Genomic DNA, 42,910 nt, shown 5'->3' on the forward strand with positions numbered 1-42,910 from the left:
CTTGTCCTCGTCCGCCTTCGGCCAGTCGAAGCCGAGCATCTCCAGGACCCACTCAAGGCCGTCCGGCAGCATCAGCGACACGAGTCAGTTCCCCCCAACTGACGGTCCCGTTCGGCCGAGGGACCGGTCACGGGTGAACAAGAAGCAAGCACGGTGCAGCACACGACGATCGATCAGATGATCCTACTCATCGCACCGACACACCGACGCCCCGCCGCCGGCCAAGATCCGCCGCTCGGCGCCGCCGGGGGGCCGATCCTTCACCGACCCCGCACGGACACCGCGACAACCCTGCACACTCGGGGCCGGACGGCCCGTCACTTCCGCCCGTCGCCCTTGGCGGCGCCGTTCTCGGATTCCTCCCGCTCGCGGACCAACTTCTCCGCGCGCTCCTCCGACCTGCGCCGTTCCTCCGGCGACAGGTGCTCGGCGGCGTCGTGGATCTCGCCGAGCCGGCCGGTGATCGCGTGCATGTAGCGGTCGGACTCGATGACGTCCCTCATGCCGATCCGGCCGCTGAGCACGCTCTTCGCCATCTCCTGCAGCTCGGGGCCGACGTTGGAGTTGTTGGCGAGGGTGCGCAGTGCCTTGTGCAGCGAGGCGGCCTGGGTCGGGTTGTCCGCCACGTCCAGCAGTTCGTCGTCGCCGATCTCGCGCTCTTCGGCCATCGCGGCCACCTCCCCGTCGTCCTCAACCCTGGACTTCACCTGGACCGCGGCGGCCAAGACCGGTCGGCCGCAGTCGGTTTCGTCGTGCGATCATATGCAACCGTTCGGAGTCGACGGTGCCTGACGGTAATCTCGGCCGGAGTCCGCTACCACGGAGGAGTCGTCGTGATCACCCAGGAGCAGGCCCTCGCCGCAGCCGATCGCTGGCTGAACGGCGATGCGCCGGCCGAGCAGCGCCGTGCCGTCCGCCACCGCGAGTTCGGTCTCGGCTGGGTGGTCTGGGCCGCGCCCGCACCGCTGGAGCGCGACCCCGTCACCGGGGAGCGGCGCCCGCCGGCCGACCTCGGCGACGCCTGCGGTGTGGTGGACCGGGAGAGCGGTGAGCTCACCGTGTGGCCGTCGATCCCGGTGGACGAGGTGGTCCGCGCGTACGAGGCCAAGCACGCCGAGCGGGCGCACCGCAACGACCCGCCCGCCACGGGCCCCGGCAACACCGCCGTCGCGACCTACGTGAACCCGGCCGACGGCCAGGAGGTCATGCTCCACCGCAACTCCGGTCCGGGTCTGCCGCCCGCGGAGTACCAGCTCGCCGCCGAGCTCGACCGGCTGGGCGTGCCGGCCGGGAACGTGGTCGCCGTCCACACCGACCTGCGCCCGGCCACCCTGCCCGGCGGCTACACCGCCGCCCTGCTGGAGCGCGCCTTCCCCAATGCGAGCGTCTCCTGCTCGCACACCTACGGGATCTTCGCCGACGAGCGCGCGGAGGGTGCCGCCGCGCTCGCCGAGTACGCCGAGCGGATCGCCCGCCTCGCGGGTCAGCCGCTGCCCCCGCGCCCGCACCGGGTGCCGGCACCGCAGCCCGGCGAGGTCGAGCAGGCCGCTCCGGTCCGTGACGTGGCGCTCGGCCGCCGGCTGGCCGAGGTGTTCGGCGAGGTCGTGCGGTACGACGCCGACGACATCGCGGCCAGTGCGCTGCCCGAGCCGGTCCGGTCCACGCTGACCTGGGCGGGGCTGCCCGCCGACGTGCCGCTGTTCTTCGCCGCGGACCGCCCGGACGCCCCGCCGGCCGGCGGCCTCCTCGCCGACCTGCGCACCCATCTGACGGCCGCGGGCACCGAGCTGGACGAGTCGCTGCTCGACGTCCTCGCCGGCTGGACGAGGATCGGCTCCGACGGGCTGTGTGTCGTCGCCGTGCAGTGCACGGGGGCCGAGCGGGACCTCGGCTCGGTGTGGGCCGTCAACCCGCGCACCGGCAGCGGACGGTACGTCAGCGCCTCGCTCTCCGCCTTCCTGCGCGGCCTGGACGCCCTGGTGACGGCGCGTGCCGCGATGCGCGGGCTGGACCCGCAGGCGGCAGGCGCCGCGGTCGCCGCGCTCCAGACGGAGCTCGCCGGGATCGACCCGCAGGCCTTCCACAAGGACTCGACCTGGTGGAACGTGATCGTCGAGCAGATGTGGCACGGCCTGTTCTGACCCGGCCCCACGCGTTCGGGGGCGCTCTCAGGAGAGCTCGACCCGTACCAGGGCGGCGGCCAGCGCGGGCAGTTCGGGTCCCGGCACCAGGGCGCCCAGGGCGTCGCCGTCGCTCGGCAGGCCGAGCGAGGCGGCGGCGTCCCGGGCGCGGCGGTCGAAGGACGGTCGCAGCTCCGGCCAGACACCCTGGGCCTCGCGGCAGAAGATGTCCGCGCCGACCGGCCCGATCCGCGGGAACTCCTGGAGCAGCCGGTGCACCGCGGCCCGGTCGCCGTCGGCCTCGGCGCGCAGTCGGCGCAGGTCGCCGCGCCAGCGTTCGAGGAGCAGGTCGGCGCCGCGGCCGAGGGCGGTGGCGGTGCTCTCGTCGTAGCGGACGTAGTGGGCGCGGCCGAGGGCGTCGACCCGGTCCTGCCAGTCGGAGTCGGCCATGGCCCGCGGGGTGCGCAGGCCGGCCCGGAAGAGTTCGCGGGCTGCTGCGGTGGCGATGTCCGCCTTGATCCTGGTGGAGCAGAGCAGGGTCAGCACCAGCAGTCGGTAGAGCGGTGCGGGCTTGTCACGCAGGGTGATCCCGGCCTCCCGCGCGTAGGTCTGCCCGCGCTCGCGCAGCAGGCGGGCCGCCGTCTCCACAGCCTCGCTCACCCGGGCGCGCCTACCCGGGTCCGTCGCACCGAACCGCTGCCCCGCGGGGCGAACACCCGGCGGACGGTCAGGCGCACCAGGCGCTGCCGGTACGGCTGGCGCGGGCCTCCACGGTGTAGCCCGGTCGGCCGTCGAAGGCCCAGGACACGGCGAGGTGGGCGGTGGTGCCCCCGACCTGTTTGGTGAAGCAGAGGCCGATCCGCTCGCCGCCGGGGTCGGTGCGCCAGGCCGGTTCGTCCGGGTCGGGCGGAGCGGGCTGCCAACCGTTGCGGGCGGCGGCGGCCCGGTAGTGCTGGACGACGTCGGAGCGCCGGGCGGGTTCGGCGTAGCCGCGGCCGGCGACGGCGAAGCGGTCGTCGTCGTCGCAGTCGGTGTACTGCTCACCGTCCGGTCGGGCGCCGCCGGGGGTGCCGAGGGCCGCGACCTCGTCGGCCATCGGGTCCTGCAGGCGGCGGTCGGCGAAGGTGCAGCCGTACAGTCCGCCGTCGAGCGCCCAGTACCCGCCGCCGACGACGAGCGCGGCGAGCACGAGTCCGCCGACGGCCAGCGACGCTCCCACCCGGAGATCGTTCACGGGCGGGAGCGTAGCGGTCGGCGGGCCGCGGCGGAAGCGGCGGTCAGAACACCCGGACCATGGTGCGGTGCGGGATCCCGGCGTCCTCGTAGACCGGGCCCTCGGCGGTGTAGCCGAGCCGCTCGTAGAAGCCGAGTGCCTGGGTCTGGGCGTGCAGTTCGAGTTCGCGGGCGCCGCGCTCGCGCCCGGCCTCCTCGATCGCGCGGACGAGGTCTGCGCCGAGGCCGGTGCCGCGGGCGGCCTTGCGCACGGCGAGGCGGCCGAGCAGGACGCGGCCCTCGACGCCGGTGAGCTTCAGGGCGTCGGCGCCGTGGATCAGGCGGCCGGTGCCGAGGCCGGTGCCGTCGGCGGTGACGGCGAGCAGGTGCACCGAGGTGGCGTCGAGGTCGTCGTACTCGAGCTCCTCGGGGACGTTCTGCTCCTCGACGAAGACCTCGCGGCGGACGTGCCGCACCTGGGCGAGGTCGGCCTCGCTCGTCGCGATCCGGATCTCGACGGCGGGCCGGTGGGTCTCGTCGGCCATGTCAGCTCTCCGCGGCGATGATGTCGAGGGCCTTCTGCAGGTCGGCGGGGTACTCGCTGCGGAACTCCACCCACTGGCCGTCGGAGGGGTGCTCGAAGCCGAGCTGGACGGCGTGCAGCCACTGCCGGGTGATGCCGAGGCGCTTGGCGAGGGTCGGGTCGGCGCCGTAGGTCAGGTCGCCGACGCAGGGGTGGCGCAGCGCGGACATGTGCACCCGGATCTGGTGGGTGCGGCCGGTCTCCAGCTTGATGTCGAGCAGGGAGGCGGCGCGGTAGGCCTCGATGAGGTCGTAGTGGGTGACCGAGGGCTTGCCGTCGCGGGTGACGGCCCACTTCCAGTCGCTGCTGGGGTGGCGGCCGATCGGGGCGTCGACGGTGCCGGTCAGCGGGTCGGGGTGGCCCTGGACGAGCGCGTTGTACCGCTTCTCGGTGATCCGGTCGTGGAACTGCCGCTTGAGGTCGGTGTAGGCGCGCTCGGACTTGGCGACGACCATGAGGCCGGAGGTGCCGACGTCGAGGCGGTGCACGATGCCCTGGCGCTCGGCGGCGCCGGAGGTGGAGATGCGGTAGCCGGCCGCGGCGAGGCCGCCGATGACGGTGGGGCCGGTCCAGCCGGGGCTGGGGTGGGCGGCGACGCCGACCGGCTTGTCGACGAGGACGATGTCGTCGTCGTCGTGGACGATGCGCATGCCCTCGACGGGCTCGGCGACGATCTGCACGGGGGCGGCGGGGGCCGGGATCTCGACCTCCAGCCAGGCGCCGGCGGTGACCCGGTCGGACTTGGCGGCGGGGGAGCCGTCGAGCGTCACCTTGCCGTCGGCCGCCAGTTCGGCGGCCTTGGTCCGGGAGAATCCGAACATCCGGGCCAGGGCGGCGTCGAGGCGCTCGCCCTCCAGGCCGTCGGGTACGGGAAGGCTGCGGGTCTGCGCTGCGATACTCACTCGTACGAGTATGCCGGACCGCGGGGGGCGGCCCGACCGCCGCGGACGCGGCCCGCCCCGCCGGCGCGGGGCCTGCGGGGCGGTCGTCGCCGGGCCGTCACGCGGCCGCGGTCACTCCGCGCGGTCGCCGGTGCTCTCTCCGCCGTCCTGCACGCCGTCCTGCGCGGCGGTCTGCTTGGCGCTCTGGTGGGTGGTGCCGTCCGGGTTGGAGCCGCGGAAGGACAGCAGCACCACGAGGATGCCGCCGCAGACGATCGCCGAGTCGGCGAGGTTGAAGACGGCGAAGTGCTGGACGGAGATGAAGTCCACCACGTGGCCGCGGAACACACCGGGCGAGCGGAACAGCCGGTCGGTGAGGTTGCCGAGGGCGCCGCCGAGCAGCAGGCCGAGCGCGATCGCCCAGGGCAGGCTGTGCAGGCGGCGGGCGATCCGCCAGATCACCACGATCACGGCGGCGGCGATGGCGGTGAACACCACCGTCATCGCCTGGCCCATGCCGAAGGCGGCGCCGGGGTTGCGGATCACCTGGAAGGTCATGACGTCGCCGATGACCTCGATCGGCCGGTGGCCCTCCAGCCGGGTGACGACCAGCAGCTTGCTGCCGAGGTCGATCAGGAAGGCGAGCAGGGCCACGGCCAGCAGCACGCCGACCCGGCGGCGGCGGACGCTGCGGGCGCCGCCCGCCGCGGTGGCCCCGGCCGTGGCGGTGCCGGGCTCGGAGGCGGACTCGTCCACGGCGGTCTCCGGCTCGTGCGGCACGCGTGCGGTGGGGACGGCTTCGTCCTGCGTCTGGGGGGAACCTGGAGTGCTGATGATCCGCTCCGCTGCCGTGTACAAGAGGACCGGCCCGAGGCGGGCCGACCTGGGCCGGGGTTACGGGGACGAGCGTACGGCACTCGGCGGCCGGACCGCCCGTTCCCCGCCACCCCGGACGGGCGCTACCTGCGCTCCTGCTTGGCCTTGCAGCTGACGCAGAGCGTCGCCCGCGGGAACGCCTGGAGCCGGGCCTTGCCGATCGGCTGGCCGCAGGACTCGCAGACGCCGAAGCCGACGCCCTCCAGACGGGCGAGCGCCCGCTCGGTCTGGGCGAGGCTGTCGCGGGCGTTGTTGGCGAGGGCGAGTTCGCTCTCGCGGTTGATGTTCTTGGTCCCGGCGTCGACCTGGTCGTCGCCGGCGCCGTCGTTGGAGTCGCGCATCAGGCCGGTGATCGCGGCCTCGGAGGCCTCGATCTCGGCGCGCAGGCGCTCCAGGTCGGTGTTGAGCTCGGCGTGCAGCTCGGCCACCTCGGCCGACGTCCAGGCGTCCTCGCCCGGGCGTACGGGCAGCTCGGCCGGGTCCACCGACTCGGCTCCGCCGCCCCGGGCGCCGGAGCCCGCCGGGACGTGGGTGCGGCTGGCCGCCGCCCGGCCGGTGGTGGTGCTGGTCTTCCGCCGTGCAGTGCTCACGGTCCCCTCCCCTGGGTCGCCTGCCACAGCCTCCCGCGTCCGCTTGGTGGCGGTACGCGTGCCAGTTGCTCTCTCAGCCATGGCTTTCGACCTCATTTACGAATGATGCGAACCGCCGGTTCCCGGCGGTCTCTGGTGCCGGAAAGATAAACCCCATCGAATCCGGTCACAACGTGACATACCGGCGTCAGATCCGATCCCACTCGGGCAGCCTCTGCCGCCACCGGTGCCCGAGCGCTGACCCTGTTGTGCCCAGATCGCCACCGGCTAATCGCCACCGGCCGACGGCGGCCCGCGCCGGGCGGTGCGGGTGCCGCAACCGGTTTGCCACGGCCGATACACTGGCCTGGCAAGGCGCAGATGGGACGAGTACCGCTGTACGCAGCCACCAGCGACCCGGGGACGGTGCGAGCCCGGGGGTGTGCACGGCGCGAAGATCACCCCGGAGCCGCCGGAAGAACGGCCGTCCGACCCGCTCGGACGGCCCGGTAGAACCGGCAGCAGACCCAAACAAGAGGGTCGCGGGCCGTTCCGGCCGCGGCCAAGGAGGGTGGTACCGCGGGACGGCCTGCCGTCTCGTCCCTCCGTCGGAGCCAGTCCACGCATCCGTCGGAGGTAGACGCCAGCGATGAGCACCTACAACCCCGTCCCCGCGCAGGTCGACCTGCCTGCGGTCGAGCACGGCATCCTGTCGTTCTGGCAGGACAACAAGATCTTCCAGCGCAGCCTGGAGCAGTCCGAGGGCCGCCCGGAGTGGGTGTTCTACGAGGGCCCGCCGACCGCCAACGGCATGCCCGGCGCCCACCACATCGAGGCCCGCGTCTTCAAGGACGTCTTCCCGCGCTACCGGACGATGAAGGGCTACCACGTCGCCCGCAAGGCCGGCTGGGACTGCCACGGCCTGCCGGTCGAGCTCGCCGTCGAGAAGGAGCTCGGCTTCTCCGGCAAGCAGGACATCGAGGCGTACGGCATCGCCGAGTTCAACGCCAAGTGCCGCGAGTCGGTCACCCGGCACACCGACGAGTTCGTCAAGCTCACCGAGCGCATGGGCTACTGGGTCGACCTCGACGAGGCCTACCGGACGATGGACCCCTCCTACATCGAGTCGGTCTGGTGGTCCCTCAAGCAGATCTTCGACAAGGGCCTGCTGGTCCAGGACCACCGGGTCGCCCCCTGGTGCCCGCGCTGCGGCACCGGCCTGTCCGACCACGAGCTGGCCCAGGGCTACGAGACCGTCGTCGACCCCTCGGTCTACGTCCGCTTCCCGCTGACCTCCGGCCCGCTGGCCGGCGAGGCCGCGCTGCTGGTCTGGACGACCACCCCCTGGACGCTGGTCTCCAACACCGCCGCCGCCGTGCACCCCGAGGTCACCTACGTGGTGGCCACCGACGGCACCGAGAAGCTCGTCGTCGCCGAGCCGCTGGTCGCCAAGGCCCTCGGCGAGGGCTGGGAGACCACCGGGCAGAGCTTCACCGGCGCCGAGATGGAGCGCTGGACGTACGACCGGCCGTTCCAGCTGGTCGAGATCGAGAACGCGCACTTCGTGGTGACCGCCGACTACGTCACCACCGAGGACGGCACCGGCATCGTCCACCAGTCCCCCGCGTTCGGCGCCGACGACCTCGCTGTCTGCCGCCGCTACGGCCTGCCCGTGGTCAACCCGGTCGAGGCCGACGGCACCTTCGCCGCGGACGTCCCGCTGGTCGGCGGCGTCTTCTTCAAGAAGGCCGACGAGACCCTCGTCGCCGACCTGCAGGCCCGCGGCCTGCTCTTCCGCCACCTGCCGTACGAGCACAGCTACCCGCACTGCTGGCGCTGCCACACCGCGCTGCTCTACTACGCGCAGCCGTCCTGGTACATCCGCACCACCGCGGTCAAGGACGCCCTGCTCCGGGAGAACGAGAACACCAACTGGTTCCCCGAGAACGTCAAGCACGGCCGCTTCGGCGACTGGCTGAACAACAACATCGACTGGGCGCTCTCCCGCAACCGCTACTGGGGCACCCCGCTGCCGATCTGGCGCTGCGACGAGGGCCACCTCACCTGCGTCGGCTCGCTCGCCGAGCTCTCCGAGCTCACCGGCACCGACCAGGGCGGCCTCGACCCGCACCGGCCGTTCATCGACGACATCACCTTCGGCTGCCCGCAGTGCTCCGGCACCGCCGTGCGCGTCCCCGAGGTCATCGACGCCTGGTACGACTCGGGCTCCATGCCGTTCGCCCAGTACGGCTACCCGTACCGCAACAAGGAGCTGTTCGAGAAGCGCTACCCGGCGCAGTTCATCTCCGAGGCGATCGACCAGACCCGCGGCTGGTTCTACACGCTGATGGCCGTCGGCACCCTGGTCTTCGACAAGTCCTCCTACGAGAACGTGGTCTGCCTCGGCCACATCCTCGCCGAGGACGGCCGGAAGATGTCCAAGCACCTGGGCAACATCCTCCAGCCGATCCCGCTGATGGACCAGCACGGCGCCGACGCCGTCCGGTGGTTCATGGCCGCGGGCGGCTCGCCCTGGGCCGCGCGCCGCGTCGGCCACGGCACCATCCAGGAGGTCGTCCGCAAGACCCTGCTGACCTACTGGAACACCGTCGCCTTCCAGGCCCTGTACGCGCGCACCGCCGACTGGGCGCCCTCCGCCGCCGACCCGGCGCCCGCGGACCGTCCGCAGCTCGACAAGTGGGTGCTCTCCGAGCTCAACACCCTCGTCCGCGAGGTCGACCTGGCCCTGGAGGCCTACGACACCCAGCGGGCCGGCAAGCTGCTCTCCGGCTTCGTCGACGACCTCTCCAACTGGTACGTCCGCCGCGGCCGCCGCCGCTTCTGGCAGGGCGACGCCGCCGCGCTCGCCACCCTGCACGAGGCCCTGGAGACCGTCACCCGGCTGATGGCCCCGCTCACCCCGTTCATCACCGAGCGGGTCTGGCAGGACCTGGTCGTCCCGGTCGTCCCGGGTGCCCCCGCCTCCGTCCACCTCGCGAGCTGGCCGACCGCCGACGAGACCCTCGTCGACGCCGACCTCTCGCGGCACATGGCGCTGGTGCGGCGCCTCGTCGAACTCGGCCGGGCCACCCGCGCCGAGTCCGGGGTGAAGACCCGTCAGCCGCTCTCCCGCGCGCTGATCGCCGCGCAGGGCTGGGACGAACTCCCCGCCGACCTGCGGGCGCAGATCGCCGAGGAGCTCAACGTCACCACCCTGGAGTCGCTGGCCGGCGTCGGCGCCTCGCTCGTCGACACCACCGCCAAGGCCAACTTCCGTGCCCTCGGCAAGCGGTTCGGCAAGGGCGTCCAGGACGTCGCCAAGGCCGTCGCGGCCGCCGACGCCGCCGTCCTCGCCGCCGAACTGCGCGCCTCCGGCACCACCGGGGTCGAGCTGAACGGCGAGCGGATCGAGCTCTCGCCGGACGAGGTGATCATCACCGAGACCCCGCGGGAGGGCTGGGCCGTCGCCAACGAGTCCGGTGCGACCGTCGCCCTGGACCTCGCGATCACCCCGGAGTTGAAGCGGCTCGGCATCGCCCGCGACGCCATCCGCCAGATCCAGGAGGCCCGGAAGAACTCCGGCCTGGACGTCGCCGACCGGATCGTCCTCCGCTGGCGCGCCACCACCGAGGAGACCGCCGAGGCCATCGCCGAACACGGCCCCCTCGTCGCCGAGGAGGTCCTCGCCGTGGACTTCGCGGCGGGCGCCGCCGACTGGGAGTCCGAGAGCTTCACCGACGACTCCCTCGGCCTCGCCTTCCAGCTCCGCAAGGCCTGAACGTAGAGGTCGACCTCTAGGGGCGCGGGGAACCGTGCAGTCCTGGAGGACGGCGAACCACCAGGGGCGCGGGGAACTGCGCAATTCGGATGCGGTCACCCTTCCGAATCGCGCGGTTCCCCGCGCCCTCTTCGTGGCCGGCCGCGCTCGACGGTGGGCCCGCGCCCCCGGAGGGTGCCCCGACCACACGAGGGCGCCCCCGCCGTGATGTTGATCACAGTGGGGGCGCCCTCGATGTGGGTGGTGCTTAGTTGTCGCCGTCCTCGTCGATGAGGAAGCCCCGCATCGGGGCCGGCGCCTGCTGCATCGGCTGCGGCGGCTGCGGGCGGACCGCGGCCATCGGCTGCGTCATCCCGGCAGGAGCCATCTGCGCGGCACCGCTGCCGCCCGGCTGGCCGCCGAAGCTCGGGCTGTTGCCGCCGCCGAAGGAGTTCCCGCCGAAGGACTGGCCGTTGCCGCCGAACGACGGCTGGTTGCCGCCGAAGGAGGGCTGGCCGCCGAAGCTGGAACCGGTGCCCACCGAGGAGGTGGCCGGCGACATCGACGACGCCGCCGGGGGCAGCGAGGCGGTGGCGGGGATCCGCGGCGGGGCCAGCGAGTCGTCCGCCTGCGACTCCAGCTGGCGCAGCTGGGTCTCCAGGTAGGACTTCAGGCGGGTCCGGTACTCGCGCTCGAAGGCGCGCAGGTCCTCCACCTTGCGCTCCAGCGTGGCGCGGGCGGACTCCAGCGAGCCCATGGCGACGCGGTGCTTCTCCTGGGCGTCCCGCTCCAGGGCGTCGGCCTTGGCGCGGGCGTCCCGCTCCAGGCCCTCGGCGCGGCTGCGGGCCTCGCCGACGATCTTGTTGGCCTCGGAACGCGCCTCGGAGATCGCCTGGTCGGCGGTCTGCTGGGCGAGGGCGAGCACGCGGGCGGCGCTGTCGCCGCCGGGCTGCTGCTGCGGCTGGCCCATCGGGCCGCCGAGCGGGCCGCCCATCGGCTGGCCCATGGGCTGACCCATCGGGCCGCCCATCGGCGCGAGCTGCTGCTGGCCGCCCATGGTCTGGCCCATGGGCTGACCCATCGGGCCGCCCATCGGCTGCAGCATCTGACCGCCCATCGGCTGGACCAGCTGCTGCTGGCCGCCCATGGTCTGCATCTGCTGGGGCTGGCCCATCTGCTGGGGCTGCCCCATCGGCTGCGGCTGGCCCATCTGACCGGCGCCGGGGCCGGGCGGGAGGGCGGGGGCGCCGGAGGGCAGGCCGAGGGGCTGGTTGCCCATCTGCTGCTGCGGGCCGCCCATCTGCGGACCGGGGCCCTGCTGCTGGCCGGGCACCGGGGGACCGGATATGGCGGCGGGCACGGGGGCGCCGGCGGGACGGGCGTCCTGCGGCGGCTCCTTGCGCATGTTGGCCTGGTTCTGCGCGGCGGCACGCGTTGCGGCGGCCAGCTTGGCGCGCAGGTCCTCGTTCTCGCGCAGCAGGCGGGTCAGCTCGGCTTCGACCTCGTCGAGGAAGGCATCGACCTCGTCCTCGTCATAGCCTTCGCGCAGCCGGACGGTCGTGAACTGCTTGTTCCGAACGTCCTCGGGGGTCAATGGCATCTCTTCACCTCAACGTGATCGTCGGCACTCCGGAATCCTGTCGCATCGCTCACAACGACAGGGACCGCACGAGCGAGATCAGGACATACACAATGATCATCAGTACGAAGAAGGACAGGTCGAGCGCCACGCCCCCGAGACGCAACGGCGGGATGAAGCGCCGAAGAAGCTTGAGCGGCGGATCCGTGACAGTGTACGTGGCCTCCAGGACCAGGACCATGGCCCTTCCCGGCCGCCACGAGCGCGCGAACTGGAAGACCCAGTCCATCACGAGGCGGAAGAGCAGGATGAGCAGGAAGACTGTCAGCGCGTAGTAAAGCACCGCCCCGACGATCCCCATCTCGTCTCCCTCTCCTGGTCATCAGCCCGTCGGTGACGCACTGTCGATCGGTCCACACGTAAAGTCGTGGCCGGGTCAGCTCTGGTTGAAGAACCCACCCTCGGCGATCCGAGCCTTGTCCTCCGCCGTGACATCGACGTTAGCAGGAGACAGGAGGAACACCTTCTGTGTCACGCGCTCGATACTGCCGTGCAGACCGAAGACGAGTCCAGCCGCGAAGTCTACGAGCCGCTTGGCGTCCGTGTCGTCCATCTCGGTCAAATTCATGATCACGGGTGTGCCGTCGCGGAACTGTTCCCCGATGGTACGGGCCTCGTTGTAGGTCCTCGGGTGCAGTGTGGTGATGCGGTAGGGCTCTCGTTCGTTCACTACCTTGGGCATGATCACCGGGGAGCTCTTCTCCAGGTTCTGGCGGCGGTCGGGTGTGATGGACGACACGGGCGCCATCCGCGGCGCCTCCTGCCGGATCGGGACGGCGGCCGGGACGGGCTGCGGCGCGATGTGCGCGACCGGCGCGGGCGCCGGGCGCTCGGCCGCGGCCGGGCGCAGGTCCTCGGTGCGGCCGGTGCGGATCGGCTCGGGGTCCGCGTCGTAGTCGTCGTCGGGGTCGTACCCCTGACCGTCGTACGTCTCGTCCTCCACGAGGCCGAGGTAGACCGCCATCTTGCGCATTGCGCCGGCCATGCTCCTGTCTCCTCCGCTCTGTGGTGGATCGACTCCGGCTCCGGCCTCGGCCTGCGGTCCCCGCAGAGGTCCGGGCTCGCCGGACCGACGGCCCGTCAGACCGTGAGGATTCTGCGGAGATGCGATCCACGAAGTTTTCGCTAGCGCGCTGGAACTGCTGCTAGGTTCTGTCCTGTTTTGTCCTGCAGTCTGATCTACTACCCGGTGACGTTACCCGAGCGGTGACCGCACGCCGAGTACCGCCGTACCGACGCGTACATGTGTCGCTCCGGCCGCCACGGCCTGCTCCAGATCCCCGCTCATGCCTGCGGACACCATCGTGGCAGTCGGATGGCTCGCCCGTACGGCGCTTGAGATTTCCGCGAGTCTGGCGAAGGCGGCGGCCGGATCGCCGGCCAGCGGGCCGGCCAGCGGAGCGACCGTCATCAGGCCGTCGAGCCTGAGGCCCGGTGCGGCGGCGATCAGGTCGGCGAGCGCCTCCACCTCGGACGGCGCCACCCCGGCGCGGTGCGCGCCCTCCCCGGCCTCCTTGTCGAGGGCCACCTGCACCAGGCAACCGAGGGGCGCGCGTCCGGAGTTGAGCACCCCGGCGGAGAGCGACTCCACCAGCCGCGGGCGGTCCACGGAGTGCACCAGGTCGGCGTAGCGGACCACCGAGCGGACCTTGTTGGTCTGCAACTGGCCGACGAAGTGCCAGGTCAGCGGCAGGTTCACGCACTGCTCGGCCTTGGGGGCGGCGTCCTGGTCGCGGTTCTCGGCCACGTCGGTGACCCCGAGTCCGGCGAGCAGCGCGGTGTCCTCGGCCGGGTAGGTCTTGGTGACCACGACCAGGGTGACCTCGTCGCGGGCGCGGCCCGCGGCCGAGCAGGCGTCCGCGATCCGCTTCTCGACCACGTCGAGGTTGGCGCCGAGCTGCTCGTACCGCTCGCGCTGCCGCGCGTCGAGGGCCGCGGAGAAGTCGGCGCCGCCCGGGAACGGTCCGTAGATGTCGTTCGTCATGAGTCTTCGGGGCCCAACCAGACGTAGCTCGCGAGCCGGCCCGTCCGCTGCTCGCGGCGGTAGGAGTAGTGGTCGTCGGACTCGAGGGTGCAGACGTCGGAGCGCACCACGTCGGTGACGCCCGCCTCGGCGAGCTGGGCGGCGACGCCGGCGGCGACGTCCAGCGCGGGCGTGCCCCAGGAGGTCTCGGCGTACGCGGCGGGCACCACCCGGGCGACCTCGGCACGCAGGTCGGCGGGCACCTCGTAGCAGCGCCCGCAGACGGCGGGGCCGAGCACGGCGGTGATCCGCGCCGGGTCGGCGCCGAGCTCCGTCATGGCCCGCACGGCGGCGGGCACGACGCCCGCGGCCAGGCCCGGCCGGCCGGCGTGGGCCGCGCCGACGACGCCGGCCGCCCGGTCGGCCAGCAGCACGGGCGTGCAGTCGGCGGTGAGCACGGCGAGGGCGAGCGGGCGGTCGGTGACCACCGCGTCGACGGTGGGGGCCTGCCCGTCGGGCTGGCGCTGCGTCACCACGGAGACTTCCGCGCCGTGCACCTGGTTCATCCAGACCACGTCGGCCGGGTCGAGGCCGAGCTGCCGGGCGGCGATCTCCCGGTTGCGCCGGACGGCGGCCGGGTCGTCCCCGACCGCGCCGCCGAGGTTCAGCTCCCCGTACGGCGAGGTGCTCACCCCGCCCCACCGGGTGGTGGAGGCGAAGTGAGCACCCTGTCGACTGATGTGAGGAATCACGTGCGAGACGTCTACTTCAGGAAGTCGGGCACGTCGAGCTCCTCGGCGGGGCTCTCCACGTACGGCTGGCGGGCGGGCTGCACCTGCGGCGGCACCGGCGGGACGGCCGGGGTGATCCGGGCCGGCACGTCTGCGGGGCGGTCGGAGTCGTCCGAACGGGAGGTCACCGAGCCGATCCCGTAGGAGGGCCGGGTGGCCGGACGCTCCGGGGCCGCCGCGGGCGCGGTGGAGGAGGGCGAGGACGCCTTGACCACCGGCTCGCGGACGATCGCCGGCGGCTGGCCGCCGTCGAAGCCGGCCGCGATGACGGTGACCCGGACCTCGTCGCCGAGCGCGTCGTCGATGACGGCGCCGAAGATGATGTTGGCCTCGGGGTGGGCGGCCTCGCTGACCAGCTGGGCGGCCTCGTTGATCTCGAACAGGCCGAGGTCGGAGCCGCCGGAGATGGAGAGCAGCACGCCGCGGGCGCCGTCGATGGAGGCCTCCAGCAGCGGCGAGGAGATCGCCATCACGGCGGCCGCCTTGGCGCGGTCCTCGCCGCGGGCGGAGCCGATGCCCATCAGGGCGGAGCCGGCGTCCGACATGACCGACTTGACGTCGGCGAAGTCGAGGTTGATCAGGCCGGGGGTGGTGATCAGGTCGGTGATGCCCTGGACACCGGAGAGCAGCACCTGGTCGGCGGAGCGGAAGGCGTCCAGCACGCTCACCTGGCGGTCCGAGATGGACAGCAGGCGGTCGTTGGGGATGACGATGAGGGTGTCGACCTGCTCGCGCAGGGAGGCGATGCCGTCCTCGGCCTGGTTGGCGCGGCGGCGGCCCTCGAAGGTGAACGGGCGGGTGACCACGCCGATGGTGAGCGCGCCGAGCGAGCGGGCGATGTTGGCCACGACGGGCGCGCCGCCGGTGCCGGTGCCGCCGCCCTCGCCGGCGGTGACGAAGACCATGTCGGCCCCCTTGAGGACCTCCTCGATCTCCTCGCGGTGGTCCTCGGCGGCCTTCCGGCCGACCTCGGGGTTGGCGCCGGCGCCGAGGCCCCGGGTGAGTTCACGGCCCACGTCGAGCTTCACGTCGGCGTCGCTCATGAGGAGGGCCTGCGCATCGGTGTTGATCGCGATGAACTCGACGCCCTTGAGCCCGACCTCGATCATCCGGTTGATGGCGTTGACACCACCGCCGCCGATTCCGACGACCTTGATGACTGCGAGGTAGTTCTGGGGTGCTGCCACGTCGAAGGCCTCTCGCCTCGAATTTCCGGGTCGGCTCCCCTTGTCGCGAAGGCCGACGGATGTCGATGGGTGGGAAGCGCGCGCTTTCGGTGCTGGTATGTCCGAAATGCCGACCGCCGACCCGAACCCTAAACTTGAGGTTTAGGGTTGTAACTGCGGCTGTGTCACTTCACCGTTGGACACAGCCCGGTGACACAGGACAGTAGGTCGCATCCGGTCGGTGTTCAACGAACAACGCCGAGCTTCCCGTTTTTCTTTTGAGCCTATGTGATCATCGACTCCCCGGCGAAACCGGGGTGACCACCAAGGGTCGGACCGGAGCCTCGGCGCCGTCAATACCGCCCCTTGAGGAAGAACTTACCGGATCATCCAGACACGGCCGGGGCATCCGGGGCACTCACGTCGTAATTGGCGGCTTTCCGACCGAGCAGTGCGGCCAGCACCCGGGCCTTGCGCTCCGTCCGCTCCGGGCTCCCCCAGCGCACCGTCGCCCCGCCCGCCAGCTGCAGCCGGATGTCGTCGTAGCTGTGCACCTGCACCGCCCCGGCCTTCCCGGCCAGTTCGGCGGGCAGCCCGGCCGCGACGGTGATCGCCGCCCGCACCAGGGCCGGCCGGTCGAAGAGGTCCAGCGCGTCGTTCGCCTGCTGACCGAGCTGCAGGTCCACCACCGGCACCCCGGCCGGGGCGGCCGCCTCGGTGGCGAAGGTGAAACCCCCCGCGTCCACCTGCGCGAACTTCCCGTCGTCGGTGCGGACGGAGGCCACCGCCCGACGCTCCGTCACCTTGACCCGCAGGGTGTGCGGCCAGCCGCGCCACACCTCGGCCTTCGCCACCCGGGGCAGCGCCTCCACCCGCTTGCGGGCCTCGTCGAGGTCGACCCGGGCGAGCGGCCCCTGCCGCAGCCCGCCGAGCGCCGACGCCACCTCGCCCCGGCCGAGCTTCCCGCTGTCCAGGCCCTGGACGGCGACGGCGCGCACGTCCAGGGCCGAGGAGAGGAACACCGTCCAGCCGAGCAGGCCGGCCACCAGCGCGCCGAGCACGCACAGCACCGCGATCCCCCGCCGGGAGAGCCGCAGCCTGGTGGCCGGCGCGGGCGCCGGGTCGGCGGGGTCAGCCACGGCGGCGGCCGCCTCTGGACGCCTCGATCGCCTCGTAGACCATGCGGACCAGCAGCTCGTCCGCGTCCCGGCGGCCGAACTCGGCGGCCGAGCGGCTCATGTCCCACAGCCGCGCCGGGTCGGTGAGCACCGGCAGCACGTTCTGCAGCACCCACTCCGGGGTGAGTTCGGCGTCGTCGACCAGCAGGCCGCCGCCGGCCTTGACCATCGGCTGGGCGTTCAGCCGCTGCTCGCCGTTGCCGATCGGCAGCGGGACGAAGGCGGCCGGCAGGCCGACCGCCGCCAGCTCCGCGACGGTCATCGCGCCGGCCCGGCAGAGCATCATGTCGGCCGCGGCGTACGCCAGGTCCATCCGGTCCACGTACGGCACCGGCCGGTACGGCGGCATGCCGGGGATGTCGTCGACCACCGGCAGCTCGTTCTTCGGGCCGACCGCGTGCAGGATCTGCACCCCGTACTGCTGCAGGCGCGGGGCGATCGCCTGGACGGTCTCGTTCAGCCGGCGGGCGCCCTGCGAGCCGCCGGAGACCAGCAGGGTGGGCAGCCGCTGGTCGAGGCCGAAGTAGTGCCGGGCCTCCGGGCGGACGGCGTTGCGGTCCAGCGTCGCGATGGTGCGGCGGAGCGGGATGCCGATGTACCGGGAGTCGCGGAGCTTGGAGTCCGGGGTGGAGACGGCGACGAAGTCGGTGTAGCGCGCACCGATCTTGTTGGCCAGGCCCGGGCGGGCGTTGGCCTCGTGGACGACGATCGGCACGCCGGCCCGCTTGGCGGCGAAGTAGGCGGGCATCGCGACGTAGCCGCCGAAGCCGACCACCACGTCCGCGTTGACCCGCTCGATGACGTCCTGGGCGGCGCGCACGGTGCCCCGCAGCCGGCCCGGGACGGTGATCAGCTCCGGGGTGGGCTTGCGGGGCAGCGGCACGGCGGGGATCAGCGCCAGCTCGTAGCCGCGTTCGGGCACCAGCCGGGTCTCCAGGCCTCGCTCGGTGCCGAGGGCGGTGATCCCGACGGACGGGTCGTGCCTGCGGAGCGCGTCCGCGAGCGCCAAGGCCGGCTCGATGTGACCGGCGGTCCCGCCGCCGGCGAGTACGACATGCACCGAAATTCACCGCTCCCTGCGCGCCGGACGTGCGGCCGGCTTGCGCGCTGTGGTTCGTCGTCGTGGCACCACCCTGGCCAGGAACGTCCCGGCCCGGGTGGGGTTCCGGGCGGCCAGGGCCGCCTTCGCCCCCGGGGTGCTGCGCGCGAAGCTGACCAGCACGCCGACGGCGCACAGGGCCGACAGCATGGCGGACCCGCCGTAGGAGAACAGCGGGAGCGGGACGCCCGCGATGGGCAGGAGTCCCAGTGCCGACCCCAGGTTGACCATGGCCTGCGCCATGATCCACGTGGTGGCGGCTCCCGCGGCGTACCTGACGAAGAAGTCCTTCGTGCCGATGGCCACACGGATACCCGCGTAGCCTAGTGCCGCGAAGAGACCGAGCACCGACAGCGTCCCCACCAGACCGAGTTCCTCGCCGGTGGCGGCGAAGATGAAGTCGGTGTGGGCCTCCGGCAGCTGGCCCCACTTCTCGACGCCCGCGCCGAGGCCGGAGCCGAACGGGCCGCCGGCGGCGAAGGCGTAGAGGCCGTGCAGGGCCTGGAAGCAGTTGATGTTCGGGTCCGGCTTGGTGACGCCGATGCAGGCCAGCCGGTCGAGCCGGTGCGGCACCGTGATGATCAGCGCGGTGCAGGCGACCACGGCGATGCCGAGGGTCGCGGCGAACAGCCGCAGCGGGGCGCCGACCATCCAGAGCAGGCCGAAGAGCATCGCCACCAGCACCATGGTGGTGCCCATGTCGCCGCCCAGCATGATCAGCATCATCAGCAGCACGGTGCCGGGCACCAGCGGGACGAGCAGGTGCTTCCACTGGTCGAGGGTGTGGGTGCGGTGCTTGCGGGCGAGCAGGTCCGCACCCCAGAGGACCAGGGCGAGTTTGGCGAACTCGGAGGGCTGGACCTGGAAGAAGCCGAAGCTCAGCCAGTTCCGGTTGCCGTTGACCATCACGCCGACGCCGGGGATCGCCACCAGGAGCATGCCGGCGATCACGGCCAGCAGCAGCGGGTAGGCGAGCAGTCTCAGCGCCTTGACCGGGGTGCGGGCGAGCAGCACCAGCATGACGGTGCCGAGCATGGTGGCGACCAGCTGCTTGCGGAAGAAGAACGTGATCGGCAGGTGGTGCTCCATGACCAGGATCTGGGACGAGGAGAACACCATGACCAGGCCGAGCACCACCAGCAGCATGGTGGAGCCGAGGATCAGGTAGTACGGGGTGAGCGGACGTTCCAGCATCCAGCGCACCCGGGCGCGCAGGGCGCGGAGCCGGGTGACGGGGGTGGCGGCCTTGAAGGTGGTGGTGGTCGCCGAGATCAGCTGGAGGCGGGCGGAGCCGCGCTCCGGTGGGGCGGCCGTTCCCGCCTTGCCCTCACCGGACACCTGCTCCCCCTGTCTCTTCCGCGCTCGGGCCGGACGGCCGCTGGTGCCGTCCGGCCTGTCCCGCTATTCCATCAGGTCCAGGACCGCGGCGGCGAAGAGGTCGCCGCGTTCGCCGTAGTTGGTGAACATGTCCATCGAGGCGCAGGCGGGCGCCAGCAGGACGGTGTCCCCGGGCTTCGCCAGCGAGGCCGCCGTCCGGACGACGTCGGCCATCGCCTCGGCGCCAGTCTGTCCCGCGGCGGCTTCGACGACGGGGACATCCGGGGCGTGTCGCAGCAGCGCCTCGCGGATCAGGCCGCGGTCCTGGCCGATCAGCACGGCCGCCCGCAGGCGGTCGGCGGCGGCCGCGACGAGCTCGTCGAAGGTGGCGCCCTTGGCGAGTCCGCCGGCGATCCAGACCACCGGTTCGTACGCGGCGAGCGAGGCCGCCGCGGCGTGGGTGTTGGTGGCCTTGGAGTCGTCGACGTAGGTGACCTCGTCCACCACCGCGACCCGGGCGATCCGGTGCGCGTCGGGGCGGAAGGCGCGCAGGCCGTCGCGGACGGCCTTGGCGTCCACGCCGTAGGCGCGGGCGAGGGCGGCCGCGGCGAGCGCGTTGGCGACGTTGTGCGGGGCGGCCGGCACGACGTCGGAGACGGCGCCGATCTCGGCCGCGTTGTTGGCCCGGTCCTCGACGAAGGCGCGGTCGACGAGCAGGCCGTCGACGACGCCGAGGTTCGACGGGCCCGGGGCGTCGAGCCCGAAGCCGATCGCCCGGCAGCCCTCCTCGACGTCGGCCTCGCGGACCAGCGCCTCGGTGGCCGGGTCGGCCAGGTTGTAGACGCAGGCGACCTCGTTGCCCTCGTAGATGCGGCCCTTGTCGGCGGCGTACGCCTCCATCGACCCGTGCCAGTCGAGGTGGTCGGGGGCCAGGTTGAGGACGGCCGCCGAGTGCGGGCGCAGCGAGGGCGCCCAGTGCAGCTGGTAGCTGGAGAGTTCGACGGCGAGGACGTCGTAGGGCTCCTCGGCGAGCACCGCGTCCAGGACGGAGACGCCGACGTTGCCGACGGCGGCCGTCCGCGCGCCCGCCGCGGTGAGGATCGAGGCGAGCATCTGGACGGTGGTGGTCTTGCCGTTGGTGCCGGTGACGGCCAGCCAGGGGGCGGGCTCTCCGGTCGCCGGGTGCGGGCGGCGCAGCCGCCAGGCGAGTTCGACGTCGCCCCAGACGGGGACGCCGGCCTGCTCGGCGGCGGCGAACAGCGGGCTGTTCGGCGGCCAGCCGGGCGAGGTGACGATCAGTTCGGTGCCCTCGGGGAGGGTGTCGCCGTCGCCGAGGCGGACGGCGATGCCGGTGAGGTCGGCGGCCTTGGCGCGCAGTGCGGGGCCGTCGCCGCCGTCGACGACGGTGACCTCGGCGCCGAGGTCGCGCAGCACCCGGGCGGCGCTGACGCCGGACAGGCCGAGGCCCGCCACGACGGTCCTCAGGCCGTTCCAGTCGGGGTTGTCCGTCATCCGGCCACCCATCCTGCGTAGAAGAGTCCGAGGCCGACCGCGACGCACAGGCCCTGGATGATCCAGAAGCGGACGACGATGAGCACCTCGCTCCAGCCCTTGAGCTCGAAGTGGTGCTGGAGCGGCGCCATCTTGAAGACGCGCTTGCCGGTCATCCGGAACGAGCCGACCTGGATGATCACGGACAGGGTGATGATCACGAACAGGCCGCCGAGCAGGGCCAGCAGCAGTTCGGTGCGGGAGCAGATGGCGAGGCCGGCGAGGGCGCCGCCGAGGGCGAGCGAGCCGGTGTCACCCATGAAGATCTTGGCGGGCGAGGTGTTCCACCACAGGAAGCCGAAGCAGGAGCCCATCAGGGCGGAGGCGACGACGGCGAGGTCCAGCGGGTCGCGGACGTCGTAGCAGTTCGCGGTGGCGGTGATCATGTGGGCGCAGGTCTGGCCGTACTGCCAGACGCCGATGAAGACGTAGGCGCCGAAGACCATCACCGAGGCGCCGGTGGCGAGGCCGTCGAGGCCGTCGGTGAGGTTCACGCCGTTCGACATCGCGGCGATCATGAAGTAGGCCCAGATGACGAAGAGCACCGGGCCGATGGACCACTTGAAGTCGTTGACGAACGACAGGTGGGTGGAGGCGGGCGTCTGGTTGCGGCTGTCGGCGAACTGCATCGACAGGACGGCGAACGCGAGGCCCACGAAGGACTGGCCGAACAGCTTCGCCTTGGCCCGCAGGCCGAGGGAGCGGCGCTTGACCACCTTGATGTAGTCGTCGAGGAAGCCGACCAGGCCCAGACCCACTGTCAGGAACAGCACCAGCAGGCCGGAAGCCGTGGGCGACTCGCCCGTTATCGCCTTGGTGGCGAAGTAGGCGATCAGCGTCGCCAGGATGAACGCGATGCCGCCCATGGTGGGGGTGCCGCGCTTGCTGTGGTGGGCCTTGGGGCCGTCGTCGCGGATGTACTGGCCGTAGCCGTGCCGGGCCAGCAGCTTGATCAGGGCGGGCGTGCCCAGCAGCGACAGGATCAGGCCGATGCCGCCGGAGAAGAGGATCTGCTTCACTGAGCGGCCCCATCGGCGAGCAGGGCCTCGGCGACCTTCTCCAGGCCGGCCGAACGGGAGGCCTTCACCAGCACCACGTCCCCAGGCTGCAGCTGACTGCGCAGCAGCTCGATCGCCGCGTCCGCGTCGGACACCAGCACCGACTCCTCACCCCACGAACCTTCGTTCCTCGCGCCGAGTTCCATGCAGGCCGCCTCGCGTCCGCCCACCGCCACCAGCTTGGTGACGTCGAGCCGGACGGCGAGCCGCCCGATGGCGTCGTGCTCGTCGAGGCTGTCCTCGCCGAGCTCCCGCATCTCCCCGAGCACCGCGAAGGTGCGGCGGCGCTCCGGGCCGCGGCCGGCCATCGACACCAGCGCCCTGAGCGCGGCCCGCATCGAGTCGGGGTTCGCGTTGTAGGCGTCGTTGACGACGGTGACACCGTCGGCCCGGTCGACGACCTCCATGCGCCAGCGGGACAGCGCACCCGCCTCGCTGAGCGCTTCGGCGGTGTCGTCGACGGGCATCCCGAGCTCCACCGCCACCGCTGCGGCGGCGAGGGCGTTCGAGACGTGGTGCTCACCGTACAGGCGCAGGTTCACGGGTGCGGAACCGGCCGGGGTGATGAGCGTGAAGGACGGCCGGCCGGTGGCGTCCAGGCGAACGTCGGCTGCACGGACGTGGGCGTCCCGGCTCTCGCCGAACAGCACGACGCGGCCCTTGGTCCGGCTCGCCATCGCCCGCACCAGCGGGTCGTCGGCGTTGAGGACGGCGACGCCGTCGGCGCCGAGCGCCTCGACGATCTCGCCCTTGGCCTGCGCGATGCCCTCCTTGGAGCCGAACTCGCCGACGTGGGCGCTGCCGACGTTGAGGACGATCGCGATGCTGGGCGGGGTGATGCCGGTCAGGTACTCGATGTCGCCCTTGTGCCGGGCGCCCATCTCCAGCACCAGGTGCTTGGTGCCCGGTTCGACCCGCAGGGCCGTCATCGGGTGCCCGATCTCGTTGTTGAGGTTGCCGGGCGGGTAGACGGTCTCGCCGCGGCGCTGCAGCACCTGGGCGATGAGGTCCTTGGTGCTGGTCTTGCCGGAGGAGCCGGTGAGGGCGACCACGGCGGTGCCGGTGGCGCGCTCCACGACGGCGCGGGCGAGCCGGCCGAGGGCCGCCACCACGTCGTCCACCAGGATCGCGGGCACGCCGACCTGACGGGAGGCCAGCACCGCGACGGCACCGCCGTCGACCGCCCCGGCGGCGTAGTCGTGGCCGTCCACGTGCTCGCCGGCCACCGCGACGAACAGGCCGCCCGGCTGCACCTGGCGGGAGTCCACCACGACCGGTCCGGTCACCAGGGCCTCGGGGTCGGCGCCGTCGAGCGTGCCGCCGACCGCCGCGGCGGCCTCGGCCAGGGTCAGTGCGATCACGGCTGCTCTCCTTCGGGGGCCTGCTCGGGGCGGGCGGGGGCCTGCTGGGTGCGGACGGTCCGCGCGATGGCCTCGCGCAGTTCCTCGCGGTCGTCGAACGGGCGGACCTCGCCCTTCGCGTACTGGCCGACCTCGTGGCCCTTGCCGGCCACCAGGACGGTGTCCCCGGCGTGCGCCCGGGCGACGGCGTGCAGGATCGCCTCGGCGCGGTCCGGGACGACCAGCACCTCGCCGCGCTCCTGCTCGGGCACCTCGGCGGCGCCGGCGAGCATCGCGGTGAGGATCGCCAGCGGGTCCTCGGAGCGCGGGTTGTCACTGGTGAGCACGGCGGTGTCGGCGATCCGCGCGGCGATCGCGCCCATCGGGCCGCGCTTGAACGGGTCGCGGTCGCCGCCGCAGCCGACGACGACGTGCAGCCGGCCCTTGGTGACCTCGCGCAGCGACTCCAGGACGGCCTGCAGGGCGTCCGGCTTGTGCGCGTAGTCGACCACGGCGACGTACGGCTGGCCGGCGTCGACCCGCTCCAGGCGGCCGGGCACGCCGGTCGAGGCGGCGACCCCGGCGGCCGCGGCGTGCAGCGGCACGCCGGCGGTGACCAGGGCGGTGATCGCGCCGAGGGCGTTGGCCACGTTGAACGGGCCGGGCAGCGGCACCGAGGCGTCCGCGGCGGCGCCGTCCGGGCCGACCACGCGGAAGGTCGAGCCGGCCGGGCCGAGCTGGACGTCCACGGCCCGCCAGTCGGCGGCCGGGTCGCCCTTCGCGGAGAAGGTCACCACCGGGATCGGCGCCTCGGCGGCCAGCCGGCGGCCGTAGGCGTCGTCGAAGTTGGCCACCCCGCGGCGGGCCTTGTCGGTCTGGAAGAGCCGGGCCTTGGCCCGGTAGTAGTCCTCCATGTCCGGGTGGAAGTCGAGGTGCTCGGGCGTGAGGTTGTTGAACAGCGCGACGTCGTACATCACGCCGTCGACCCGTCCGAAGACCAGCGCGTGGCTGGAGACCTCCATGACGACGGCGGCCGCGCCGCGCTCGCGCATCACCGCGAGGACGGCGTGCAGGTCGGTGGACTCGGGGGTGGTGCGCTCGCTCTTGATCCGCTCGCTGCCGACCCGCATCTCGACGGTGCCGATCACGCCGGGCAGCAGGTCGCCGCCGCGCAGGCCGGCCTCGACCAGGTACGAGGTGGTGGTCTTGCCGTTGGTGCCGGTCAGGCCGATCATCAGCAGCTGCTCGCTGGGGCGCCCGTACACGGCGGCGGCGAGGTGGCCCATGGCGCCGCGGACGTTGTCCACGACCAGCAGCGGGGCGCCGGCCCCGCGGGCGAGCTCGGCGCCGGCCGGGTCGGTCAGCACGGCGACGGCGCCCGCCGCCACCGCCTGTCCGGCGAAGGCGGCGCCGTGGTGGTTGGCACCGGGGAAGGCCACGTACACGTCGCCGGGGCGCACCGCCCGGGAGTCGTGGGTGATGCCGGTGACCCCGGTGTCCTCCGCGCCCTCGGCGGGCGCCAGGCCCAGCTGTCGGGCGACCTCGGCGAGCGGCAGCGCCGCCGGGCTGGAGGGGCGGGGCGGGCTCGCGGAGATTTGATCGGGTTTCGGCACGGCGGGCAGGGTATCGGCCGAAGGGCCTCCAGGGCCAAACCGGGCGGGGGTGCCCCCGTCGTTCCGCTCCGCCGGGCGCGGATCGCTGCTGCGGTGGTCGGGGGCGTCGTCCATCAGGGCTTCCAGTCGACGGGCAGGTTCGGCGCCTCGCTGCCGCTCGGCGCGACCCGCAGGGTCTTCAGGGCGAACTCCATCACCTGCTTGAACACCGGGCCGCACAGCTGGCCGCCGAAGTGGCCGTTGACCGGGTCCTGGATCACGCAGGAGACCGTGACCCGGGGCTGGTCGGCCGGCGCGAAGCCGATGAAGGAGGCGGTGTACCCGGAGTACCGGCCGGTCTTCGGGTCCACGCGGTTGGCGGTGCCGGTCTTGCCGGCGACACGGTAGCCGGGGATCGCCGCCTTGGTGCCGGTGCCCTGCTCGTCGGTGACGACGGACTCCAGCATCTCGGTGAGCGTCTTCGCGGTCGCCTCGCTGACCACCCGGGTCTGCGCGCCCGGCGGGGTCGGGGTGTAGCGGCCGTCCGGGCCGGTGGTGCCCATGACCAGGCTCGGCGCGACCCGCACCCCGCCGTTGGCGATGGTGGAGAACACCGAGGTGGCCTGCAGGGCGTTGACCGACAGGCCCTGCCCGAACGGGATGGTGTACTGCTGCGAGCCCTTCCAGTCCTCCGGCTTGGCGAGGATGCCGCGGGTCTCGCCGGGGAAGCCGAGGCCGCTGGGCTGCCCGATCCCGAACTTCTGCAGGTAGCCGCCGAGCACCTTGTTGGCCGCGGCCTGGTCCTTGCCCAGGTGCTCGGCGGCCTCGATGGTGCCGATGTTGGAGGACTTGGCGAGCACGCCGGCCAGCGTCAGGTACCAGGTCTCGTGGTCGACGTCGTCGTGGAAGACCCGGTCGGAGCGCTGCAGCGTGTTGGGCACGGTGACGTGGGTGTCCCAGCTCGCGGTGCCGGTGTCCAGCACCGCGGCCATGGTCATCAGCTTGGCGGTGGAGCCGGGCTCGTACGCGTCCTGGACGGCGGCGTTGCCGAGCTGCTCGGGCCGGGCCGAGGCGAGCTTGTTCGGGTCCAGGCCGGGCGAGGTGGCCATCGCGAGGACCCGGCCGGTCTTCACGTCCTGGACGACGACGTAGCCCTTCTCCGCCCCGGCGTTGGCGACCTGGTCGGTGATGGCCCGCTGGGCCGCCCACTGGATGTCCTTGTCGACGGTCAGCCGCAGGTCGGTGCCGGGCACCGGGGCCTGCATGCCGCCGCCGGAGCCGGGCACGATCCGCCCGCCGACCGAGGCGTAGGTGGAGCGGCCGTCCACGCCCGCGAGGTCCTTCTGGAACTGCAGCTCCAGGCCGCCGGTGCCGGTGCCCTCGGCGTTGACGAAGCCGACCAGGTTGCCGGCGAGGTCGCCGGCCGGGTAGACCCGCCGCTTGCTGGGCGACCAGACCACCCCGGCGAGGGTGTTGGCGCAGGCGGCGTCGACCGCGGTGCGACCGCCCTTCTCCACGGGCTTGCCGAGCAGCTGCCGCTGCCCCCGGCAGGCCTTGCCGTCGGCCTGCTTGGCCAGGTCGGCGCGCAGGTCGGCGATCCTGTTCTTCGCCTCCGGGGTCTGCCGGGGCGCGAGCAGCGCGTACCGGCTCTTCGGGTTCTTCGGGTTGAGGTGCAGCAGTCCGGCGATCTTCTCCTGCGGCACGCCGAGGATCGGGGCGAGCAGCGCGGCGGCCTGCTCCGGCGCGTCCGGGACGTGGGTGGCCTCGGGGGTGAACAGCGTGGGGTCGGCGGTGATGTCGTAGGCGTCCACGGTGGTCGCCAGGACGGTGCCGTCGCTGGACGTTATCGAGCCGCGCTCCGCGGACAGCACGACCGGCACGTACTGGTTGGCGCCGGCCTCGGAGGCGAGCGCGTGCGAGTCGAGCAGCTGCAGCTGGACGAGCCGTCCGGCGAACACCGTGAAGACGACGACCAGCGCGATGCCGGCCAGCCGCAGCCGCTTGCGCGGGTCGGCGAGACGGATCATGCGCGGCTGCGGGCGGGCGGCGGGGCGCTGCGGGCGGCGGGCCGGGCGGGCGGCCCGGGGGTCGGTGCCGCGGCCGCGGTCCGGGCGCGGGGGCGTCCGGCGGGCCTGGTCGGCGGAGCGCGGGCGGGGGGTGCGGGCCCGGTCGGCGGGTTTGCGGCCGGGCTCGCCGGGGCGGTGCGGCCTGCGGTCGCCGGGGCCCTGCGGCCGGCGCGGTGTGCTCATCGTCCGCTCCCGGGGTGCGGGGCCGTCGGGGTCGCCGTGGCCGGCGGGGCGGGGGCGATCTGCACCCCGTCGTCGCCCGCGGTCGGCGAGGGGGACGCCGGCGCCGGGGCGCCGGCGGAGGGGGCCGCGGGCACGGCGGAGGCGGCAGCGGCGTCGTCGGGCCGCTTGACCGGCGGGCTGTCCTGGGCCTGGCCGGGCGTGCCGAGCACCTTGCCGTCGTCCTGCAGGAAGGCCGGGCCGCCGCCGGGCACCATGCCCAGTTCGCGGGCGCGGCGGGCCAGTGCGTCGGGGGCGGCGTTCCGGTCGATCTGCGCCTGCAGGCCCTGTTTCTCGTCGGTGAGGTCGGTGGTCTGCTTCTTCAGCCGGGACAGCTCGAAGGAGCCCTCGTTGAGGGCGGTGTTGAGCATCAGCAGGCCGAGCAGCCCGGCCGAGAGCAGCACCACGATCAGCACGGCGAACGGTGTCCGTCCGCGGACCGGCCGGGACTGCGGACGGGCGGTGATCCTCCCCCGTCCCGCCTGCCCGGGGAGCGTGCCGCTCCTCCGGGTCCGACCGCCCCGCCCGCCCGCGGGCAGCAGGGGCCCACCGCCGGCCACCGGCACCGCGCCCTCCCTCTCGCCGTTCCTCGCTCGCCGTCCGCCCCGGTCAGCGCCGGGTCGCCCTGATCCTCTCCGCCACGCGGAGCCGGACGGGCGCGGCGCGCCGGTTCTCCTCGATCTCCGCCTCGGTGGCCAGCACCGCGCCGCGGGTGTGCAGCTTCAGCCAGGGCTGGTGCTCCTCGGGCACGAACGGCAGCCCGGGCGGGGCGGTGGACGTGGCGCCGGCCTGGAAGTACTGCTTGACCAGGCGGTCCTCCAGGGACTGGTAGGACATGACCACGATCCGGCCGCCGACCGCGAGGCGTTCCAGCGCGCCGGGGATCGCCCGGTCCAGCACCTCCAGTTCCCCGTTGACCTCGATCCGCAGGGCCTGGAAGGTGCGCTTGGCCGGGTTGCCGCCGGTGCGCCGGGTCGCCGCCGGGATGGCGTTGCGTACCAATTCGACGAGACGCGCGCTGGTGGTGAACGGTTCCTTCTGCCGTTCGCGGACGATCACCGAGGCGATCTTCCCGGCGAACCGCTCCTCGCCGTAGACCTTGAGGATCCGGGCGAGGTCGCCGTGGCTGTAGGTGTTGAGGACCTCGGCGGCGCTCAGCCCGCGGGTCTGGTCCATCCGCATGTCGAGCGGGGCGTCCTGCGCGTAGGCGAAGCCGCGGTCGGCCTCGTCGAGCTGCATCGAGGAGACGCCGAGGTCGAACAGGACGCCGTGCACCTCGGGGATGCCGAGGTCGTCGAGGACCTGCGGGATCTCGTCGTACACGGCGTGCACCAGGGTGGCCCGGTCGCCGAACGGGGCCAGGCGCTCGGCGGAGAGCCGCAGCGCGGCCGGGTCGCGGTCCACCGCGACGAGCCGGGCCCCGGGGAACTGGGTGAGGATCGCCTCGCTGTGGCCGCCGAGGCCGAGGGTGGCGTCGACCACTACCGCGCCGGGGGCACCGGCCGCGGGGGCCAGGGCGTCCATGCAGCGCTGCAGCATCACGGGGACGTGCTTGGGTGCCGGACTCTCGTTGCTCATTGCGCGGTGGCGACCTTCCTCGGTGCGGCCGCCCGGGCCCGGACGGCTGGCCCCATTCTCGCCCACCGCCGGAGCGGCTCCGGCCGCCGGGCCGCGACCGCCCGCGTGCACACGGCCCGCGGTCCCCGCCCGCTCGCCTGGGGAAGGAGTGACCGCCCGGCACCGGGGAAGGTGCGCCAGGTGGCACAGGAGCGGGTGGAGGCCGCGGGCCGCGTACGGGGAGCGCCCCCTCGCCGGCCCGGGGGCGTCGGCGGGGCGCCGGGGCAGTGCTCCACTGCGCCGCCAGACTATCGCCCGCTCACGCCGAGTCAACGCTCCCCGACGGAGCGCCACCCGGGCGGCGGTACGGCTCCGCGCAGGTCACGGGTGCCGTGGGCGCGTCGGACCGGCCGGGCGCACCGTCGCGGTCCGCGCCGGGCATACCGGGCGGAACGGCGCAACCCGCCCGGCCTGCGGCGCAGCGGGGCTATGGACTCGATCACAGCCCGGGGGCGCCCGCACCACGGCGCCGGGATTCGGATTACCTTCGTCACCATGACAGTGACCCCCGACCGGCCCGTGCCGAACGCCGCTGCCAGCTCCGCCTCCGGCATCATCGACCGCTTCGTGGCGTCGAACCGCGAGTACGCGGTCGACTTCCGCGACGGCGGCATGGACGCCCGCCCCGTGCAGAAGGTCGCCGTGGTGGCGTGCATGGACGCCCGTCTCGACCTGTTCGCCGCCCTCGGCCTGGAGCTCGGCGACGCCCACATCATCCGCAACGCGGGCGGTGTCGTCACCGACGACACCATCCGCTCTCTCACCATCAGCCAGCGCGCCCTGGGCACCCGCTCGGTCGTGCTGATCCACCACACCGGCTGCGGTCTGCTCGGCCTCACCGAGGACTTCCGCCGCGAGCTGGAGGCCGAGGTCGGCCAGCGCCCGCAGTGGGCGGTGGAGGCGTTCGTGGACCTGGACGGCGACGTCCGGCAGTCCATGCAGCGGGTCCGCACCTCGCCGTTCGTGCCGCACACCGACGACGTCCGCGGCTTCGTCTTCGACGTCCACACCGGCCTGCTCCGCGAAGTCGACTGAGCCTGCCGTTCCGCGTCCGCCCCGCCCGGGGCGGACGACCCGCTCCGACCCGGCCGGCGTCGTCCGGGTCCCCTTCCCGCGCCCGGGGCTCCCGGCCCCGGGCGTCGGTGGTGCCGGGACGAACCGGGACACTGCACGCGTCTCGCCCGCCCGAGTGACTTCCGGCCGCACGACAGGGAAGAATGCCCGTGCAGGCCCGGCCCCGATCCACCGGGGCGGCCCGCCGCACGCCCACCGCCCGTGCCGCTCCTCGACGGACTCGCACGCCCGCCCGGGCGGTGCGCCATCGGTCGGCCGGCAACCTGAGCCGGCACAAGTGGTCCACATGGGAGCGAACGGGTGACGACCTACAACACGCAGGGCACGGCGGGCGCGACCCGTTCCGACGGTTTCGCGGCGCGCAGGCCCGCGGGGCTCCAGGAGCTGGGCGCGGTGGCCGAGCGCATCCGCGCGTCGGTGGAGAGCGTCATCGAGGGCAAGCCGGAGGCCGTCCGGATCGCACTGACCGTGCTGCTGGCCGAGGGCCACCTGCTGCTGGAGGACGTCCCCGGCGTCGGCAAGACCATGCTCGCCAAGGCACTCGCCCGGTCCGTGGACTGCACGGTGCGCCGCATCCAGTTCACCCCGGACCTGCTGCCCTCCGACGTGACCGGCACCAACGTCTTCGACCAGCACCAGCGGGACTTCGAGTTCCGGCCGGGCGCGATCTTCGCGCAGATCGTGGTCGGCGACGAGATCAACCGGGCCTCGCCGAAGACCCAGTCGGCGCTGCTGGAGTCGATGGAGGAGCGCCAGGTCACCATCGACGGCACCAGCTACGAGCTGCCCTCGCCGTTCATGGTCGTGGCGACCCAGAACCCGGTCGAGATGGAGGGCACCTACCCGCTGCCCGAGGCGCAGCGGGACCGCTTCATGGCCCGGGTGTCGATCGGCTACCCCAGCCCCGAGGCCGAGTTCGCGATGCTGGACGTGCACGCCGGCGCCAATCCGCTGGAGGACCTGCAGCCGGTGGCGCACGCCGCCGACATCCTCAAGCTGATCGAGGTGGTCCGCTCGGTGCACGTCGCCGACGCGGTGCGCCGCTACGCGGTCGACCTGGTCGCCGCCACCCGTTCCCACCCGGAGCTGCGGCTCGGCGCCTCGCCGCGCGCCACCCTGCACCTGGTGCGGGCGGCCCGTGCGGCCGCCGCGCTGGAGGGCCGCGACTACGTGGTGCCGGACGACGTCCAGGGGCTGGCCGTGCCGGTGCTGGCGCACCGCCTGCTGCCGACCGCCGAGAGCCGGATGAACCGGCGCACCGCCGAGCAGGTCGTGCTGGACCTGGTCGCGCGGCTGCCGATCCCCCGTCCGCAGGGGCGCGGCTGACGTGGCCGCGGGCGAGAACCCTCCGCCGCAGGCCGGGCAGGCGCCGCACGGACTGCGGGCGGGGCTGCACGGGCTGACCACCCGGGGGCGGTCCTTCCTCGCCGCCGGGATCACCGCCTCGCTGTGCGCGTACGTCTTCGGGCAGGACGCGCTGCTGCGGGTGGGTGTGCTGCTGGCGGCGCTGCCGCTGGTCTCCGCGCTCTGGCTGCTGCGCACCCGCTACCGGGTGGCGGGCGGCCGCCGGCTGTCCCCGCACCGCACCCCGGCGGGCCACGAGGCCCGGGTGCACCTGCGGCTGGACAACGTGTCCCGGATGCCCACCGGCGTGCTGATGCTGGAGGACCGCGTCCCGTACGTGCTCGGGCCGCGGCCGCGGTTCGTGCTGGACCGGGTCGAGTCGCACGGCTACCGCGAGGTGTCCTACCGGGTCCGCTCCGACCTGCGCGGCCGCTATCCGCTGGGCCCGCTGCAGCTGCGGCTGTCCGACCCGTTCGGGATGTGCGAGCTGGGCCGCTCGTTCAACGCCTCCGACGTGCTGACGGTGGTGCCGCAGGTCGTGCCGCTGCCGCCGGTGCGGCTGCCGGGCGAGCGGGCCGGGCACGGCGACACCAACGCCCGGGCGCTGGCGCTGGCCGGCGACGACGACGTGATCCCGCGCGAGTACCGGCACGGCGACGACCTGCGCCGGGTGCACTGGAAGTCCACCGCGCGGTACGGCGAGCTGATGGTCCGCCGCGAGGAGCAGCCGCTGCGGGCGCACGCCGCGGTGCTGCTGGACACCCGGGAGATCGCGCACCGCGGCTCCGGTCCGGGCTCCTCCTTCGAGTGGGCGGTGAGCTGCGCGGCGTCCGTCGGCGTCCACCTGGCCGACCGCGGCTACCGGACGCGGCTGGTCACCGACACCGGCCGCGCGGTGCCGTCCGCGGGCAACCCGGCCGCGACGACGCCGGCCGAGGCGAACGGGCTGTTGCTGGACGAGCTCGCGGTGGTCGACCACTCCGACGGCGGCGGGCTGGCCCGCGCCGAGGAGGTGCTGCGCGGCGGCGAGGGCCTGCTGGTCGCGATCGTCGGCTCCCTCGACTCCGAGCAGTTGGAGCGGCTGTGCGGGCTGCGCCGCCGGGCCGCCGGCGCGGTGCTGTTCCTGCTGGACACGGCGACCTGGGCGGGGCTGCGGCACCTGCTGCCGGACACCTCCGACGGCGACTTCGAGGAGCAGCAGAAGATGCTGCGGCGGGCCGGCTGGACGGTGCTGCCGGTGAAGGCCGACGCCTCGCTGCCCGAGCTGTGGCGTTCGGCCGACCGTACCGAGCAGTCGAGCCCCTACCGAGACGAGGTCGGCGCGTGACCACCCGGGCCCGTTTGACGATCAGCGCGGCGACGGCGACGGCGCTCACCGCCCTGTGCCTGCTGCCGCTGATCACCACGCACGGCTGGTTCGTGCAGGCCGTCCTGCTGGTCCTGGTCGCGGCCGGGGCGGGCACCGGGCTGCGCCGCCTCGCCGTCGCCGGCTGGGCGGTGACCCCGCTGCAGCTGCTGATCGTGCTGTACGCGCTGATGCTGCTGTCGGTGCGCCGGTCGATGGCCTGGGGGCTGCTGCCCGGCGGCCGGGCGCTGGACGCACTGAGCGGGCTGCTCACCCAGGCGGGCACGGACCTCGGCCAGTACGCGGTGCCCGCGCCGGACACGGCGGGCCTGCGGCTGGTGCTGGTCGGGTCGGTCGCCCTGATCGCGGTGCTGGTGGACGCGCTGGCGGTGACCCACCGGCGGGCGGCGGCGGCCGGTCTGCCGCTGCTGGCGCTGTACTCGGTGGGCTGCGGCCTGTCCGGGGTGGGCTCGGGTTCGTGGATCTGGTTCCTGCCCGCGGCCGGCGGCTACCTGCTGCTGCTGCGCGCCGAGGGCCAGGACCGACTGTCGCGCTGGGGCCGGGTGTTCAGCGGCCGGGGCAAGGCGACGAACACGCCACCGGTGCACAGCGGGCACCGGGTCGGTGTGATCGCGCTGGTGCTGGCGGTGGCGGTGCCGGCGTTCCTGCCGCAGGCGGGCCTGGGGCTGGTCGGGGCGATCGGCGGCAGCGGCGGTTCGGGCTCCGGCAGCGGGTCCGGGTACCACGTGACCTCGCTGAACCCGGTGGTGGCGCTGACCGAGAGCCTGCACCGTACGGACGCGGTGCCGCTGCTGCAGTACCGCACCACCGCGCAGTCCGTCGGCGAGATGTACCTGCGGATCGGCGCGCTGGACGAGTTCAACGGCGTCGACTGGCGGTTCTCCCCGCAGAAGCTGCAGCAGCGGCCCGAGCCGCTGCCGAAGCCCGCGGGCCTGTCCTCGGCGGTCGCGGTCACCCAGGCCGACACCCACGTGGCGATCTCGCAGAACCTGCGCACCGACTGGCTGCCGCTGCCGTACCCGGCGAACTCGGTGAAGGTGCAGGGCAACTGGCGGTACGAGCCGGAGACCCGCACCGTGGTCGGCGCGGACGGCCAGAAGACGGACGGCCTCACGTACGACGTGACCAGCCTGGACGTGCGGCCGACCGCCGAGCAGCTGCGCTCGGCCGGCCCCGTCCCCGCCGACCTGCCCGGGCGCTACCTGCAGCTGCCGGACTCGTTGCCGGCGCAGGTGGCGAGGACGGCGCAGGAGGTGACGGCGGGCAAGGACAACGCCTTCGACCGCGCGGTGGCACTGCAGGACTGGTTCACCTCGCCGCAGTTCCACTACGACACCGACATCGAGGCCGGCACCGGCAGCACCGCGATCCTGAAGTTCCTCCAGGACCGGCGGGGCTTCTGCGTGCACTTCGCGTCGACCATGGCCGCGATGGCCCGCACCCTGGGCATCCCGGCCCGGGTGGCGATCGGCTTCACGCCGGGCAGTTCCAGCGACGGCTCGGTGTACGTGGTGCGGTCGACCAACTACCACGCCTGGCCGGAGCTGTACTTCGCGGGCACCGGGTGGGTGCGCTTCGAGCCGACGCCGTCGGCCGGGCAGGGCGCGATCGCGCCGAGCTACGCCCGGCCGGAGACCGCCCCGTCCGCCGGGGCGACCACGGCGCAGCCGACCGACGAGCCGAGCGGCGCCGCGTCGGCCTCGCCGGGTGCGGCCAACAGCTGCGGCGGCGGCCACCGCGCGGAGGACTGCGCGGACCAGCAGACCGCCGCCGACCAGGCCGTGCACGGCGAGCCGTGGTGGCTGTCCTGGCGGGCGCTGGCGACGTTCTCGCTGGTGGCGCTGGCCCTGGTGCTGCTGGCGGTGCCGGCGCTGTGGCGGGCGAGGCTGCGGCGGCGCCGGCTCGGCGCCGGACGGCACCTGGCGGGTGCCGACCGCGCGGAGCTCACCGACGCGCAGGTGCTGGCCGCCTGGCAGGAGTTGATCGACTCGGCCTGGGACCTCGGCATCCCGCCGGACGACGCCAGTACGCCGCGCCGCACCGTGGCGCGGATCGCGCGGCTCGGTTCGCTGGACGTCGAGGCGCAGGCGGCCGCGGGCCGGGTGGCGCTCGCCACCGAGCAGGTGCTGTACGCCCGGGAGACCGGGCCGGTGCCGCCGCTCGGCGCGGACGTGCTCGCGACCCGGGAGGCGCTGCGGGCGTCGGTCGGCCGGTACGGCCGGCTGCGGGCGGTGCTGCTGCCGCCGTCGGCGGTGCGCCTGTGGTGGCGGGCCACCGAGCGGGTCGGCGCGGTGCGGCAGGCGGTGCGCGGCCGCTTCGACGCGGTGGCGGGTGCGGTGCGCACGGCCGTCCGCCGGGTGCTGCGTCGTCCGCCCGAGGAGGACGGCCGGTCCTGACCGGTCCCGCTCCCGGTCCGCCGGACGACGGCGCCGGGGGCGGGCAGTTCGGTGAACTGCCCGCCCCCGGCGGTCGGTCGCTCGTGCTTCCAGTGGTTCCTAGAGGCCGTCGTGTTCGTCGCGGCGGCGTTGCCAGCGCTGTTCCATCCGGTCCATCACGTTCGCCTTGCGGCGGGGAGCGGGGGATACCTTGGGGCCCGATCCGTGCCCGAGGGCACCGCGTCGCCATCCGGTCACGGCGAGGACCGCGCAGCCAAGCATCACCAGGAAACCGATCACGCTCACCCAGATCAGCTGGGCGACCATGCCTCCCATCAGGAGACCGACGCCAGCCACGAACCCTGCGGCGGCCAGGTAGACCCTCCGACGGGTGTAGGTGCGCAGGCCGGTTCCCTCAAGCGCTGACGCGAATTTGGGATCTTCGGCGTACAGCGCTCGCTCCATCTGCTCGAGCAGTCGCTGCTCGTGCTCCGAGAGCGGCACGGAGTCCTCCTACTCGTCGGTCGCGGGGCGACCGGTCCGCCACCCCTGGGCCTGATCCTGTGAGGTCCATATGCCCCAGGCGTTCGGGTGTCATGCTTTCCGGCTTTACCCAGATCATACGGTCCACAGGGCCTGTTCGGGGTGGTCGTGGACACGTGCCATCGACCACTTCGGAGCCGCCCTGCACCGGTGCCAACGCCCCTGCCCGCGCACAAGTGCCCGGATCATCGGAATCTCCGCAGCCCAAGGGGCGCGGCGGCGCCCGGCGGCGGGCTCAGACGAGGGCGGCCAGCAGGTGGAGCTGGGTGGCGACGGCGTGGAAGGCGGGCTCCTCGGCGGCGGCCAGCTCCAGCTTGAGCAGGGCCTCCATCGCGCCCGGCTCGGTGTCGACGAGCACCCCGGGGACGAGGTCGGCGAAGACCCGTACGCCGTGCACGGAACGCACCTGGAGGCCGGCCCCGGCGGTCAGGCCGGACAGCTCCTCGCCGGTGAAGCGGCGCGGCATCGGGTCGCCGGCGCCCCAGCGGCCGTCCTCGGCGTCCAGCACCGCGCGGGCGTCGGCGAAGTGGCCGGCCAGGGCGCGGGCGAGCACCGCGCCGTTGCGGTTGGCGGCGAGCAGGCTCACCAGGCCGCCCTTGCGCAGCGTGCCGGCGAGGCTGCCGAGCGCCTCCGCCGGGTCGTCGACGACCTCCAGCACGCCGTGGCACAGCACGGCGTCCACCGAGCCGGCCTCGACCACCTCGGGCAGCGTCTGGGTGTCGCCCTGGACGGCGCGGACGAGGCCGGTGACCCCGGCCTCGTCCGCGCGCCGCTCCAGCGCGAAGAGCGCGTCCGGGCTCGGGTCGACGACCGTGACGCGGTGGCCGAGCCGGGCCACCGGCACCGCGAAGTTGCCGGTGCCGCCGCCCGTGTCGAGGACGTCCAGCACCGGCCGGTCGAGCTCCGCGGTGCGCTGCTCCAGGGCGGTGCGCAGCACCTCCCAGACCACGGCGGTACGCAGGGCACTGCGGGGGCGCGTCGGGTACACGGCGGAGCTCCTCGGTACTGGGATCGATCACCGAACGCCACCACCTTAGGCCCTGCGGTGCCGGCCGTACGGCGCCCGACGGCCGCGGGCAGCTGGGCCCTCTCTTTCGGGTCTTGCCGGATCGGCGTGCGGCGGTGGGCGCCCGGCGTCGCGCGCCCGGCAAGACCCGAAAGAGAGGGCCTACGCCAGCGGCAGGGGCTGCTGGGGGACGGCCGGGCCCAGCCCCAGCAGGCGCTCGACGATCCGCAGGTACAGCCCGGTGTTGCGGATCAGGTCGTCGGCGTCGCGGGCGGTCGCCGCGGTACGGATGCCGGCCTCGGCGGCGGCCCGGCGGCGTGCGCCGGCGGCGAAGTAGACGGCCCACTCGGTGAGTTCGGGGGCGACCCCGGGCAGCAGCTCCCAGGCGCTGCGGATGGCCTTGCGGCGGCGCGGGTTGCCCTCGGGCCGGCCGCGCACCGCGAGCACGGCGGCGGTGGTGCGCAGCGCGGCGAGGTGGGCGGTGGCGTAGCGCTCCAGCGGGTCCGGCAGGCCGCGGGCGGCGGTGAGGGTGCGGTGGGCCTGGCGGAGCAGATCGAGGGCGGCGGGCGGGGCGCCCGTCCGGCGCACCACGGGGTGGACGTCGGCGGGGCGGGTGCGTCCGGCGGGCAGGGTCTCGGCGACAGGGTGGCGGGTGACGCGCTCGGGGCGGCTGATGGTCATGGTCTCCCCCGGTCCGATGCGGGTTGCCCGGGCCGGGCGGCCCGCGCCACTCCAGCGTGGCAACCGCCACTGACAATCCCGGGTGCGAACGGTCCGCCGGGGGTGCGGGGAGCACGGCCGCGGGAGGAGCGGCGGGGGCGGCGCCACGGCCGGACCGGCACCCCCGTCGCCGTCCGGCCGGGCACCGCCGCCCCGCACGTCTGCCGGAGGCCGTTCCCCCGGCCTCCGGTCTCCCCCGGTCGGGCCGTCCCCCGGACCGCGCTCCGCCGCCCCGTGCCGGCGGTGCGCGGCCCCGAACGGCCCGTGCACGCGACCAGGCAGGCCCGCCGGTCCCCCACGGTCGGCGGACGGCCCTGTCGCTTCCCGGACGGTGCTTCGCGCTCACCCCGCCCGGCGCCCACCACTATGGCGTCCCCGCAGGTCAGGGGGTATCCGTCGGCGTACTCATTCGTGGCCCTGAGTATCCGTACTCAGTCCCCGGGCGGGCCGGCGCCCGGGAACCGGCGGGCCGTGCGGCGCGTCCTTGGAGCACCGGTACGGTACGTCCCGACCGCCCGGGTGTCGGGCGGCCCTGCCGGAGGGGAGCAGAGTTGAGCATCATCCCGTTGATCTTCACCAGCGGATGGGCGAGCGGTGTCAACGCCTACGCCGTGGTCCTGCTGCTCGGCCTGTTCGGCCGGTTCGGCGGCGCCGAGTCGGTGCCGCCGGCGCTGGAGCGCACGGACGTGCTGATCGCCGCCGCGGTGCTGTTCCTCTGCGAGGCGGTGGCCGACAAGATCCCGTACGTGGACTCGGTGTGGGACGTGGTGCACACCGTGATCCGCCCGGCCGCGGGCACCGTCGTCGGCGTGCTGATGGCGAGCAACGACCCCGGCTCGCTGAGCGAGATCGCAGCGGGCGCGCTCGGCGGTACGACGGCGCTGGTCAGCCACGGCATCAAGGCCTCGCTGCGGATGGCGGTCAACACCTCGCCCGAGCCGGCCTCGAACATCGTGGTCAGCCTGCTGGAGGACCTCTCGGTGGCCGGCCTGGTCACCCTGGCGGTCTTCCACCCGTGGGTGGCGGCCTCGGCGGCCGCGGTGCTGCTGGTGGTCGGGGTGCTGCTGGTCTGGTTCGCGGTCTCCCGCATCCGCCGCTTCCTCCAGCGCCGCCGCGAGCGCAGGGCCGCGCGCACCGCGGCCGTCCAGCCGCAGTACTGACGACGGCGCGGGGGCGGCAGCCCCCGGGTGACCTGCGCGGGTTCGCCCGTAGACTGAGCGCCCATGGCACGGATCGTCATCATCGGCGCAGGCATGGCCGGACTCGCGGCAGCGGCCCGGCTCGGCACCCTCGGCCACCGGGTGACGGTGTGCGAGGCCGCCCCGACGTACGGCGGCATGGTCGGCCGGTACGAGCGGGGCGGTTTCGCCTTCGACACCGGGCCGGGCCTGCTCAACCTGCCGGCCGTCTACCGGGACCTGGCGCTGAAGAGCGGCCGGGAGCCGCTGGAGGAGCTGGTCGACCTCGTCCCGGTGGAGCCGGAGAGCCGGCACCTCTTCCCCGACGGCACCGACCTGGTGCTGCCGAACGCCTCCCGCGGCGGCGTCGCCAAGGCCCTGGACACGGCCTTCGGCGCCGGCTCGGGCGACCGCTGGGGCGAGGTGATGAACCGCGGCCGGGCGGTCTGGGAGGCCACCCGCCGTCCGCTGATGGAGGAGCCGCTGCCCGAGGGCCGGCTCGCCGACCCGTACCCGCGGCCGCCGCGCCGCGGCCCCGCCAAGTGGCTGCCGCGCGGCTCGTACACCCTCGGCGACGTGGCCCGCCGCGAACTCGGCGGCCACCCCGGGCTGACGGCGCTGCTCACCGAGTACGCGACCCGGTTCGGCCTCGGACCGGACGCTCCGGCCGGGGCGACCGTGCTGGCGTACATGGAGCAGTCCTTCGGCGTCTGGTACGTCCGCGGCGGCATCCGGGCGCTGGCCGACGCGGTGTTCCGCCGCTGCGAGCAGCGCCGGGTGGATTTCCGCTTCGGCACCCGGGTCGCCGGGGTGCTGACCGAGGACGGCCGGGCCTGCGGGGTGCTCACCGCCGACGGCGAGCGGATCGAAGCCGACCTGGTGCTCTCCTCCTCGCCCGACCCGGGCCTCGGGTGGGAGAAGCCGGGCAGCGGGCTCGGCCGGGTGCGGGTGCTGCTCGCCCTGCGCGGGGCCCGGCCGGAGGGCACCGTGCACCGGACGGTGGTGCACGCCGAGGGCGCGGGCTGGGAGACGGACGCGCTGCTGCACGAGGAGAGCGTCCCCGAGGGGCCGACCGTGCAGGTGCTGCGGCCGGACGACCCCTCCCTGGTGCCGGACGCCGACCACGAGGCGGTCACCCTCACCGTCACCTGCGGGGTGCGCGAGGACGACGACCTGGACGCCTACGCGGGCCACCTGCTCGACCACCTGGCGAAGTCCGGGCTGGACCTGCGCGAGCGGGTGCTGTGGCGCGAGGTGCGGTCCACGCCGTGGGTGCCCGCCCCCTCGCTGGCGGGCGGCACCCTCAACCCGCCGAACGGGACGGGTGTCCCGGGCCTGTACCGGATCGGCGGCGGCGCCCACCCCGGCGGCGGGCTCGCCCGGGTCGGCATGTCCGCCTCGATCACCGCCGGGCTGATCGGCCCGGCCTGACGGCCGGCCGCCGGGCTCAGCCCTGCTGCTGGTAGTCCCAGGTCTGCTGCTGGTACTGGCCCTGCTGCTGCGGGACGGCCGACTGCTGCTGGTACTCCCAGCCCTGCTGGGAGTACGGGCCCTGCTGCTGGGCCTGGAACTGCTGCGCCTGCTGGGCGGCGAACTGTTGCGCGGCGTACGGGTCCTGCTGGTACTGGGCGTAGGCGGCCTGCTGGGCGTAGGCGGCCTGCTGGGCGTAGGCGGCCTGCTGGCCGTACGCGTCCTGCTGGCCGTACGCGTCCTGCTGCTGGTACTGGGTGTGGGCGACCTGCTGCTGAGCCGCCCACTGCTGCTCCCAGCCGTAGCCGGCCTGCTGCTGGGCGTACGCGTCCTGGTGGGTGGCCTGCTGCGGGAAGCCCTGCTGGGTCCAGACCTGCTGCTCCTGCTGCTGGTACGCCTGCGGCTCGGCGTAGACGCCGTCGGCGGCGACCTCCTCGACCTCGGTGTACGCGGCGAGGGCCACGTCGGGCTCGACCGGGCCGACCTCGCCGACGACCGGAGGCTCGGGCGGGGCCGTCTCCTCGGCGCCGGCCGCACCGCCGGTGGCGGCGCTCAGCAGCGGGACACGGGCCAGCGGGCCGGGCAGGGCACCGTCCTCGCGGCGCAGCGACCAGCCGGCGACGAAACCGCGCTTCACCGAGGTGGTCACGAAGAACTGGCCGACCGCGAAGGCGGCCGCACCGATGCCGATGACCAGCACCGACTGCAGCCGCATGCCGCCGACCACCAGGAGGAAGCCGGCCAGGGCGACGCCGCGCCACACCAGCGGGGCACGGTTCTGCAGCAGCAGTTCGGCGATCAGCCAGAGCGCGACGATCGCGAGTGCGGCGTACAGCAGCAGGTACCCGATGCCCATCCTGCTACCTCCACTCGCGCGCCCCGCATGTGCGGGCGACTGTACAGGCTGCGGGCGAACACCACTGCATCCTCGGCAGGACCGGCCTCAACGCCGGTGCAGGCCGAGGTTCTGGTAGATCTCCAGCGTCGAGGTGGAGTGGTTGAGGGTGATGAAGTGCAGGCCCGGCGCGCCCTCGGCGAGCAGCCGCTCGGACATCGCGGTGGCGTGCTCGATGCCCACCGCCCGCACCGCGTCCGGGTCGTCGGCGAGGGCCAGGAAGCGGTCCTTCAGCTCCTCCGGGAAGTCGGAGCCGGACAGCTGCGGGAAGCGCTCCAGCTGCCGGATGTTGGTGACCGGCATGATCTCCGGGATGATCGGCGTGGTGCAGCCCGCCGCCGCGACCCGGTCGCGCAGCCGCAGGTAGTCCTCCACCTCGAAGAACATCTGGGTGATCGCGTAGTCGGCGCCGGCCCGGCACTTGGCGACGAAGTGGCGGATGTCCTCGTCCCAGTTCTCCGACCGCGGGTGCATCTGCGGGAAGGCGGCCACGCCCACGCAGAAGTCGCCGATCCCCTTGATCAGCTCGACCAGCTCGTAGGCGTAGGTGACGCCCTCCGGGTGCCGGACCCACGCGCCCACCGGGTCGCCGGGCGGGTCGCCGCGCACCGCGAGCACGTTGCGCACTCCCTCGTCGGCGTACTGGCCGATGATGTTGCGCAGCTCGGCCACCGAGTGGTCGACGGCGGTCAGGTGGGCGACCGGGGTCAGGGTGGTCTCGGTCGCGATCCGGCCGACCATGTTGACCGTCCGGCTGCGCGAGGAGCCCCCGGCGCCGTAGGTCATGCAGACGAAGTTGGGGTCGAGCGCCTCGACCCGGCGGATCGCGTCCCAGAGGCGGCGCTCGCCGACCTCGTTGCGCGGCGGCATGAACTCGAAGGAGAACGAGCGGTCACCGGCCGCCAGCAGGTCCCGGACGGTCGGCGCGTGGTCGGTCCGGGTGGAGGGGATGCCGAGTGCCATGCTGGCAGGCTAGCGGTCAGGCGCGGAGGGTGACCAAACGTAGTCCACTGAATGAGACGTGCACGTGGGACACCGCGTGACCGGGGCCACCCCCGGGTCCGCGCCGACCGGCGCGGACGACCGATTCGGGCCCCGGACGACCGCCGGATAGGCTGATTGTCAGCCCAATGATCCGGAGTCCCACCGTGCCCTCCTCCACCAGCCTGCCGGCCAACCCGATCGACCGGGAGGCCGTGCGCGACCGCGTGAACGCCGCGCTCGCCGCCTTCATGGACGGCCGGAGCACCCTGCTCGCCGGCATCTCCCCCCAGCTCGGCCCGGTCTCCGAGGCGCTGCGCGACTTCCTGCTCGACGGCGGCAAGCGGCTGCGGCCCGCCTTCTGCTACTGGGGCTGGCGCGGCGCCGGCGGCTCCGCCGACCACCCCGGCATCGCCGACGCCGCCGCCGCCCTCGAACTGCTGCAGGCCAGCGCCCTCGTCCACGACGACCTCATGGACCGCAGCGACACCCGCCGCGGCCTGCCCTCCGTCCACCGCCGCTTCGAGGGCCTGCACCGCGAGCACGGCTGGCGCGGCGACCGCGAGCAGTACGGCGCCAGCGCCGCCGTCCTGCTCGGCGACCTGCTGCTGATCTGGTGCGACGAGCTGTTCCAGAGCTCCGGGCTGCCGGACGACGCGGTACGGGCCGCCAAGCCCGTCTTCGACCTCATGCGCACCGAGGTCATGGTCGGCCAGTACCTCGACGTCCTCGAACCGGTCGCCGGGGACTCCGCCGACGCCGGGGCGCTCGACCGGGCGCAGACCGTCCTGCACTACAAGTCCGCGAAGTACACCATCGAACGGCCGCTCCAGGTCGGCGCCCTGCTCGCCGGCGCCGGACCCGGACTCGTCGAGGCCTACGGGGCGTTCGGGCTGCCGCTCGGCGAGGCCTTCCAGCTCCGGGACGACCTGCTCGGCGTCTTCGGCGACCCCGCTGTCACCGGCAAGCCCGCCGGGGACGACCTCCGCGAGGGCAAGCGGACCCTCCTCGTCGCCCACGCCATGCGGGGGCTCTCCCCCGCGGACGCCCGGCACCTCGACGAGCGGCTCGGCGCGGCCGACCTGGCGGCCGAGGAGATCCCCGTCCTGCGCGGTCTGGTGGAGCGCAGCGGCGCGGCCGACCGCGTCGAACGGCGCATCGGGGAACTCCTCGAACAGTCCCTCGCCGCCCTCGACGCCGCCCCCCTCGCCGACGGCCCCGCCCGCCCCACCCTCCTCGCCCTCGCCGAAGCCGCCACCATCCGCAAGCACTAGATGAATGATGCGAAGGGTTAGTGGTCATAGGCGGTCAGCGAGCGCATGACGGGCTGGCCGGTGCGGTCGTTGTGCCAGATTGCACAGGTC

Annotated in this window: 37 protein-coding genes; 9 read left to right on the forward strand and 28 right to left on the reverse strand. The window is 73.7% G+C overall.

The window, feature by feature from the left end; all coding sequences use genetic code 11:
- Positions 1-317: 317 nt before the first annotated feature.
- Positions 318-668 carry a hypothetical protein gene (locus AB0442_RS32615; RefSeq protein WP_366167222.1) on the reverse strand — a complete coding sequence of 117 codons (351 nt, stop codon included), beginning with the start codon at positions 666-668 and terminating at the stop codon, positions 318-320.
- A 165-nt stretch (positions 669-833) separates the two neighbouring features.
- Between AB0442_RS32615 and AB0442_RS32620 the strand changes: the two genes are divergently transcribed.
- Positions 834-2,141, forward strand: coding sequence for an SUKH-4 family immunity protein (locus tag AB0442_RS32620; protein WP_366167223.1), 1,308 nt, complete (start codon positions 834-836; stop codon positions 2,139-2,141).
- Between the two features lie 27 nt (positions 2,142-2,168).
- Here the strand turns inward: AB0442_RS32620 and AB0442_RS32625 are convergent, their stop codons facing one another.
- The 6 genes from AB0442_RS32625 to AB0442_RS32650 all read right to left on the reverse strand — a co-directional run bounded on the left by AB0442_RS32625 (position 2,169) and on the right by AB0442_RS32650 (position 6,262).
- Positions 2,169-2,780 (reverse strand): endonuclease, encoded by a 612-nt coding sequence (locus AB0442_RS32625; RefSeq protein ID WP_366167225.1) that lies wholly within the window; start codon positions 2,778-2,780, stop codon positions 2,169-2,171.
- Positions 2,781-2,847: 67 nt separating this feature from the next.
- Entirely contained in the window at positions 2,848-3,354 is a 507-nt protein-coding gene (locus tag AB0442_RS32630; protein ID WP_366167227.1) for a hypothetical protein, read from the reverse strand.
- Positions 3,355-3,397: 43 nt separating this feature from the next.
- A complete protein-coding gene (locus AB0442_RS32635) occupies positions 3,398-3,877 on the reverse strand; it encodes a GNAT family N-acetyltransferase (protein ID WP_366167229.1) in 480 nt (159 codons plus the stop codon).
- Position 3,878: 1 nt separating this feature from the next.
- Entirely contained in the window at positions 3,879-4,817 is a 939-nt protein-coding gene (locus AB0442_RS32640) for an RluA family pseudouridine synthase (RefSeq protein ID WP_366167230.1), read from the reverse strand.
- Between the two features lie 111 nt (positions 4,818-4,928).
- Positions 4,929-5,552 carry a signal peptidase II gene (gene lspA, locus AB0442_RS32645; RefSeq protein ID WP_366167232.1) on the reverse strand — a complete coding sequence of 208 codons (624 nt, stop codon included), beginning with the start codon at positions 5,550-5,552 and terminating at the stop codon, positions 4,929-4,931.
- Positions 5,553-5,755: 203 nt separating this feature from the next.
- Positions 5,756-6,262: a TraR/DksA family transcriptional regulator gene (locus AB0442_RS32650; RefSeq protein ID WP_366167234.1), complete on the reverse strand. Its 507-nt coding sequence runs from the start codon at positions 6,260-6,262 to the stop codon at positions 5,756-5,758.
- Positions 6,263-6,890: 628 nt separating this feature from the next.
- Between AB0442_RS32650 and ileS the strand changes: the two genes are divergently transcribed.
- Positions 6,891-10,019 carry an isoleucine--tRNA ligase gene (gene ileS, locus AB0442_RS32655; protein WP_366167235.1) on the forward strand — a complete coding sequence of 1,043 codons (3,129 nt, stop codon included), beginning with the start codon at positions 6,891-6,893 and terminating at the stop codon, positions 10,017-10,019.
- 247 nt (positions 10,020-10,266) lie between these two features.
- On the opposite strand, the gene AB0442_RS32660 is transcribed toward ileS, so the two are convergent.
- The 16 genes from AB0442_RS32660 to rsmH form a co-directional block, all read right to left on the reverse strand.
- Positions 10,267-11,598 carry a DivIVA domain-containing protein gene (locus tag AB0442_RS32660; protein ID WP_366167237.1) on the reverse strand — a complete coding sequence of 444 codons (1,332 nt, stop codon included), beginning with the start codon at positions 11,596-11,598 and terminating at the stop codon, positions 10,267-10,269.
- A 49-nt stretch (positions 11,599-11,647) separates the two neighbouring features.
- On the reverse strand, positions 11,648-11,938 hold the full coding sequence (locus tag AB0442_RS32665; RefSeq protein WP_030262809.1) for a YggT family protein: 291 nt from the start codon (positions 11,936-11,938) through the stop codon (positions 11,648-11,650).
- A gap of 75 nt (positions 11,939-12,013) precedes the next feature.
- Complete coding sequence (sepF, locus tag AB0442_RS32670; protein WP_344627430.1) at positions 12,014-12,622, reverse strand: cell division protein SepF; 609 nt, start codon at positions 12,620-12,622, stop codon at positions 12,014-12,016.
- Positions 12,623-12,832: 210 nt separating this feature from the next.
- Positions 12,833-13,621, reverse strand: coding sequence for a YggS family pyridoxal phosphate-dependent enzyme (locus AB0442_RS32675; RefSeq protein WP_344627429.1), 789 nt, complete (start codon positions 13,619-13,621; stop codon positions 12,833-12,835).
- Entirely contained in the window at positions 13,618-14,352 is a 735-nt protein-coding gene (pgeF, locus tag AB0442_RS32680) for a peptidoglycan editing factor PgeF (protein ID WP_366167239.1), read from the reverse strand. The genes AB0442_RS32675 and pgeF overlap by 4 nt, the downstream gene beginning before the upstream one ends.
- Before the next feature lie 11 nt (positions 14,353-14,363).
- Positions 14,364-15,578, reverse strand: a complete 1,215-nt coding sequence (ftsZ, locus tag AB0442_RS32685; RefSeq protein WP_366167241.1) for a cell division protein FtsZ — start codon at positions 15,576-15,578, stop codon at positions 14,364-14,366.
- A gap of 365 nt (positions 15,579-15,943) precedes the next feature.
- Positions 15,944-16,696, reverse strand: coding sequence for an FtsQ-type POTRA domain-containing protein (locus AB0442_RS32690; protein ID WP_366167243.1), 753 nt, complete (start codon positions 16,694-16,696; stop codon positions 15,944-15,946).
- A complete protein-coding gene (murG, locus tag AB0442_RS32695) occupies positions 16,689-17,795 on the reverse strand; it encodes an undecaprenyldiphospho-muramoylpentapeptide beta-N-acetylglucosaminyltransferase (protein WP_344627425.1) in 1,107 nt (368 codons plus the stop codon). The genes AB0442_RS32690 and murG overlap by 8 nt, the downstream gene beginning before the upstream one ends.
- Before the next feature lie 6 nt (positions 17,796-17,801).
- Positions 17,802-19,106, reverse strand: coding sequence for a putative lipid II flippase FtsW (ftsW, locus tag AB0442_RS32700; protein WP_366167269.1), 1,305 nt, complete (start codon positions 19,104-19,106; stop codon positions 17,802-17,804).
- A 129-nt stretch (positions 19,107-19,235) separates the two neighbouring features.
- Entirely contained in the window at positions 19,236-20,663 is a 1,428-nt protein-coding gene (murD, locus tag AB0442_RS32705) for a UDP-N-acetylmuramoyl-L-alanine--D-glutamate ligase (RefSeq protein ID WP_366167245.1), read from the reverse strand.
- Positions 20,660-21,721: a phospho-N-acetylmuramoyl-pentapeptide-transferase gene (mraY, locus tag AB0442_RS32710; protein WP_363548505.1), complete on the reverse strand. Its 1,062-nt coding sequence runs from the start codon at positions 21,719-21,721 to the stop codon at positions 20,660-20,662. Before mraY ends, murD begins: the two co-directional genes overlap by 4 nt.
- Entirely contained in the window at positions 21,718-23,121 is a 1,404-nt protein-coding gene (murF, locus tag AB0442_RS32715; RefSeq protein ID WP_366167248.1) for a UDP-N-acetylmuramoyl-tripeptide--D-alanyl-D-alanine ligase, read from the reverse strand. The genes mraY and murF overlap by 4 nt, the downstream gene beginning before the upstream one ends.
- Positions 23,118-24,695: a UDP-N-acetylmuramoyl-L-alanyl-D-glutamate--2,6-diaminopimelate ligase gene (locus AB0442_RS32720; RefSeq protein WP_366167270.1), complete on the reverse strand. Its 1,578-nt coding sequence runs from the start codon at positions 24,693-24,695 to the stop codon at positions 23,118-23,120. The genes murF and AB0442_RS32720 overlap by 4 nt, the downstream gene beginning before the upstream one ends.
- Positions 24,696-24,826: 131 nt before the next feature.
- Complete coding sequence (locus AB0442_RS32725) at positions 24,827-26,941, reverse strand: penicillin-binding protein 2 (RefSeq protein WP_366167250.1); 2,115 nt, start codon at positions 26,939-26,941, stop codon at positions 24,827-24,829.
- Complete coding sequence (locus AB0442_RS32730) at positions 26,938-27,393, reverse strand: cell division protein FtsL (protein WP_366167252.1); 456 nt, start codon at positions 27,391-27,393, stop codon at positions 26,938-26,940. Before AB0442_RS32730 ends, AB0442_RS32725 begins: the two co-directional genes overlap by 4 nt.
- Positions 27,394-27,586: 193 nt before the next feature.
- Complete coding sequence (rsmH, locus tag AB0442_RS32735; protein WP_344628011.1) at positions 27,587-28,555, reverse strand: 16S rRNA (cytosine(1402)-N(4))-methyltransferase RsmH; 969 nt, start codon at positions 28,553-28,555, stop codon at positions 27,587-27,589.
- A 534-nt stretch (positions 28,556-29,089) separates the two neighbouring features.
- Here rsmH and AB0442_RS32740 point away from each other — a divergent pair.
- The 4 genes from AB0442_RS32740 (at position 29,090) to AB0442_RS32755 (ending at position 34,774) form a co-directional block, all read left to right on the forward strand.
- Positions 29,090-29,629, forward strand: coding sequence for a carbonic anhydrase (locus AB0442_RS32740; protein WP_344628012.1), 540 nt, complete (start codon positions 29,090-29,092; stop codon positions 29,627-29,629).
- A gap of 423 nt (positions 29,630-30,052) precedes the next feature.
- On the forward strand, positions 30,053-30,994 hold the full coding sequence (locus AB0442_RS32745) for a MoxR family ATPase (RefSeq protein ID WP_344628022.1): 942 nt from the start codon (positions 30,053-30,055) through the stop codon (positions 30,992-30,994).
- A gap of 1 nt (position 30,995) precedes the next feature.
- On the forward strand, positions 30,996-32,339 hold the full coding sequence (locus AB0442_RS32750; protein WP_366167254.1) for a DUF58 domain-containing protein: 1,344 nt from the start codon (positions 30,996-30,998) through the stop codon (positions 32,337-32,339).
- Complete coding sequence (locus AB0442_RS32755; RefSeq protein ID WP_366167256.1) at positions 32,336-34,774, forward strand: DUF3488 and transglutaminase-like domain-containing protein; 2,439 nt, start codon at positions 32,336-32,338, stop codon at positions 34,772-34,774. Before AB0442_RS32750 ends, AB0442_RS32755 begins: the two co-directional genes overlap by 4 nt.
- Positions 34,775-34,873: 99 nt before the next feature.
- Here AB0442_RS32755 and AB0442_RS32760 read toward each other — a convergent pair whose 3' ends face one another.
- From AB0442_RS32760 to AB0442_RS32770, 3 genes are all read right to left on the reverse strand, one after another.
- Positions 34,874-35,257, reverse strand: a complete 384-nt coding sequence (locus tag AB0442_RS32760; protein ID WP_366167258.1) for a DUF3040 domain-containing protein — start codon at positions 35,255-35,257, stop codon at positions 34,874-34,876.
- Between the two features lie 274 nt (positions 35,258-35,531).
- On the reverse strand, positions 35,532-36,284 hold the full coding sequence (locus tag AB0442_RS32765) for a methyltransferase domain-containing protein (RefSeq protein WP_366167260.1): 753 nt from the start codon (positions 36,282-36,284) through the stop codon (positions 35,532-35,534).
- Between the two features lie 180 nt (positions 36,285-36,464).
- A complete protein-coding gene (locus AB0442_RS32770) occupies positions 36,465-36,983 on the reverse strand; it encodes an SAV_6107 family HEPN domain-containing protein (RefSeq protein WP_366167262.1) in 519 nt (172 codons plus the stop codon).
- Between the two features lie 590 nt (positions 36,984-37,573).
- On the opposite strand from AB0442_RS32770, the gene AB0442_RS32775 reads away from it, so the two are divergent.
- On the forward strand, positions 37,574-38,182 hold the full coding sequence (locus AB0442_RS32775; RefSeq protein WP_363548489.1) for a DUF4126 domain-containing protein: 609 nt from the start codon (positions 37,574-37,576) through the stop codon (positions 38,180-38,182).
- A gap of 63 nt (positions 38,183-38,245) precedes the next feature.
- The gene (locus AB0442_RS32780) at positions 38,246-39,631 is read left to right on the forward strand and encodes an FAD-dependent oxidoreductase (protein ID WP_366167264.1); all 1,386 of its coding nucleotides are present in this window, start codon (positions 38,246-38,248) and stop codon (positions 39,629-39,631) included.
- Between the two features lie 16 nt (positions 39,632-39,647).
- Here the strand turns inward: AB0442_RS32780 and AB0442_RS32785 are convergent, their stop codons facing one another.
- Both AB0442_RS32785 and metF read right to left on the reverse strand, forming a co-directional pair.
- Entirely contained in the window at positions 39,648-40,526 is an 879-nt protein-coding gene (locus AB0442_RS32785; RefSeq protein WP_366167266.1) for a hypothetical protein, read from the reverse strand.
- Positions 40,527-40,613: 87 nt separating this feature from the next.
- Complete coding sequence (metF, locus tag AB0442_RS32790; RefSeq protein WP_366167267.1) at positions 40,614-41,528, reverse strand: methylenetetrahydrofolate reductase [NAD(P)H]; 915 nt, start codon at positions 41,526-41,528, stop codon at positions 40,614-40,616.
- Between the two features lie 167 nt (positions 41,529-41,695).
- Here metF and AB0442_RS32795 point away from each other — a divergent pair, with 167 nt between their 5' ends.
- Positions 41,696-42,820, forward strand: a complete 1,125-nt coding sequence (locus AB0442_RS32795) for a polyprenyl synthetase family protein (protein WP_366167268.1) — start codon at positions 41,696-41,698, stop codon at positions 42,818-42,820.
- Positions 42,821-42,910: the final 90 nt, after the last annotated feature.

Source organism: Kitasatospora sp. NPDC085895, from assembly GCF_040702125.1.
GTDB lineage: Bacteria > Actinomycetota > Actinomycetes > Streptomycetales > Streptomycetaceae > Kitasatospora > Kitasatospora arboriphila.

What these genes read in the sequence shown, in the direction of transcription:
- AB0442_RS32615 (WP_366167222.1), bottom strand. Translation starts at nt 668, where the DNA reads ATGGCCGAAGAGCGCGAGATCGGCGACGACGAACTGCTGGACGTGGCG.
- AB0442_RS32635 (WP_366167229.1), bottom strand. Translation starts at nt 3,877, where the DNA reads ATGGCCGACGAGACCCACCGGCCCGCCGTCGAGATCCGGATCGCGACG.
- ileS (WP_366167235.1), top strand. Translation starts at nt 6,891, where the DNA reads ATGAGCACCTACAACCCCGTCCCCGCGCAGGTCGACCTGCCTGCGGTC.
- AB0442_RS32660 (WP_366167237.1), bottom strand. Translation starts at nt 11,598, where the DNA reads ATGCCATTGACCCCCGAGGACGTTCGGAACAAGCAGTTCACGACCGTC.
- AB0442_RS32665 (WP_030262809.1), bottom strand. Translation starts at nt 11,938, where the DNA reads ATGGGGATCGTCGGGGCGGTGCTTTACTACGCGCTGACAGTCTTCCTG.
- sepF (WP_344627430.1), bottom strand. Translation starts at nt 12,622, where the DNA reads ATGGCCGGCGCAATGCGCAAGATGGCGGTCTACCTCGGCCTCGTGGAG.
- AB0442_RS32675 (WP_344627429.1), bottom strand. Translation starts at nt 13,621, where the DNA reads ATGACGAACGACATCTACGGACCGTTCCCGGGCGGCGCCGACTTCTCC.
- murD (WP_366167245.1), bottom strand. Translation starts at nt 20,663, where the DNA reads ATGACGGACAACCCCGACTGGAACGGCCTGAGGACCGTCGTGGCGGGC.
- AB0442_RS32725 (WP_366167250.1), bottom strand. Translation starts at nt 26,941, where the DNA reads ATGAGCACACCGCGCCGGCCGCAGGGCCCCGGCGACCGCAGGCCGCAC.
- rsmH (WP_344628011.1), bottom strand. Translation starts at nt 28,555, where the DNA reads ATGAGCAACGAGAGTCCGGCACCCAAGCACGTCCCCGTGATGCTGCAG.
- AB0442_RS32740 (WP_344628012.1), top strand. Translation starts at nt 29,090, where the DNA reads ATGACAGTGACCCCCGACCGGCCCGTGCCGAACGCCGCTGCCAGCTCC.
- AB0442_RS32770 (WP_366167262.1), bottom strand. Translation starts at nt 36,983, where the DNA reads ATGACCATCAGCCGCCCCGAGCGCGTCACCCGCCACCCTGTCGCCGAG.
- AB0442_RS32780 (WP_366167264.1), top strand. Translation starts at nt 38,246, where the DNA reads ATGGCACGGATCGTCATCATCGGCGCAGGCATGGCCGGACTCGCGGCA.
- AB0442_RS32785 (WP_366167266.1), bottom strand. Translation starts at nt 40,526, where the DNA reads ATGGGCATCGGGTACCTGCTGCTGTACGCCGCACTCGCGATCGTCGCG.
- metF (WP_366167267.1), bottom strand. Translation starts at nt 41,528, where the DNA reads ATGGCACTCGGCATCCCCTCCACCCGGACCGACCACGCGCCGACCGTC.
- AB0442_RS32795 (WP_366167268.1), top strand. Translation starts at nt 41,696, where the DNA reads ATGATCCGGAGTCCCACCGTGCCCTCCTCCACCAGCCTGCCGGCCAAC.